Here is a 57,671-nt window from a genome sequence, read left to right as displayed (position 1 = left end):
GCCAAACCTGGTATTATGCAGGCTAATTTGGGGATGTATCGCATTCAGCTTTCCGGGAATGATTATCTGCCCGATCAGGAGATTGGTTTACATTATCAATTACATCGTGGTATCGGGGTTCATCAAACTAAGGCAAACGCGCTCGGTAAACCTTTAAAGGTGAGTATTTTTGTCGGCGGACCTCCAGCCCACCCCTTGTCTGCAGTAATGCCACTACCGGAAGGACTCTCCGAGATGATCTTTGCTGGAGCATTGGGAAATAGAAGATTTCGCTATTTTTATGATGATGAAGGCTTTTGTATCTCTGCGGATGCGGACTTTGTTATTACAGGTACCGTTTATCCCAACGAAAATAAACCGGAAGGTCCTTTTGGGGACCATATCGGCTATTATAGCTTAACTCATCCGTTTCCTTTGATGAAGGTGCATAATGTGTACCACAAGAAAAATCCAATTTGGTCTTTTACGGTTGTGGGGCGACCCCCGCAGGAAGATACTAGCTTTGGTGCTTTAATCCATGAAATTACGGGTGCGGCTATTCCAAAGGAGATTTCGGGTCTCCATGCCGTTAATGCTGTTGATGCGGCTGGTGTACATCCCTTGCTTTTTGCAATAGGGTCTGAACGGTATACGCCTTATCAGCGTGTCGATCGACCGCAGGAAATTTTAACAATAGCCAATCAGATACTGGGTAAAAACCAGCTCAGCCTTGCTAAATATTTGTTTATTTCAGCACATGAAGATAATCCGCAATTGGATATTTATGATATTCCGGCTTTTTTGGGGCATATCCTTGAACGCATAGACCTTTCTCGAGATGTTCATTTTCAGACCAATACGACTATTGATACCCTAGATTATTCTGGAGATGGATTAAATGCTGGTTCAAAGGTGGTTTTTGCTGCCGCCGGTACAAAGAAAAGAACATTGGGCCGTGAATTGCCAGCCAATTTTGAGCTGCCACGACCTTTTAATCAGGCAAAATTTGTCATACCAGGTGTGATTGCGATAGATGGACAGGCATTCTCCACATACGAGCATGAATCGAAAATTATGGCGGAATGGTGCCGCGCTGCCGCAGCAAGTTTCTGGGAAGGTTTTCCGTTGATTGTTTTATGTGATGATGCTAACTTTACCGCTGCTACTGTCAATAACTTTGTTTGGACAACGTTTACCCGGAGTAACCCTGCGTATGATATTTATGGAATAAATAGTTTTACAGCATTTAAACATTGGGGTTGTGAAGGTCCTCTGATTATTGATGCGCGAACAAAACCCCACCATGCCCCGGCTTTGATTAAAGATGAAGCGGTGGAAAGACGTGTGGATCAGCTTGCTGCAAAGGGAGGCTCGCTGCATGGAGTTATTTAAGAGCGCTTAATGCCTGTTCATTCAGGTTTATGGTTGAGAAATTAAATTAGAATAGATTTTAAAAGGTATAACATCAAGATGAATACAGCAGAATTATTGATTAAATCAAAAGGAAGCGAATTACAGTTTCAGGAAGTATTGGCTCATATTGCCGATCATTACAGCTATAGTCCCAGTGCATTTCAGAATGGGACGTTGAAAAATTCGAAAGAAGAAAATCAAGGCAGTGCAAAAGTTTTCTATTTTGCACAGTTGAATGGTCTTTCGCAGGAGGATACCTTGCGCCTTTTTGCCGAGCATTATCAGAATGTACTCGATAATCCTGAGGGAGAGGGACATCAGAACATTCGTCAATTTAGGACAAATGGCTGGGATGGGATCCTGTTTGAGCAAGAGGTATTGGTAAAGAAATAATACGTTCAGCTTTAAGGGGAGCTTACGGTGGAATAGGGATGCACTTGCTGTAGCGACAGTTTCGATTGAGATCGCATAAAATAGGCAAAAGTCACCCAAAAAAGAAAGGGCGGTAAACTGTTGTTATCGCCCTTTTTTGCCAAATATATTGCGGACTGTTTCGCTGGCTTAAGGCTTACTTTCGCAATCTTCTTCTTTATTTCCGCCAAAATATACCATCCAGCAAATTCCAAATTGATCTTGAAAAGCGCTGTATAGTTCGGCAAAGAATGTTTCGCCGAGCGGCATTTCAACAGCCTTTGCATTGGTGCTTAATGCATCATACAATGTTTTTGCCTCTGTGGTGCTTTCACACATCAGCATAACATAGCTGTTGTTTCCTTGAATGTATTGTTGACCAAAAGCAGGAATGACATCGGCACCCATCAACATGCTGTCTCCATTGATCGAAATTGCTGTATGACAGATTTTGTTTTTTGCTTCGTCTGGAACAGGTGGCATTTGTGGATCAGCGGGGATATCTCCGTAACGCATGTAGCCTGGGTTCTTTGTGTTGAAGACTTTTTCATAAAAATCGAATGCTTCTTCACAGTTTCCGTTGAAATTTAGATAAGCGTGTAATTTTGCCATGATTTCTAATTTTTGAATATAATGATTACTTCTTTTCGTTCTTTTTCTCAATTATTCTTCCCTGGGGACTACAATAAATAGCTTGGGAGTACATTCGTAAAATTAAACTGAAGTTTTCTTAAAAATCTTGCCTTAAGGCAAGATTTAAAAAAGTAGTTCTTTATTCATTAAAAAGGACTAATTTCCATGGACAATTTCCTTTCGAATACGGCTTAGGGAAGTGTCGGTGATACCTAGATAAGATGCGATATGTTTTAAGGGGGCTTGCTGTATCAATATTGGTTTTTCCTTAATCAGGCGTAGATAACGGGCAGTAGCAGGTTCTGTAATCATGGCAATAGCTCTATTTTTACTGTGAACAAGTTCTTTAGCCATCCAGGAACGGCCCCATTCCCTAAATTCAGGTATCTGATGAAAGAGTTCCTGGAAATCTTCAAATTTTATTTTCCAGAGACGGGTTTCCATGAGCGCCTGAATATTTTCCACCGTTGGATTGCGTTGAAAAAAAGAAGCCACTTCAATGACAACATCATTGTCACTACAGAAGCCGATGGTAACTTCATTGCCTTCATAATCATGTAAAAAGGAGCGTGTAAGTCCGTACTCAATCAAGTAGTAAGCATTTGAAACCTGTCCCTTGGTCAATATAAAATCGCCCTTTTTGACGGTTATGGCTTCGTGTTTCTCCGTGATGGCCGTTAATTCCTGTGGTGTGAGCGCAAGCTCACGATAGAAGGTTCTAATTAGATCCATGTCCTGGTTATTTGATTATGACGTCAATTTAACGATAAATCCGCAGATCAATTGTTAATCTATTGTGTGATTATTGTAAACAAATAAGTGTTTCGTTGATAATTTTGTTTGTTTATGAATCTATTTTTAATAAAAACACAATAAAAATTAAAAAACATTATGAATTTAGTTTTTAATTGTTTTACTTTGTGTCAATAACATAATGTAAAAACGAAATATTTAAAATTTTCATAATATGTGTGGAATTATTGGCGCTTTTGAATTAAAGCAACCTGCAAGCTCATTGAGATCTCAAGTATTAGAAATGTCAAAACGTATTCGTCACCGTGGTCCCGATTGGTCGGGTATATTCACTGGTGAGAAAGCTTTGTTGGCACACGAGAGATTAGCTATCGTTGATCCCAAATCGGGAAGTCAACCTTTGTACAGTCCGGATGGTAAAGTTGTACTAGCAGTTAATGGCGAGATCTATAACCACCATGAATTAAGAAATAGCCTTCCTGATTATGAGTTTTCTACACAAAGTGACTCTGAAGTTGTTTTGGCTTTATATTTAGCAAAAGGTCCCTCATTTGTGGATGAATTAAATGGTATTTTTGGATTTGCTCTATATGATTCGCGTGATGATTCCTTTTTTGTTGCACGTGATCATATGGGTATTATCCCTTTATATTACGGTGAAGATGAACAGGGACAGTTGTTTGTTGCATCTGAATTAAAATCACTGGAAGGTTTCTGTACGACGATTGAACAATTTCCTCCGGGACATTACTTGTATAGCGAAGCTGGGAAAACTCCGCAGCGCTGGTACCAACGTGATTGGGAAAGTTACGATGTCGTAAAAGACAACGAGACCGATATCGCCGTTTTACGCAAAGCTTTGGAAGATGCGGTACATCGTCAATTGATGTCAGATGTACCTTACGGTGTACTGCTGTCCGGAGGATTGGATTCATCCGTTATTGCGGCGGTAACGAAGAAATTTGCATCTAAACGCATCGAGAGTGACGATAAAGAAGATGCTTGGTATCCTCAATTGCATTCATTTGCGGTGGGACTGAAGGGTGCACCGGATCTAATTGCAGCACAAAAAGCTGCAGATCATATCGGAACGATACACCACGAGATCAACTTTACAATCCAAGAAGGATTAGATGCTATTCGTGATGTGATCTATCACCTGGAAACTTATGACGTCACAACGGTACGTGCTTCTACACCAATGTATTTATTAGCTCGTGTAATCAAATCAATGGGCATCAAAATGGTATTGTCGGGTGAAGGTTCAGACGAGCTTTTTGGTGGGTATCTTTATTTTCATAAAGCACCTAATGCACAGGAATTTCATGAAGAAACTGTACGCAAGCTGAAAAAGCTCTATCTGTACGATTGTCTGCGGGCAAATAAATCACTTGCGGCCTGGGGAGTAGAAGGACGTGTACCTTTCTTGGATAAAGAATTTATGGATATTGCTATGCGCATCAATCCTTCCGATAAAATGATTCGCGAAGGAAGAATGGAGAAATGGGTTGTACGTAAGGCATTTGAAGACTACTTGCCGGAGAGCATCGCATGGCGCCAGAAAGAGCAATTTTCTGATGGTGTAGGCTATAGCTGGATCGATACCTTGAAAGAGCAGGCTGAAAATAAAGTTTCTGATCAGGAATTTGCAGAGGCTTCAACGCGCTTCCCGATAAACACACCGAAAAATAAGGAAGAGTTTTTATATCGGACAATTTTCGAGTCCCATTTTCCTTCAACAGCGGCGGCACAAACTGTTCCTTCGGTAAAATCTGTCGCATGCAGTACACCAGAGGCCTTGGCTTGGGATGCTTCTTTCCAGCATCTGAATGATCCATCTGGAAGAGCTGTAGCCTCAGTCCACCAAGAGAGCTACGAGAAATCCAAAGTGGAAGCAGTGTAACTAATCAACCCTCATATCTATATTTAGTAAAGCCTGGAAAGATTCTTTTCAGGCTTTTTTATGTTCTCTTTTTAACTAAATAAGGGCATATTATTTAATTGATTAAAAATGAATGTGTTTTTTTAAATATTCTTTAGTAATTTTCGGAAAAACCAATCACAGGAAACGTTGAGTTTCTGAATTAGCTATAGGTGAACAAAATAGGAACGTGAATGTACAATTCAATATATTCCAGATGATCGTGTTCGCTGGTTAACAATTAATTATAAATAATGATATAAAGATGAAGATAGATTCAATGAAATACCATGGAATGAAATCTTTGGGGCTGGCACTTCTATTATTGAGCGCTCCAACTATTTTTGCGCAAAATAAAGACGCGATGGTTTCGTCAATTGTGCAGGAGGCAAATGCAAATTCACAATTGGAGAAGTATGCGTTTGAGCTTGTCGATATGATTGGCCCCCGTCTTGTCGGGAGTCCACAAATGCAACAGGCGCACGATTGGGTTGTCAAAAATTATAATGCGCTTGGAGCACAGGCTCGTAATGAGCCTTATGGTGAATGGCGTTCCTGGGAACGGGGAACTTCTCAAGTGACGATGACTTATCCGAGAATAAAGTCTTTAGAAGGTACACAGTTGGCTTTTAGTCCTATGACGAAGGAGAAAGGGATCGAGGCAGAAGTGGTCGCTATGCCTTTGTTTAGCTCCCAATCTGATTTTCAGTCCTGGCTTAAAACAGTTAAAGGCAAGATTGTATTGATTGGGATGAATCCACTGTCGGGGAGATCTGATGCCAACTGGAAGGAGTCTGCTTCCCCGAAAGGTTATGAAAAATATCAAACCTTAAAGAATGATCAGTTGAAAAAATGGGAAGGCAGCATGTCCTACACGGGAAGCACCCGTCGGACATTGCCATTGGCCCTGGAGAATGCGGGAGCCGTTGGTGTTATTGATTCCTACTGGACGGAGCTGCCAGGCATCACACGGATTTTTGATGCGAAGTCCAAACAGATTCCGGTATTTAATGTCGGATTGGAAGATTATGGTCTGTTATACCGCATGGCAGAACATGGGGTCAAACCTCGGGTATCACTACAGGGAAATTCAAAGGAGCTTGGGATATCAAAAACCTATAATAGTATTGCGGAGATCAAAGGAAAAGAAAAACCGGACGAATATGTTGTGCTTTCTGCACATCTGGATTCTTGGGACGGCGCTTCGGGTGCGACAGACAATGCTACCGGGGTGATTACAATGATGGAGGCAGTCCGTATTTTAAGAAAGGTTTATCCGGAAAATAAAAGAACGATTTTGGTCGGTAACTGGGGAAGTGAGGAACAGGGGCTGAACGGTTCTTCCGCATTTGTCGAGGACCATCCCGAGATCGCTAAAAATATACAGGTGGTATGGAATCAGGATAACGGGACGGGGCGAATTGTCCGTATCGGGGGGAGTGGTTTTGAAAAGTCCTACGAATACATTAGCCGCTGGGTGCAATATTTGCCTGAAGAGTTCCGTAATGAAATCCAAACCAGTTTTCCGGGCATGCCGGGGACGGGAGGGAGTGATCACTCTTCTTTCGTCCAAAAAGGAATTCCAGCCTTTGGGCTCTCTTCCACTTCCTGGGATTATGGTAAAGTGACCTGGCATACCAATCGCGATACCTACGATAAGATTGTGTTTGATGAGGTGAAACAAAACGCCATTATCGTTGCGATTTTAACTTACCTAGCCTGTGAAGAACCAACTTTGGTCTCCCGGGAAAAGATCATATTGCCAATCGATAAAGATGGCAAGCAGACGGTATGGCCAACAAATCTACAGTCAAAAAGAACAAGTGGTAATTGATGATGAAACAGCTCATTTTTGTTTGTCTATTTTTGGTATGCGTCCTATTCTCTTATGGACAGGCTTCATATGCTAATTTGGAAAACTACAGAACAGAGTGGTTAATCCTTCGTGAAAATAATAATTCCTTGGTGGGGATCCGTAGTTTCACGAAAAATGCTGTAAAATATTATTTAACGGTAGATCCTACTACATTGCAAACGCGTGTAGTAGGAGATCGATCAGTAAGCGTTCTGTACAAAGATGCGGCTCAGGTTACGAAAAGTCTAATTGGTTCGGTATATGAAAGTTGTTTTTCCTTGGTCAGAAAAACTGCAAATAACTTACAGGATGCGGGACTGAATTTTAGACTTCCCAAAGAGGCGGGTATTAATTTGACGATCGATCTATGTCCTTCACACAAACCTTTGGACAAAGCTATTTTTGAGGATCTTCTCGTTGCGTTTAAGGGAATTGATAGCACCCTGCCACTGGCCGTTTCTGTTTCGGGCAAATGGATGCTAAATCATGCTGCAGATCTGGAATGGCTAAAGTCATTGGATACAAAAGGTGTAAAGATTACCTGGATCAATCATACGTACGACCATGTTTTTAATAATAACCCTTTAACGTCCAATTTTCTGCTGTCTAAAAATACGAATCTAAATTATGAGGTATTGGAGAATGAAAAATTGATGCTAAAAAATGGGCTTATGCGTTCCGTTTTTTTTCGTTGTCCGGGCCTAGTTTCAGATCGAAATATTATTGAACGGCTGTTGTCTTATGGTCTTATTGCAGTTGGCTCGGATGCATGGTTGGCTAAAGGGCAGCAAGCCAAGAATGGAAGTATTGTTCTGATTCATGGTAATGGGAATGAAGAACTCGGTGTGCAGGATTTTATCCAATTGCTTCGGACAGAATCTCAGTCAATAAAAACAAAACATTGGACATTATATAGTTTATCTGAAGGTTTGGATGAGGAGCCGCATTAACTATTGAACAACTTGTTTTTAAGGATCGCCTTTCCTTTGCGTAGCTGGATAGCGTGATAGATACTTGGGATGTCGTTAGACCAGTTTTTGAGCGTGAGGATAATAGCAATAATTTCCAAACGTGTAAGAAGGCCTAACCAGACCGTTAACTGAAATAAGATTGTTGATTGGCAATGTAGCAGTAATTCGACTAAAAGGGCGAATAAAAACAGCGTCCAGATCTTCGCTCCAATGGAGTGTGTTGCAATTTCCTTTTTAAATTTTGCAAAGCTAATGATGTAGGTTAATATCTCTGATCCTACCAAGATCAAAATCAATGTAGCATTATCCTTAAAAAATTGTGGACAGCTCAGGTAAGTTACCAGTGAAATACAGGCAAAAAACAGGAGATCGACACTGGAGTCCCATCTGCGTAACAGCGTGGTAGAAACAGCTAGCTTACGGGCAATAATGCCGTCAAATATGTCGCTTAATAATCCGATTACAAGAAATGAAATTGCATACCATTTAAAATGATCCACTTTGAGCCAGTAAAAGAGCAACAGCAGCAGGCCTAAGACAAGGCGCAGTATAATAAGTGTAAAAGGAATGTTCTTTTTCAAAGCCTGCGGATAATCGGTTAAAGCGTTGTCATTAAAGATACGTATTGTACATGATAAAACAAAAAAGGCATCTTTTATATTGAAAGGTGCCTTTTTTGTTTTTCTAGCTTGCCTGAGTTTTACGATGGATTTTTGAGGTGTTGATTAAAGTAGTCTGCAATTTTTTCGTACATATGAATACGGTCTTTCCCCATCACATTGTGTTCATGAGTCGGGTATAGAAAATAATCTACTTGCTTTCCGGCTTTAATACAGGCTTCTAAAAACTCCATGCTGTTTTGCTGTACAACGACAGGGTCTTGTGCGCCATGAATAATCAATAGTCTTCCTTTCAGTTGATCGGCTTTAGTGAGCAGAGATGTCAATTTATAACCTTCGGGATTTTCTTGTGGAGTGTCCATGTAGCGTTCGCCATACATAACCTCATAAAATTTCCAGTCGATTACAGGGCCTCCGGCTACAGCAGCCTTGAAAATATCGTTATGATGTAGCATGAAGGAAGTCGTCATAAAACCACCGAAGCTCCACCCGAAAATACCCATGCGTTGTTGGTCAACAAAAGATTTTGATTTAAGGAACTCAATTCCTTTCATCTGGTCGGCCATTTCGTTTTGACCGAGGTTGCGGTGCGTGGCCGTATAGAAATCCCGGCCTCTGTAATTTGTGCCGCGATTGTCCATGGTGAACACGATATATCCTTGTTGGGCCATATACATATCAAAATAACCGGCCCCTCCTAGCCATTTGTTAGAAACAAGCTGCGAATGTGATCCGCCGTATAAATAGTACATGACGGGGTATTTTTTTGCAGGATCAAAATCGTTGGGATAAATGATACGTCCTGTCAATGGGTATTTTCCATCTGCAGATGTCAACTGTACAAATTCGATTTTAGGATCATTTATTTTTCCGGCAAAAGGGTTCTCTGCATTGACTAAGGTTGTTTCTTTAGCAGATTTAACGTCTTTGATCTGAATTTTATTTGGTGTTTTTAAATTACTATACTGATCGTAGATGTACTTGCCATCGCTGCTTAGCGCAGCATGGTGCATGCCCGATTCATTCGTTAGTTGAACCGTTTTCCCTGATTTTAGGTCGACTTCAAATAATTGGCGATCTAAACCGTTGTTGGTGACTCCCGTGTAACTTACTTTGTTGCCATCAGCCGAAAAGTCAAGGAATGCTTCCATGACAATATCTTTATAGCCTAATTTTTTGATCAAATTACCTTCCGTGTTATAGAGGTAAAGTTGATTATAGCCATCTTTATCCGATTGATAAAGGAATTGATCCGGTTTGTTTGGTAAAAATGTCAATGGGTTTTCTGGCTCAACCCAGGTTGTCGCAGTTTCTTCGAACAGGGTTTTGACCAAGGAGCCGTTTTCTGCATTATATTTGTTGACTTTAAGATCATTTTGCCCACGGTTAAGTACTCCGACGTAGATGTATTTACCAGAAGGATCCCATGTAACCATGGTTAAATATTGCTCTGAATGCTCGCCGGTTTGAAGGGTTACCTTTTGCCCTGTGGTGGTATTGTAAACGATCAAAGAAACTTCTTCTGATTTTTGGCCTGTCATGGGGTATTTGATCCATTTGATATCCGCAATTTTGGGACTCCATTGCGGTAATGGATAATTGGCAACCATCGTTTCGTCTTTGTGGTAGTACAGCAGTTTGTCATTTTGATTGTTCCACCACATTCCTTTCTTGATGCCAAATTCTTGACGGTGGGTATAATCGCTTCCATTGACAATCCCTTTGTCTGTATCGTTGGTTACAGCGGTAATTTTGCCGTTTTTGTCAACAATTGCGATGTTGTTGTCTACTAAATAGGCGATTTTTGAAAAATCCGAACTGACTTCGCGATTAGCTCCCTTGTTGTCATTACCGATAAAACTTTCAATATTTTTTGATTTAATGTTGTAAGCTACCGTATAGGTTTTATCTTTTCCTTCAACTTGCAGTAATAGTGCATTTCCGTCGCGCCATTTGTAGTCGTAAGGAAATACGCGCAAACTAAATGTTTCGTTCGGGATAGCTGTTTTTAGTGCTTTTTCGAGATCTGTTTTAGATACGAGATTTGTTTCGCTCCAGTTATTGGAAGCGCTTTTGGATAATAGGTTCTGGTACGATTTATCGAGATAGGAGAGGTTGTTTGATTTTGGGATCCACGATGCTCCGGCTATCGATGTTGGGGCATAAGTTCGGGGGCCAAATACTGTTTCTTCTAAATTGAGGTTACGTTGTGCATAGCTGCTGATGGAGCTTGCCAACAAGAAGAATAGCGCAATTCTTTTCATTAAACTGTAATATTGTGTGAATGTTTATACTCAACGGCATAAGTGAGCCCATTCCAGTGGTTATTTGCGTGTCATTAATCCACTCACATCAGGCTTCTAAGTCTATTGCGGTAAGAAATTAATGGCGCAAGGAGCTCATTACATTCCGTTTGTTTTTAAATTTTATAGGGCTAAATTAGGGAAATAGCCCTATAAAACCTAATACAGAATTGTTGCTTTTCTAACTAAAATTGTTTGCTGCAAACCTATAGTTTACGTAACCAGATGTTTCTGAACTGGACCAAATCACCGTGATCCTGCAGTATAATTGGGCCTGGGCCATGGCTTATCTGCTTAGGTAGTCCTATATATTCTGTGGTACCGTCGATTTGGGTATTGTTTTGTACAACGACTCCATTATGTAAGACTGTTACTGTTCCTTTAGCGGTCAATATTCCATCTTTACTGAATTGAGGAGCCTTATAAATAATATCATATACATGCCATTTGTCCGGTGCAATTACTTGCGCCAATGGTGGACGTTGTTTATACAGACTACCCGCTCCACCATTGACATAGGTTGGGTTGTTATTGTTGTCTAATACCTGAATTTCATAATGCCCCTGTAGGAAAATTCCACTATTGCCGCGTCCTTGGCCTTCACCTTTGATTACTTCGGGGCTTTTCCATTCAACATGCAGTTGAAAATCGGTAAAATGTTCGTTAGTCTCAATGGCTCCAGCTCCCGGTTTTACTTCGAGCACGTTGTTGGCTACAGTCCAATTGGCTTTTCCTTTTTCACTTTTCCACTTACTGAGATCCTTCCCGTCAAAAAGGACAATTGCATCGCTTGGAATACCATGATCGATTGTTAATGTAGGGGGGACAGGACTATAATATTCCGTGTCACTGGCTTTCATATTGGTTTGGGCCTGCAGTGCTGTGGCACCAAATAAGAGCGTTGTTGCTAGTGCTGATGATAAAAAAAAGTTCATCTGTTGGGTTTTTGGTATGGCTAAATATACAAATAATCCCATTTGTATGGAACAATTTCCTTAGGTTTGTACATGGCAACCATTTTACAAACAGTATCGTTGAAAGAAGCCCGATTCTATGCACCAATAGGTTACTATGAAGAAGAACAGGTGCTTGGCAATGAGTTTTTTGTTTCTATTGATGTATGTTTTCCCTTTTTGAATACGGAGACAGAGAACTTAAAAAATACGCTCAATTACGAAGAACTCTATCAGATTACCGCTAGCGTTATGCAGCCTAAACGAAAATTGCTCGAATCTGCAGCTTCAGAAATACTAGATCAGATTGGGCTGCGGGTGGCCGATGCTGTGACGATCGAAGTGGTGATACGTAAATCGAACCCTCCCTTTGGTGGAGATCTTTCCTGCTCCCAAGTTAGCCTTAAATATTTCAAGGATTAAATTGAAACTGGATCAGCGATATGCTGGCTGAAAGATTTAGTTTTGCCAACTGTTATCTGATAGTCTTAAATTAACATTATGAATATTTACGATCTTGTAATTGCCGATAAGGAAAGGATAGCTTTAGAAGATGTCTTCTTGGAAGAGGAGAGCCGTCAGAAGCTCCATCAGCTGATTAAAGAGCATCGTTATATTAAAGAGCTTTCACAATATGGTCTGCCGGTTAGCAATAAGATTTTACTGCACGGTTATTCTGGTTGCGGAAAAACAACAACGGCGAAAGCCTTGGCCACAGCGCTCGAAAAACCAATTTATGTGTTGAATCTGAGCAACCTCATTTCTTCTCGTATTGGTGAAACCTCGCAGCACATTAAACAGGTCTTTGATAAAGCTGGGCGTGAAAAAGCAGTTCTGTTTTTAGATGAATTCGATCAGATAGGAAAGGCACGAATTAGTGAAGAAAAGGATGTGGGGGAAATGCGTCGTCTCGTGAATACCATTATACAGTTGATCGATTATTTTCCTGCTGAAGCGGTATTGATTGCAGCAACCAACCATCCCGAAATATTGGATACAGCCATTATCCGTCGGTTTCAGCTTCGTTTGGCTTTTGAGTTGCCGACAATGGTGCAGTTGGATGCTTATTATGATAAATTATTTACACCATTTTCGCATTATGCTGATGTCGTACCTCGACGCTATGGGATCTCCTATGCAGAGGCTAAGGACTATATTTACGATGCCGTCAAATTCTTATTGATTGCTACATTGGAACAAAATCAACCTTAATGATTTTTTTGAACGCTCCGCTTGAAATACTTAATAAAAAAATAACACCCTCTGATAAACTGTTTTTCTCTTCTACGTGAGTCTGTTAGTTGAACGCTCCGCTTCAGATGCTTAATAAAAAAATAACACCTTCTGATAAACTGTTTTGTCTCCTATACGTTAGTTTGTATATGGGGATAATTTAGGATAGGACGGGGTGTCGATGACAGATTGATCGCTAAGTCGCTAACAATAATTTGTGAATGAGTCAAAATGGCATTTATTTTCATTTTAAAATGACATTTTGTCTTTTAAAAGCTGCTGGTACGCAAATTGAATAATTCTCTTCAAATAGTTAGAACAAAAAAGCTTAACAATAAAACAAAAAATTAGGAGGACAAAAAATGGCATTAATTAAATTCCCTACAAAAAGTTTAAACACTGATGCAGTAAATCCATTTGTAAACACTGTATTTGACAATTTATTCAATGATAACTTCATCTCAGATCGTTTGGTATCCCGTGTGCCGGCAGTCAATATATCGGAATCCGAAAAATCATTTAAAGTTGAAATGGCAGCGCCCGGATTGGATAAATCTGATTTTAAGATCAATGTAGATAAAAATCTAATTACGATTTCAGCTGAGAAAAAAGAGGAAAGTGTTAGTGAAGAAAAATTATACAGCAAAAAAGAATTCAATTACTCTTCGTTCTCAAGATCATTTACATTGCCAGAGACCGTAGATTACAGCAATATCGATGCTGCCTATGAAGGTGGGATATTAATTTTGACTGTTGGCAAGAAAGAAGATGCAATCATTGCAAAACGTTTGATTGAAGTTAAATAATTCAGCAATACACAGGAAATAGTTCATTTTGGGAATGACCAAAAGATGAATAAAAGGCAATAGTTTTTAGGTTTAGTTTATGTTTTAATCCCTCGGAGTTCCGTTTGTGTTCCGAGGGATTTTTCTTTTATAAGGATGATCTTGACATGATGAAAAGACTATTCCGTTTCCGTATAGTTTTCAGATCGGGGAATTTTGGCGAGATAAGGCTCCATCTCTTCTGGTAATTTGGTTAATTTCCGCTTTTGAAGGTCCAGCCAGGCTCCATCGACGTTAACGGTACAGCACAAAACTCCGTCATGACGAAAAACCTGATGTATAAATGAAAAACGACTATTTGTTTTGTTGTATTTCGTCAGTTCTACTTTTACCTGTACATATTCATCCAAATGTACTTCTTTAAAATAGATAAGTTCTTCCCTGAATAAAATCGGACCGATATGAAATTCGGCAAATTTATCCAGTGAAAAACCCATTTTGTTCAACATATTACTACGGGCCTGAGCGCATATGTCTGCGTAAGCAGAATGCCGCATATGCCTATTTGCGTCGATCTGCGCCCATATAATTTGACCTTGATAAAATATATTCTCCATAATCTTCAGCGATTAGTCTCTATTTTAATAACAATTTACATAATTTTAAATAAAGCTGTAACACTTTGTTTGTTTGCTATACTTATTACCTAAATATATTTAAAGAAAAATCGCTAGGTGAACCCATCGGAAATAGAATTTCTTCGACTGATTGACGAGAATAAAGGTATTCTCGTTAAGGTGAGCCGTATGTATATGGATGATCATGAGGGGCGGCAAGATCTGTATCAGGAAATCGTGTATCAGCTGTGGAAATCCTATGCGACATTTAAGCAACAGAGTAAATTTTCAACGTGGATGTACCGTGTTGCCCTCAATACCGCAATGGTATTCTTAAAAAAAGAAAAGAAGCATCAGATTTATGATGCGTTAGAGGAGCGACATGATTTTGCAGAAGAAGCTTACGATACCGATAAAGATGAGCAACTGAAAGTCTTTTACCAGGCCGTTCAAGAGCTCAATGCAATTGAAAAAGCCCTGATATTTTTGTTTTTGGAAGGTCAAAGTCATCGCGAGATTGCAGAGAATCTGGGTATATCGGAAGTCAACGCCCGCGTAAAATTAAACCGCACGAAGGAGCGAATTCAACAAATCATTAAAAAATACAAGTATGAATTTTGATGAGTTAAAGAAATCTTGGCAGGAACAGCCTACAGATGAGGATTTACAGAATCCAAATCTCAAATACTATAAGGAAGTTGGCAATATCATGGGCAAGTTGCGCAAGAATATCAAACGCGAGTTTATCTCCTGGGTCGTTTGTATGGGCTTTTTGTTTTTGGTGCCTATCTTGCCAATGTATAAGATTGAAGGTTATGCGGCATTTGCCTATTACTTTTTTATCGTACAGATATCATTATCAAGTCTTTTATATTACCGGAGGTTCTTTTATTTGGTAAAGAGCACGAAAAAGATCGAGTTGTTGGCTTCTAAAGAACACTTGCTCAAGTTGTATTACGATTTGAAGTATGCCGTAGAGACTTATCGTATTGCGGCCTATGTGATGATTCCACAAGCTTTGTTTCTATATCTTATTATGATAGCACAGAATAAGACAACGGTGTGGTTTGATCGGTTGTACCATTTCAAGGAAACTTTCCAAGAGGAACCGAACTTTATTGTATGGATGATTCTTTCGGCAATTGTGTCTATCGTCCTTGTTGTTGGCCTGACAGAAATTATGATTCGTTGCTACTACAGTAGGTATATCACGGAGATCAAGGAGAAATTGGATCAAATGGAAACGGAATAGAGCGACCATATGAAATATCTACTTTGTTTTACAGGTGTTCGTGTTTATAGCGCGAGGATATTTCGTATATTGTTATCGAAAATCATTGTCCATTATGTATAATCCGACAAAGAAGTTACAGCGCAGTTCTCAGATCTTAAGTATATTGGCCAAATATGGTTTTAAAGATGCAATCGCTCGATTGCCGTGGAAAGGACCCAGATCAGCCATAGAACATCCTATAGATGTCGATGAGATCAGTGTTTATGCCCGTATTCGCATGGCGCTTGAGGAGCTCGGTCCGGCTTTTATCAAGCTTGGACAATCTGCTTCGACCCGGGAAGGATTGTTGCCCAAAGATCTCGTAGATGAACTTAAGCGCCTTGAGGATAATGTTCCCCCTTTTGAAGTGGATATTAAATCTTATCTCAAAGAAGAACTTGAGCTGGATATTGATGGGCATTTCCAGGAGATTACTGCCGAACCTTTTGCTGCGGCCTCTATCGCACAGGTATATCGCGCAATCTTAAAAGATGGAACCCAAGTCGTTTTAAAAGTCCGACGTCCCGGTATCGATGAGGTTATGCGCTGTGATCTAGCACTCATGCGTGATATTGCCAAAATCCTAACCATGTACAATGATGTACTGGAAAACCTTAACCTTCTGCTGATTGTTGAATCTTTCGCTACGACCATGCAGGAAGAGATGTCCCTGGTGATTGAGCGGCATAACATCGAACGCTTCACAAAGAACTTTAAAGGAAATAAACTGATCAAGGTACCCCGTGTTTATCCTGAACTCTCGTCGGACCATGTTCTTTGCATGGAATATCTCGATGGTTTCAAGGTAACTGATGCCGTTGAAATTAAACGTCGGGGAATGGATGTCCAAACGCTGGTCAAAAATGGGATCAATTTATACCTTGAGCAAGTGATTATTCATGGTTTCTTTCATGGCGACCCCCATCCCGGCAATATGATGGTGATGCCGGATGGACGGATTGCTTTTTTGGATTTCGGAAATATGGGTAAATTATTGGGGATAGACCGTAGGCAGCTTGAAGAGTTTATTCAATCGGCTATTTCCGAAGATGCTGTCCGGCTTGCTGACGTAATTGAAGACGTTGCCGTGGTGAGCCATATTCCGGATCGTAACCGGTTTGAAAGATCCCTATATGAGATTTTCGATATGATTGATAATGTATCTCTCGGGGATCTTAGCTTAGATTTATTGTTCAATAAATTGTGGAACATCATTGGTGACAACCGCTTGTATTTTCCGGAATATATTTATCAGTTGATGCGGGGCATTTCGTTGATGGAAGGTATTGGACGCCAGTTATATCCCGATCTTAATATTATGGAGAGTATCAAGCCCTTTGCACGTAGGATTATGATGGAGCGGCTCTCTCCAGAGGCAATCTTCAAAAAAGGAAAACATAAAGTTGAATCTTTTGCGCGCGATGTCGAAAAACTTCCTGAAGATATGCGCGCCCTTGTGCGCTTATTTCGAACAGGAAATTTTACACTCAACCATCGATTGATCAGTGCGCGATCTTTTAATGCTATTTTACGCAAGGGGGTCAATCGTATTGTCATCGGAATTATGTTTATGTCACTCAATTTACTAGGTGGGATGATTATTGTCGCACGCGTAGAACCACAGTGGTGGGGAATTCCCATTTTTGCCTGGATATGCCTTGGCTCAGCATGGGTCTTTGCCATATATTTATTTGTTGCTATGATCCGAGCAAAGGACAACGATTAACCGGGGTTAGAACGCATTTTCAGCCATGATGATTGGCTATGCATACATACACGCTATAAAATAAAAAATAAAAAGATATGGAAATCAATCTAAATGGGAAAAAAGCCCTGATCGGAGCGAGCTCTGCTGGTATAGGTGCAGGTATTGCCCAAGTGCTTGCCTCATGTGGCGTATCTGTAACATTGGCTTCCCGACAGGAGGAAAAGCTACAACGTACATGTGAAGGTCTTGATACCTCCAAAGGACAGGTGCACCAATATATCGTAGTGGACTACAATGATCACGAAGCATACAAAAAGCAGATAACACATTATTTTGAGTCGAATAAGGTGGATATTTTAATCAACAATTCGAATGGGCCTCAAGCAGGAACCATAGACCAAAAAAATCTGGCGGATTACCAGCATGCTTTTGAACTCTTATTTCAAAATCACTGTTACACGACCTCATGTGCGCTGCCTTATATGTTGGCAAATCGATACGGACGTATTATTAATGTGTCTTCTTCAACTGTGAAAGAACCGGTATCTAATTTAGTGTTGTCTAATACGATCCGTACAGCATTGCTTAGCTGGAGTAAATCGCTGGCAACGGATGTCGCTAAAGAAGGGGTGACGGTCAATAGCATCTTGACAGGCCTTTTTGATACGGACCGTATCCAGTCGCTAACCAACCTTGACGCTCAACGTATGGGTATATCCTACGAGGAAGCGCTACAATTGCGGTTGAAACAGGTTCCTGCGCAGCGTCTGGGTAAACCTGAAGAATACGGTTATCTCGTCGCTTTCCTTTGCTCCGAATATGCAAGTTATCTGACTGGAGCCAATATTCCTCTGGACGGCGGGATGTTAAAAGGCTTATAAAAAATGAGTTGCTCAATTACGTCAGGTCAAAGCCCTTGATTTGAGCATTCCATAGCTGATTGCTGTAGCCAGAGCTCGGTATAAAATTGCATAAAAAGGGGTGTCCAATCTGTTTGGACACCCCTTAATGTTAGTGTGATTTATTATTTTCAATTAGTTCAACACCAATTCGGTGTTGACAATGATGTCGACATCAGAAGCAACCGCTTCTACACCTGAAGGTAATTTATCATTGTATTTCATGCCGAAATCCTGACGGTTAATTTTTGTTTTAGCTGTAAATCCAGCACGTGTTTTTCCCCAAGGATCCGTAATGATTCCGCCATTTTGAGTCACATCGAAAGTTACTTTTTTCGTTACATCACGAATAGTCAAATCTGCTATCATAATATATTTTCCTTTTACTTTCGCATTTTTAAAACTGATAGACTTTAATGTCATTTTAGGGAATTTTTCCGCAGCAAAGAAATCATCGGTCTTCAAATGATTGTCACGGGCAGCTATACGTGTATCGATGCTGTTGACGTCGATAGAAAAATTAACTTTAGCATTGTTAAAGCCTGTTCCTGTTGCAGTTTCAACTGTACCTTCTACCTTTGTGAATTCACCATCAACAAAGCTGATTCCAAGGTGTTTTACATCGAATCTTGCATTTGTATGCGCAGGGTCTGCAGACCATTTTACTTGTGCTACAGCAACATTAACCATTAATACTGCTACAGCCAAAATTTGGAAAAATTTATTCATGTGTTTTCTTTTTATTTATCTAACCTTCAAAAGTTCAAAATGTTTGTTTGAACAAGCTTCTGCAAAGGTGGGATAAACTAACAACGAAAAAATTGATGTAGGTCAAGAATTTCGATTCGGCTTTAATATTTGTCTTTTTAGACGGCTTAAAAACTCTTGCGTGACGCCAAGATAGGATGCTAATTGCATATTGGAGATCCGCGGATAGATTTTAGGATACCTTTTGATGAAATCCAGATACCGCTCTTGTGCTGTAAAACCTATGCTCGAGATAATACGGTGCTGCGATGCTATTTGGGCACGTTGGGCCATTATCCTGGAGAGTTTCTCAAAGATTGGATGATCTTCGTAAAGTTTGTCTTTATTTTTTTTTGACAGTGTAAGTACCACAGCGTTTTCCAAAGCTTGGATATTTTGAAGCGCTGGCTCCTGATAATTAAAGCTGGCAATATCGCCGATCCACCAATCTTCAATTGCAAACTGTAGAATGTGTTCGATCCCATCCGCGGTGACATAGAATGATTTAAATAAACCGCTGATCACGTATGCTTCATGGTGGCACACCTCTCCGGCCCGGAGAAAGTATTCTTTTTTCTTTATTTTCCTTACCTGATAACGTGAAACGATGTCATTCAGTTCTTCCTCAGTGACATCAATGCGTTGTTTTACAAATTCCTTGAATTGTTCCATTTGGCTGTAAAATACGAAATTTTGCAATGCTAATTTAACAAGCTGTTTGATTCCTGTCAATCCTAAGTTAAAATAATTCAGTTGCTGGCTATTGCTTTTATTCAATTTGATCAAAACAGTGATGAAATCAACATTTTGGTGTAATATTTGACTGGATATTGCCGTAATTCAAATAGTTTCATCAATAATTGGTATCTTCTGTAGGATTTAAAATAATTTGATTGCTAAAACTATAAATATATCTCATGAAGTTTGTTGCACCCAATACTCTGGAAAACGATAAGGTTGTATTACGAATCATAGAACCAGCGGATTTTGATACGCTATATCAAGTTGCCAGAGATCCCTTGATCTGGGAACAGCATCCCAATAAGGACCGCTGGAAGGAAGATGTTTTTCGCCAATTTTTTGAAGGCGCCTTAGCAAGTAAGTCTGCTTATCTGATCTTGGATAAGGAAAGTGGTGCCTGCATCGGTAGTACGCGGTATTATGGCCTTGATGAGGCGGAAAAATCGATTTTTGTTGGGTATACGTTTTATGCCCGTGCATATTGGGGTGCAGGCATCAATCCATTGGTCAAAGAGATGATGTTTGATTTTGCCTTCAATTTTGTGGATCGAATTTACCTGCATGTGGGGGCTGAAAATTATCGTTCTCAGACAGCAGTTGAGCGCTTGGGCGCAATTAAAGTGGCTGAAAAGATGGTCAGCTATGTGAACGAACCTGAACGTAAAAATTTTGAATACGCACTGGAAAAATCGGCCTGGCGGCGAATCAAGAGATAAAGCCTTATTATCCCTTGATTCCGCTGAGTATACTGCCTATAATGACTGTTAATACAATCAATGTGATAATAATGTAAAGCCTGTCCTTCTCGATGACAAACCCAAATAACGAGCCGATCACGCGTACAATAGGGGTGCAAATCAATAGAAGTACACCTAACTGTATAACCTGTGGAATATTTCGGCTAAAGGCCCCGGTAATAATTCCGGTAATTGTTGTGTTGGAATTCCCCTCACCGACAAAATCTCTGTAATTCGGTACGGTATCCTGTCCATGAACAATGAGGTAGAAGATACCGCCAAGGATAAGAATAGAGGAGGCGAGTATAACGCCAATACGTAAAATTTGCCCTACCAAAAGTGAGATGTCCTTGTCTCCCCAATAGTGTTTCGAAAATACTTGTTTCATTTTGAGTAGTTATGTCCTTCATCGTCTAGCGGAAGGACGTTACAAACCTAAAATTCTAAATCGTGTAAACTACCGTTTTTAGAATTTATGCTGGAATCCGTTGAAGATCATTTCCAAGGCCACCAATGTAATGGCGACGGCGAAAATAATGCGTAAAGTCTTCGGATTCATGCGTTTTAAGAGCTTGGATCCGGTAATGGCGCCGCATAATACGCCTAGGATAACTGGAAAAGCAATACCTGGATCCATATAGCCTCTTTGTAAATAGACCACTGCAGAAGCCGCTGCGGTGACACCGATCATAAAGTTGCTTGTTGTGGTACTGACTTTAAATGGAATTTTCATCATGCTGTCCATTGCTAGTACTTTAAGGGAACCGGAACCAATGCCCAATAATCCAGAAAGTATTCCTGCAACCCCCATCAAAGAGAAGCCTCCGGCTATGTTGGTAAGTTTGTATGGAATTAATTTGCCATCAGCAGGATAGGTACTGTTCAGCTTCAATTTTTCTGCCAGGACCGAACCGCCGGAAAGTGCGTGTTCGTTTTTCTTACGTACCGTCATAGCCGCAGAGAAGATAAGTACAACACCAAAGATGATTGCAATGGTATTCGTAGGCATATAAATGGCAATAACAGCGCCGATCACTGCTCCAATGGTAGTTGCAATTTCAAGAAACATCCCGAGCCGGATGTTGGTGATGCCTTCCTTGACGTAGGCTGTAGCTGCACCGGATGAAGTCGCTATGGAAGCCAGCAAGGCAGCTCCAATGGCATAACGGATGTCGACATGAAACAGCAGAGTCAATAAAGGGATGACAACGACCCCTCCGCCTAAGCCTGTCAGAGATCCTAAGAGTCCTGCTACAAAAGCACCCAGGAGAAGGATGATTGTAAAGGTGAGAATAGTCATAAATATTTGTTTGTTTGTGTGATCCAAAAAGCAGCTTCCGCTTAATGGAAGGTAATTTGTTGTAAACTTAAGGGCTTTTTATTGTTTTTGAAATTTTTAAGCCGGAATAGATACAAATGTTACATCAAAAGTATCATCAAAAAAATGATACTGCCCTGCCGCTTCTCAGCGTGGGGCAGTATCGATGACCTTTTAATGGTCTAAGTATATCGTATATAAAATATGGACAACATTATTCAGCGATTGTTTGTTGTACCTTTTCTTTTCTGTTGAAGATATCGTAGATGATTGGAAATACCAACAACGTTAATATCGTCGCTGAGATTAGTCCGCCAATGATGACGATCGCCAAAGGTTTTTGTGATTCCGAACCTATACCGGTCGATAATGCAGCCGGCAATAATCCGATGGAAGCCATTAGAGCTGTCATGACCACAGGTCGTGTTCGCGATTTTACACCTTTATAAATTGATTGGTCATTGGGTAGACCTTCCTTCTTGTTCTGATGGAATTCCGAGATCAGGATAACTCCATTCTGGATACATATCCCGAATAATGCAATCATACCTACTCCAGCCGAAATTCCAAAATTCATACCTGTAACGTGTAAGGCAATAATTCCACCGATAAGTGCAAAAGGAACGTTGGCCAATACGAGCAGCGAATCCTTGATATTCCCGAATAGAATAAACAATAGGAAGAAGATGACGATCAAACTGATTGGTACCACCTGTGCTAAACGGTGTGTAGCACGCTGCTGATTTTCAAATTGTCCAGTCCAGCCAATGGAATATCCTTCCGGAAGCTTAATTTTACTTACTTTTTGTTGTGCTTCAGCAATGGTGCTTCCTAAGTCACGGTCGCGGATGGAAAATTTGATGCCGATATAGCGTTTGATGTTGTCGCGATAGATAAAAGCAGCACCATTATCTTTTTCAATGGTCGCGATACTTTTCAAAGGGATTAATGTACCATCACCACATGGAACCATCAGCTGTGCAATATCTTTTTCTGTTTTCCGATATTCGGGTGCATAGCGTAGGCGAATGTTAAATTTGCGTTCACCATCGTACAAAATGGAAGCGGTCTTTCCGCCGAAGGCCATTTCGAGTACCGCCTGTGCATCTGCCGGTAGAACGTTGAAAGCTGCCATACGGGTCCGGTCCAATACCACACTCACTTCGGGCTGACCAATATTGAGAATAATACCAGGTTCTTTAATGCCTTGAATACCTTTGACCTGTGCATAAACTTCTTTCGCCAGGCGGTCTAAGGTTGCGAGGTTATCGCCAAAGATCTTGATGCCGTTTTCGGCTTTGAAACCAGCAACTGCTTCGGCAACATTATCCGAAATAGGCTGTGAATAGTTATAGGTAATACCCTGAAATTGTTTGAGTTTATGGTCCATCTCTTCGATCAGCTGATCCATGGTGATTTTACGGGTCCATTCCTCTTTAGGTTTTAGGGCCACAGCAAACTGAACAAAGCCAAAGCCATTGGGGTCGGTACCATCGTTGCTCCGTCCTGTTTGCGACAGTACGCCGGTGACTTCAGGAAAGGTTTCCAAAGTACTCTTTAACAGTTTGGTTGTTTTAACCGATTCACGTAAAGAAGTGCTCATAGGCATCTCGGCAGTAACCCAAAGAGACCCTTCATTTAATGTCGGTAAAAATTCTGTTCCTAAAAATTTTGCAGAAAATAAGACTGCAGCTAGTAAAGTAATCGCAACGATCATACTCAGACGCTTGTTTCGGAATGTAAATCCAAAACCCTTGGCGACAATTCTATTCCAGAATTCAACAAATGGATTGTGTCTTTCTTTCACATTTTTATTGAGCAGAATATGCGATAAAGCGGGAACGAGTGTCAAGGTAAACAGTAATGCACCCAGTAAAGCAAAACCCAGGGTAAAGGCCAGTGGAGAGAACATTTTTCCTTCTACTTTTTGGAAGGAGAATATGGGCATCAATGAGGTGATGATAATCAGCTTGGAGAAAAAGATTGCTTTCCCCAAGCCTGTTCCTGTCTGTTTGATCCAACCTGCTTTGGCCATTTTGTTGAATTTCTCCATGCCCAGCTTATGGGCTTGGTGGTCCAACATGACAAATATCCCTTCAACCATGACGACTGCACCGTCGATGATAATACCAAAGTCTACAGCGCCTAGAGAAAGCAAGTTGGCACTCATGCCTGCTAGTTTAAGGCATAGAAAGGCAAAAAGTAATGCGAGCGGTATGATAATGGAAACGATGACCGTAGTGCGCCAATCTGCCATAAAAAGCAATACCATTAAGGTGACGAGCACAATACCCTCAATTAAGTTATGCATAACGGTATGGGTCGTGAAATCCATGAGATTGTCACGGTCATAGAAGGTTTGCATTTTGACATCCTTGGGAAGGATTTTGTTGTTAAGCTCGTCTATTTTCGCTTTTACAGCAGTTAAAACCTCTCTTGGATTTTCGCCTTTCCGCATTACGATGGTTCCTGCTACCACATCATCATTTTTACCAAAACCGGCTTGGCCCACGCGGGGCATCGCGCTTTCTCTTACTTCGGCTACATTTTTAACAAAGACAGGATTTCCTTTTTGGTTGATTACAGTGATGTTTTCGATATCATTGATTGAGTTGACCAAACCAATACCGCGTACGACGTAGGACTGGCCACTTTTTTCGATGACATCTCCACCGACATTCAGGTTACTTTTGCTGACAGCATCAAATACCTGCAAAGGGGTCAGATTAAATTTGTCTAGTTTGATAGGGTCAGTACTGATTTCGTAAACCAAATCCTGTCCGCCAAAAACGTTGATATCTGCTACACCTGGAACACCGCGTAAAGCGCGGTCAATGACCCAGGTCTGCAAAGTAAGGAGGTCGCGTGAATTACGTTGATCGCTATGTAATGTATAACGGAATATCTCTCCTGTAGGGCCATAAGGGGGCTGTACTTCAGGGTCGACATTGTCGGGCAAGCTTACAGATCGCATGAGGTTGTTGACCTGGTTGCGGGCAAAAGTGTCGTCAACACCATCATCAAAGATGATTTTAACAATGGAGAGGCCAAACATGGTGGTGCTCCGTATACTTGTTCTCTTTTGAACTGGACTCATGCCTAGTTCGATTGGTGTCGTTACAAAACGTTCGACTTCCTCGGCACTTCTTCCATTCCATTGGGTAATGATGGTTATTTGTGTATTGGTTACATCAGGAAATGCCTCAATAGGCATGCTTTTAAAGCTAATGAAACCAGCAATAGCCAAAATACCGACCCAAATAAAGGTAAATGCTTTATTTTTAATGGAAAAGGCAATGATATTTTTAATGAATTTGTTCATTCGTGTAAATGCTAAGACGGATTAATTATTCAGTGCTCTATAGATCAAAAGTTTATTGTTGACAACAACTTTTTCACCTTCCTGTAGTCCCGTAGCCATATAGGTTGTTCCTTCGTTTTGTTTGATCGGCAGTATTTCGCGAATCTTAATATCATTTTGGGATTTATAGATTAATACGAAATATTTGTTTTGATCGAAAATAACCGCATCAGAAGGAACTGCGAGTGCTTCCGTATTGGAGCGATGCAATACTTTAATGGTCGCTTTACTATCCGGAATAAGTAAACCATCCTTATTGTCTAGCACCACCCGTGCCTGCATTGAATTCGTCTGCGGATCGATGATCTTAAAGATTTTATCGATACTGCCCTGGAATTTTTTGTCCGGGTAGCTCAGGGTAGACACCATAGCGGGCATACCCATACTAATCTTGTCGATATCCGTTTCGTTGACATTAAGAATTGCCCATACATCTTTTGTATTGGCCACATCAAAGATGTTGTCGCTGCGGTCACTACGCAACTGCATGTCCTTATTGATGTTCTTTTGGACGATGTAACCATCGATTGGAGATACGACCGAATAAATATTGCCTGTACGGACATTGTAAATCTGACTGACAGCCTCTGAACGGCGTAGCTGCTCTTTGGCTTTGGTTAATTGTCCTTTTGCCTCCAGCATGTCTTTATCTGTGCTCAATTTTCCGTTATACATATCTTCAGCTACACGGTAGTTTTTCTCGGCGAGTAATACATCGGTTTTGGCATCCGAAAGATCCTTTTGTATACCAGCGACTTCCGTACTTCTGATTGTTGCCAATACCTGACCTTTATGGACATAATCACCCAAAGAAACATTCACGGAGACAACATTCCCTCCAACGAGTGGGAAAATATCGATGTAATTGTTTTGATCGGCCGATATCTTTCCAAAAAAGTTGAGTTCTTCGGTCACATTTTCTTTTTTTACCGTAGCAAAACTTGTCGATTTAAGCATCGTCTCACTAATTTCGAAACCTTTGACAATGGTTGCATTATCTGTTTCTTTATGATTTTGGCAAGAGTAAAGTAGCACTATTGCCACAGTGGCTATAAGAAATTTTTTAGTTGACATGAGTTGAATTGAATAGAGAAGTTTGAGCCAGGTAGTTTAATTGTTCGGCGTTGAGAATAATTTCCTTTTTCATATCGTATAACTTAAGAATAGATATGCGATAGCTGTCCATAAAATCAGTGAACTCAACTAAAGAAATATTCCCTTTTTTAAAATTATTGAATATGCCATCATAGACCACAGCGATGTTGTGAAGGTCGTCTGAAGTAATGGTAAAATATTGATTATATTGATTTTCCCATGACTGATAGTTGGAACGGATCTGTGACTCCAATAGCTGCCGTTGGACTTCAATATTTTTCTTTGCCTCTTCTTCGGCGTATTTCGCTTTGATAACATTTCCTTTATTTTGTTTCCACAACGGGATCGGAATGGCGGCTGTAACATTGACTTCATTGTGGAATACCCCCCCGTTCTGGCTGTAGGAAAGGCCAAGGTTAATATCAGGTGTATTTAAAGACTGTTGCCATTTTGTAAATAACTGTGAGCTTTCAGCAGTCTTTAAGGCAAATTGATAATCGGCATTGTTTTCCAAGGCCAATTGATAGATTTTGTCCAAAGGCATTGTTGGTTTTACGGCAAGTTCCTGATCTGCTTCTCGATCTGTTAACTTCGGTAATACATCTTCCTGACTGGAAATAAGCACACGTAATTGCTGCTGTAGATTGATGCTATTATTGATCGCTGTCGTTTTTTCGTTGTTGAGATCGATGGCCATTGTTTGAAGACGAACTTGATCTTTCAAAGAAACGTTCCCCTTTTTTCCTTGCTCTTTATAAGCTGCAAGCAGATTATTTAGGTAATCCAACTGAATTTTAATATCTGCCAACTTATGTTGCTCAAAGTAAAGAGAATAGAAGGTTGTACGCAGTTGCGCGCGAAGGCTCGCCAGTAATTGACTGAACTGCAACTTAGCAAGTTCAACATTTGATTTGGCAAATTCCACTTCATTCTTCTTTTTTCCACCGAGATAAATCAATTGGGATACGCTTGCTTCCTTGGATTGACCAATATGAAATGTTTGTTTGTTCTGTGGGTCATAGGCATTGGCAGACAGCTGCAACTGTGGTAGATCCCATATTTTGGCCTGTATAACGTCAGCCTCTGCTTGGCTGATGTCATATTGTTGCGCGAGCAAGGAGAGGTTACTTTTGATAAAGGCTTCTTCGCATTCCTGCAGGGTCATCTGTTGTCCCAAGATCTCACTTTGCTTAGTCCCAAATGTACTTTCATGAATGCTCGTATAAACAGCTTGTGGTGGTTTTTGTTGAGCAAAAGTCATGCTATTGAAAAGCAATAAAAATATAAGGGGTGTCTTTGTCATATGTTTCAAATCTTATGTAACAAAATAACTGGTCTAAGATTAAAGACCCCTTAATAAATGCTTAAAAAAAGCTTAAAAAAGCATGTTTGTCAGATGGGTGGATAGGTATTAATGGGTATAGTAAATATATGTTCTTGTTGCTAAGAGACTTGACATAGTCTGTCTAAATCAGGTAACTATACTTCGCGGTTAGGAAACAATTTAAATAATAATACAAAAGTATGCGTAGATTGTTTTAGATCTGCCTGATATGCTATTGTTGCTTGATGCGATTGCATGATACGCTGAACGATACGTAGCCCTAAGCCTGATCCTGTTGTTTCATTTGCATTTTCACCGCGGCTGAACGCATCAAAAATCCGCTTTTGGTCGATTGTACTTAAAGCCGGGCCAGTATTGCTGACAAGTACCTTGAGTTCGAAGGTTGATTCTAGAATCATCACTTTTACCTCCCTGGTATCGGAGTAGAGCGCGGCATTTTTAAATAAATTCACAAAAGCAATTTCAATCAATTGTGCGGAACAGAAAATACTAAGTTTTGGATCTTCGATCCCACCAATTGAAAAATCCAGTTGCAGGTCGGGGAATACCTTGGCTACTTTTTCATAGGCCATAAAGATAATTTCATCGATCCGCTCTTCCTTATAGGTCATTTTCAAACGCTCGGAGTCGAACTTTGAAAGTAACATCAGCGAATCGGTTACCTCCGAAAGATGTAAGGTTTCCTTGGATATGTTACGTAAAACCTGCTTTACGTCTTCACTCAGCTGATTTTGATGATAAAGGTTCTCCAGCTGAAAGGACATTCGGGCAAGCGGTGTTCGCAGCTCGTGGGAGGCGCTGGAATTAAATTCTTTCTGCGATTCGAAAGCAGCCGAAAGTCGCAGCAGCATGGTATTAAATGCTCGGGTTAGTACAGCAATCTCATCGGTATGACCGGTATACTCGACGGGTTTGGTAAGTTTACTAGCATTAATCTGCGTAATATTATCTTTTAATTTATCGAGTGGGATCAATAGGCGCTGGATGAGGTTATAACTAAATATCCAGACCAGAACAGCGCTCAGGACAAATAATATCGTTAGGACGAGCGCTAGATGGTCCATTTTTTCATTTCCGGAGTAATCCTGTGCTTTTACGATAATATAATAAGGTAAACCGTTGATGCGATAATATTTGGCCAGTGTTTCATATTGGTCCTGATAGTAGAAGATCTGTTTTTCCTGATTTAGCCGATTGACAATCGAAGCATTCCAGGTAATGGTCTGATCCTTTACGGTACTGAAGACGAGCTGTTTGTTTTTGTCAAGGATGATAACATCTTCATAGAAAAGGCCATCTTCGTCATCGTGAAAATAGTTTTTGTAAGACTGGCGGTTGAAATAGGGGTTACTGGCGATATAATGGGAAATATTGTCCAATTTATCAATCAGTCGCTGGCGAAATTGATCTTTCCGAAAATCGAAACTAGCATAGTAGATAATCAACATCGCCATACCGAAAAGGACGGAGAATGCAATGCTAAAGCTAATCGCTATTTTCTTCTTTAAATTCATTTTTCTGCCGATAGGTAATAACCAAAGCCAGGTCTTGTATGGATCAGTTTATTCTCAAAGTTTTTATCAATCTTCTTACGCAAAAAGTTGATATAAACTTCAATTGTATTCTGTGTTGTCTGAAATTGATTTTGCCATACTTCCTCCGATATATGTTGCTTGGACAGGGGGCGGCCCTTTGCCTGTGCTAAGATAAGCAGCAGCTGAAATTCCTTTTGAGTAAGATTAATTTCTTCATTTGCACGTAATACACGGGCCTCATCAGGATAAATGATCAGATCATCGACTACCAGTGTTTTTGTTTCATTGCTTTCGCTATGTTGTTGCCGACGCAATAGGGAATAGATGCGCATCAGCAATTCATCTAAGACGAAAGGTTTAACCAAATAGTCATCAGCAGCCCGTAGAAATGCCTCCTTTTTATCATCTATATCATCGTATGCCGAGAGAATAATAATTGGTGTAAAGGCGTCATGGCTTCTTATCTTTTTACAGATTTCCAATCCATTGATTTTGGGGACATTGATGTCCAATAGATAAAAACCATATTTCTTCTGGTGTGTTTTGGCCAAAAAATCGATTCCATCAAAGGCTTGATCACAGGTAAAGCCCTGGCTTAATAGAAAAGATCGGATCTCTTTAGAGAGTACCTTGTCGTCTTCGAGCAGCAAAATGTCCACCATATTTATATCTGTTGTCTTTTCGTAAAAATAAACAAATTTTTGTCATCCAATCAAAGAGATGTTTTCTTCGTACTTAATTTGGTAACATAAGATTTACACGAAGAAATATGAAACAAAAAGAAATCTAAGTAGATTCAAATCGAAATTATAAATAAGTGTTATGGAAACCAGAAGAGAATTCTTACGAAAGACCCTACTATTTTCAGGAGCAGCAGGTATTGCCAGCTTCATGCCCGCATCGATCCAGAAAGCCTTTGCCATAGACCCTGACCCAGGAAGTAGTTTTTTAGATGCCGAACATATCGTCATCCTGATGCAGGAGAACCGATCCTTTGATCATACGCTAGGTAGTCTTTCGGGAGTTCGGGGTTTCAATGATCCACGTTCGATACGTTTACCGAACGGTTTACCCGTATGGTATCAAACGGATAAAGAGGGAAAAACGTATGCTCCTTTCCGATTAAACCTGAAGGAAAGTAAAGTGACCTGGATGGGTTCTCTTCCACATAGTCGTGCAAGCCAGGTGGATGCCTTTAACCAAGGTCGTTACGATCATTGGCTGTTATCGAAGCAATCAGGGAATAAACAATATGCGGCTATGCCCTTAACATTGGGGTATTTTACACGCGAAGATTTGCCTTTTCATTACGCCTTAGCGGATGCTTTTACAGTATGTGATCAGAATTTTTGCTCGGGTATGACCAGCACTACGCCTAACCGTTCCTTTTTCTGGACGGGTAAGATTACAGAGATGAAAGATGGTCTGCAAAAAGCGAATATTCGGAATGATGACTTTGGCTATGGTAAAATGACCTGGGAAACTTTTCCGGAATTGCTTGAAAAGAATGGCATTAACTGGCGTTTTTATCAAAATGAGACAAGCTGTGGCGGCGGGTTTTCCGGACAGGAAAGGGCATGGCTATCCAATTTTGGGTGTAATCTGCTGGAGTTTTTTCAGGCTTATCAAGTTAAATTTAAGGAGAACTATATCAAAAGCCTAGAAACACAGGTTCGGGATTTGCCCATGCAGATTTCCAAGTTGGAAGAGAAGTCTCCTTCTTCCGAAGAACAAGCCGAAAAGATACGCGCTGATATTCGCAAAAAAAGTGAGGCACTTGAGCGAGCGGAGACCGAACTAAAGGAATTCAATCCAAACAATTATAAAAAGCTAAGTGATTTTACGAAATCATTAAATGAGCGGGCGTTTACGGTAAACAAAGGGGACAACAATTACAGGTCGCTTGATACGTTACATTTTAAGGCACAGGGGAAAAAAGCTGCGCTGGAAGTCCCAAAAGGCGATATTCTTTATCAATTTCGCAAAGACGTTGATACTGGTAAATTGCCTGAGGTATCCTGGTTGGCCGGCCCACAGAATTTCTCGGACCACCCGAGTGCGCCCTGGTATGGAGCTTGGTATGTATCTGAAGTTTTAGATATCTTAACAAAGAACCCTGAGGTTTGGAAAAAAACTATTTTTATCATTACCTATGATGAAAACGATGGTTACTATGATCATGTTAAACCTTTCCTTGTACCTGATTTAAAGAAGAAAGATACAGGGGCATGTTCTCCTGGGATCGATACGGAGGTGGAGATGGTTCGTTTAGAAAATGAGCTAAAACAGGGGATTCCTAAAAAACAGGCACGCGAAGGGGCTGTGGGCCTAGGTTTTCGTGTTCCCATGTATATTGCGTCGCCTTGGTCACGAGGTGGTAAGGTCTGCTCTCAGGTATTTGATCATACGTCTACTTTGCAATTTTTGGAATCTTTCTTTAACAAAAAGCTGAACAAGAATATGCATTTGGAAAACATCAGTGCATGGCGTAGAACAATCTGTGGTGATTTGACAACCGCTTTTACACCTTTTACTCAGCAAAAGGAACAACTCCCTTTTCTTGATAGGAATCAGTATATCGAAACGATATACAATGCGCAGTTCAAAGATGATCCGCGAGGCTTTGTTGAGGTCAAAGATCCTGATCTCGCGACTAAAAACGGATGGATTCCGGGATTTGACCGAATACAGGAGCGGGGGATTCGTAAATCTTTGCCATTGCCTTATGCGCATGATGCGGTGGGCTTTGTGAAAGACGGCGTGTTTCATCTAACGATGACTGTAGACAGCAAGTTTTTCGGAAAAAGGACCGCAGGTACAGCCTTCAACGTTTATAGTCCGTTGGAATATCGTGATGAACAGGGGCAAAGTGAAACTTACCGTAATTGGAATTTTGCGGTGAAGGCCGGTGATCGTTTGGCATATCAGTGGGACCTGGCACGATTTGAAGGAGATCGCTATGCGTTTGAATTGCACGGTCCAAATGGTTTTTATCGAAAATTTTCTGGACAAAAAGGAACAGCAGCACTAGAGGCTACCGTTTCTCCGGAACTGAAAGCGCTAACTCAGGCAGCGACAGGGAAATTGCAGCTGAGACTCAGGAACAAGAGTGACCAGCGGGTAACGGTAGTTGTCGAGAGCCTTAGCTATGGAAAATATGCCATAACGAAAGAAATAGCTCCTGCCGAAGAAGTTCCATTGATCCTGGATGTTGAAAGTCAAGGAAATTGGTATGATATTGCTGTACGAATCAAGGGAGACAGCAGTTTCGTCATTCAGCTCGCAGGGCGATTGGAAACAGGTGTTGAGTGTACAACTGATCCATTATTAGCATAATCTGTACTGTTTCAGCAAGGATGGCGGTCAATTCTTATTGAATGGGTTCCCTGCTGTTGCTATATATCTATCAATAGTATCCGCTTGACCTTATTTACACGCGAACAAATAAGGTCTCCGGATAGTTTGTTTCTATATAACGACGAAGATACAACTCCGTATCAGTACTTATGGTGCAGTCTTTATGAACGGGGAATGTATTGTAAACCAAGGTATGTAGATTGATCTTGCGCCTGGTGATCGCTTCCAGACTAAGTAAGGTATGATTGATACTCCCTAATTTTCCAGAGGTGACAAAAATAAGTGGATACTGCATTTCTTGGATGTAATCGATAATCAGATAATCTTCTCTTAATGGAACCATCAATCCACCTGCACCCTCAATAAGAACAGCGTCGTAGCGTTGGCTTAATGTTAAGCTAGCCTGTCTGATCTTTTTAAAGTCAATTTCACGATTATCGAGACGTGCTGCTAGATGAGGGGAGGCGGGGTAGGTGAAAATCTCCGGCATCGTAATTTTCTGGTGATCTTCTGCTGTTAATGGGATTTCCATGAGTTGGCGATGGAGGACGATGTCTTCAGAAATAGTTGTATTTCCAGTTTGTACAAGCTTTTGGGTAATGGTGCGTATACCGCTTGTATTCCATTTTTTCGCGAGGAGGCCAGTCGCATAACTTTTTCCGATCCCGGTATCTATGCCGGAAACAAAATAGATATTTTCATTCATCGCTGTATTTCTTTTGTAGGTTGTTCGATTGTTTGTAATTCGAGTGCTCAGCTGTTATTTTTTTGCAATAATATAGATGGGATGGTAGGTTAGGGATACGCCCTCTTCTGTCCCATAGTGCGATGTATACTTATCACAGAAAGCCCGAAGTTTGCCTTTTGTCCACCGGTGATTTTTTATTCCCGTTACCCCTGTTTGTTTCAGGTGAACAAGAACTTGTAGTGGGCTTTCAAAGTTCAGTTTCAAATGTTCTTCTTGTGCAACGAGGATCTTATAATTCAACGCTAAAAGTTCTGCGATAAGTTCCGATTTGGATCGATAGGTTAGTCCAACATGTGCCGTTGCATTGACCTCGTGCATATTGTCATGTCCAAAAGTGCTGAAGGCAAGGATACCGGAATCCGGAAGGGATCCATAACAGCTTTCAAAGAAAGCGCGAGGATTGTTGAACCACTGAATCGTAGAACAGGACGCGATTAGATTGATGTCTTTGGGAAAAGCATGAGTTTCTGCATCAGCACAGATGAACGTGTGCGACGATGTCAAAATATCCATTACTTGGGGCATCATTTCTGGACAGATATCATTTAAAACCATTTTTTTTGGTTTGATATGCTGTAAGATTAACCGCGAAAAAAGCCCTGTTCCACAGCCAATTTCCAATACTTTTTGTGGTCTTAGCTGTATGTTCTCCTGCATCAACCTGATCATTTTTTTTGCTATTTCGTATTGGGCGATCGCTGCCGACTGATAGTTAGATGCCGCTTTAGCGAAACGGGACCTAATCCTTTGTTTGTCCATCATGATGATCATCTTAAAAGGTGCTTAAATAATTGTTCGGGATAATGAGTAGCATCGATTATCGTATATGCAGTACCGGGCCAGGCGCATTTTTGATTCTCTAAGTTGAAGATTCGATCTTCTTTGCCAATATATATCTGATGCCATTGGAATGCTGCTGCTGATTTTGCACCAGCTGTTTTTTCAATCGCGATGAGCTCTGAACGGAGGTCTTCGATGTCGCGTTGGGGGGCTCTTTCAAGAAAGTAGTTAAAAAGGGCCTTGGAACCACACATGCGTAATCTGAATTTTTCCAACGTTTTATTGCTCAGTGTATCCAATGTTCCTTTAAATAACTGGCTAGGAATTCCTTTTTCGTCATCTATTGGAAATGGTGTTCCATTGATTGCAGTACATGTGCTGATGGGGTAATTGCTGTTTTGAAGTTCGGGCAGTACCATTGATGCCGCCCATACCCCCATAGACCAGGCGAAAACCTCAATTTCCTGGTAACCTGCCAGTAGACTTTTGTCTAACAGTAAATCCGAATAACTATGGGCAACAATAAGATCTTTGCCGACTGGGGAATAGTGCAAAAAAGGATGTTCATCCATGCCCCAGCCTGCAAAGAATAACAGTAGTTTTTCGTTGGATTTTACCTGAAGATGCTGCCCTGGCAAGTTATCGACCGGAGTGACTCTTTTAGGAGCGATTCTTTTAAGTATCATAAGCTTGCTGCGAGTTGTTTGATCATGGACGATGTCATTGTTGCTGTCAATGAAATTCGGATTCTTGACGTTCCTTCTGGTACTGTGGGCGGGCGTATGGGAAGCACGTAAAATCCCTTTCGCTGCAGGTCTTCTGCTTTCAGTACCGTTTCCTTGTTATTACCGATAATGACCGGTAGAATATGACTCTCTGACGGACAATTAAAGCCTTTGGCAATTATGTGCTGTTTGAGCAATAGGCTATTTTTGTGCAGCTGTTGGCGCCGGTCTGTAAAGTCACTTAAGCGTTCCAAAATAAACACAGTCCATAATAGATTGATTGGAGGCAACGCTGTTGTAAAAAGTAGTGTACGTGCCTTATTGATCAAATAATTTCGGATTGGTTCCTTACATAGCAGGTAGCCACCAACCGATGCTAAAGCTTTTCCGAAAGTGCCTGTCAGGAAATCAATATCGGCAATACATTGCTGTTCTTCTGCGCAACCAAGTCCCTGTATTCCGCGTACCCCTACGGCGTGAGCTTCATCGACATAAAGTAAGGTATTGGGGAAACGTTGTTTTAGACTGACCAGATAGTTGAGGTCCGTGCAATCACCATCCATGCTAAAAATACTTTCTGTAACGATGATGACGCATGTGAAGCGATGGGCATATTTTGTCAATAATTGCGTTAAGTGCGTATAATCGGAATGCCGGTACCTGTAGCAGGCTGCATTGGATAGTCGGATGCCATCAATTAGGCTTGCGTGCACACCCTTATCGGCGAGAATTAATGTCTGTGTATCACAAACTGCAGGAAGTATGCCTACATTCATGTGGTAGCCGCTGTTAAAGACCAATGCACTCTCCGTACCGAACATTCGGCACAGCTTTGTTTCCAATTGCGTATAGCGTGCATGGTTTCCTGTGAGTAGACGCGAAGAGGAAGCGCTGAATACAGCATTATCCTTTGTCACCGAGTTTAGGAATTCTTGACGAAGTATCTGATCTGTCGCAAGTCCAAGATAATCGTTCGATGAGAGGTTGTAATGCTCTTTAACATGCTCCTGTGCTGTGTTATCCTGTTGTGTGATAAGGAGAAGTTTTCGTTTATTCCCTTGTTTTTCAAGGGCGAATAATTCATCTTCAATGCGCTGGATTAGACTATTTTCAATCATTGGACTGTGCTGATTACGGCTAGCAATGCCTGTGTTAACTTGTGAAGCTCACCTTCATTTATGATAAAAGGGGGCATGATATAAATCAGTTTTCCGAATGGCCTTACCCAAATTCCCTCTTCGATAAACCGCTGTTGTATGCTGGAGAGATCGACGGAGTTTTTCATCTCGATGACTGCAATTGCACCTAGAATTCTGAGCTCCTCGACTTGGGGCAGCGCTGTTGCAGCGCTAAGTTCCCGTCTCAATTGTTCTTCGATTAACGTTACTTTCGCTTTCCAGTCCGTTGCCAATAGTAATTTGATGGAAGCGTGGGCTACTGCGCAAGCCAAGGGGTTTGCCATAAAAGTTGGCCCGTGCATAAACGTACCTGGTGTACCGTTGGAGATTGTATTCGCAACATGATCTGAGGTGATCACGGCGGATAGCGTCATGTAGCCACCGGTCAAGGCTTTGCCGATACACATGATATCGGGCACTATTCCGGCATGCTCCCAGGCAAAGAGCTTGCCCGTGCGCCCAAATCCGGTAGCAATCTCATCAAAGATTAAAAGAAGTTGATTTTCTTTGCAGAGATGTGCTGCCTGACGCAAGTACTCCGGATGGTAAAAACGCATGCCACCGGCTCCCTGGACGATAGGTTCAAGGATGAGAGCGGCCAATTCGTCCTTGTGTGAGCAGATCAGGTCTGCCAAGGGTTGGATGTCATTGGCATCCCATTCTTGCTCAAACGCTATTTTTGGGGCAGGGGCAAAATAGCGTTTGGGTAAAGCATTGTCAAAGATGCGGTGCATGCCAGTAATGGGGTCACAGACCGACATCGCGTTCCAGGTATCACCATGGTACCCCGAACGAATCGTGACAAAGTTTTTCTTATTGGTCTTTTTTTGTGAGACCCAGTATTGAATAGCCATTTTAAGTGCAACTTCTACCGCAACAGAACCCGAATCGGCATAAAATATTTTGTTGAGTGAAGTAGGGGTGATGTCAAGTAGTATTTTACCGAGAGCAATTGCTGGTTCGTGCGTAAGTCCACCAAACATCATGTGTGACATGCTGCTGAGCTGTGCTGTGACCGCAGCGTTAAGGACGGGGTGATTGTAACCATGGATGGCGCACCACCAAGAGGACATACCATCTATAAGCTGCTGTCCATTTTCCAACTCGATTATACAACCATCTGCCCGTTTAACCTTGTAGGCAGGTAAGGGATTTGTCATGGTGGTATACGGATGCCATAGATGCTTTTTATCAAAATCATCGATAAGGTCGTGATGGTTGATTTCTTCTCTTTCCATGATGGTCTGCCGAATTATTTTTGTTATTTGTTTTGCTGCTTAGCGATATTGCGCTGGATTTTATGTTCGGGTCTTGACCATTTTGGTCTTTCACCAAGATCATGGTAATGCGCCATCTCAGTTGCGATGGTTTCGGGTTGATTTTTTTTCTCGAATGGCTGTTGTGGCACCAAACCTAATGTTTTAAACATGTCCATGTCTTCATTGACATCGGGATTGGGCGTGGTGAGGAGTTTGTCGCCTGAGAAAATCGAGTTAGCTCCTGCGAAAAAGCATAAAGCTTGCCCTTCTTTACTCATGTTGGTACGTCCTGCAGAAAGGCGAACTTGTGTGGTGGGCAATAAAATTCGGGCTGTAGCCACCATGCGTACCATTTCCCATATCGAAACTGTTTCCATGACTTCCATTGGAGTACCGCTTACAGGAACGAGCGCATTGATCGGTACCGATTCGGGTTGTGGAATGAGTGAAGCAAGTGTGATCAACATCGCGGCACGGTCGTCTATACTTTCTCCCATTCCAATAATACCACCACTACATACGGTTATGTTTGTTTTACGTACATTTTCGATCGTTTGAAGGCGATCATCATAGCTTCTGGTCGAGATAATTTCCTTATAGTAATCGGCAGAGGAATCGAGGTTGTGGTTGTAGGCGTATAGTCCAGCTTCTGAAAGGCGTTGTGCTTGGTTTTCGGTCAGCATTCCTAGCGTGCAGCAGACTTCCATGTCAAGTCTATTCAGTGTTCGGACCATATCAAGTACATGGTCAAACTCAGGGCCATCTTTAACATTGCGCCAGGCGGCCCCCATACAGATCCTTGAGCTACCTCCAGCTTTGGCTGCCAGTGCCTGCTCTGTTACCTGCTCTAAGCTCATCAAGCCTTCCGCTTTTACATTCGTATGGTAACGTGCAGCCTGGGGACAATAGGCACAGTCTTCGGGGCACCCACCTGTTTTTATTGATATCAATGTGGACACTTGTACTTTGTTGGGGTCGTGATATTTCCGATGTATTGATGCCGCATCATAAAGCAGGTCCATTATTGGTTTGTTGTATAAAGCGACAACTTCTTCCTGCGTCCATTTTGGTTTTGTTTCCATATTAATGCTAAGTTTTTATGCTAAAATCAAATCTATTTTACTTAATGACCATTCGGATTTCGTAATTCAATGCGATTATTTTTTCATGATGATTGCAAAGATTATAGTTTAAATGATAACTTTGGTAGTCCGAAATAAACATAATGAGTAGTCCGGTTAGTATAGGTTTTCATTCCATTATTAAGATAGATCGCCGGAAGGAAGATGCCATCTATCTACAGATCGTTTATCAATTTATCCATGCTGTCAAGCGAAATCTATTGGAAGAAGGGGATCTGTTGCCCGGAAGCCGGAAAATTGCTGAAGAACTGAACGTGCACCGAAAAACCATTGTAGCCGCTTTAGCGGAATTGCAGGAACAGGGCTGGGTGAAAATTTTGGCTAATCGCGGGACTTTTGTGAAAAATCCCGAGCTTATCGGTACTTCCGGGTCGGCGATTGAAGCATTTAGACAGCCACCTGATTTTGCACCTTACTTTTTTAGAAAGGAACTCATATTGGATATGCCTATTTCAGAGGTTCCCGAAAGGTACTATTTTACGGATGGAACACCGGATTATAATGTCATTGGAGCGGAGGAACTGGTGCGTTTTTATGCATCCATGGTGAAACGGAAAAAGAAAAGTGATGATTTTCCGACGACGACTGAAGGAAATTTGTTTTTTAGGGATCAGTTAAGCTATTATCTGAATTTAACAAGAGGGTTTCATCTTTCCCGGAATTTCGTGTTGCCGATTGCCAGCCGGGAACAGATTTTTTCAATTTTATCCCGATTATTGATCCGGCCCGACGATATTGTATTGGTAGAAAATTTAAGTTATTTTTTACCTAACATGATCTTTAGTCAAGCTGGGGCCAAGCTAAAAACCATTCCCGTAGATGCGGAGGGGATGATTGTAGATAAGATCGGAGACCAATTTAGACCCGGAGAAATCAGGTGTGTTTACCTCAATACCAGGTGTCAGTATCCAACGACGGTTAACCTTTCCGAGCGAAGGAAAATTCAACTGTTACAGTTGGCCGAGCAGTATAACTTTATCATTATTGAGGATGATGTGGATTTTGAGTCTTCCTTTTTTAAGGAGAAAGGTGAATCACTTTTCCGGAAAAATGGCGGCAACCGTGTGATTTATACAGGTGCTTTCGGTAGTTTCTTTGACCCTGGTTTCCAAATGAATTTTTTGATCGCACCTCAGGATCTGTTGGAAGAGGGAAAAAAGTATTTGAACATCTTCGGAAAGCCGAATTTTATGATCGAGAAGACATTGGGCGAGATTATCCACCAGGGTGATATCTTTCGGTATCAGCGTAAATTTCAGAAAACAATTGCAGAGCGAAAAGAATTGTTTGCACAATTGCTGTTACGGCATTTTGAAGATAAAATCAGATTTGACGTCCCGGCTTCGGGACTGGCTTTTTGGATACAGTTTAATACAGTTGTTTCGCTGACAGCCTTGCAGGAGAAAGTGCGGTCGCAGGGACTGTTGTTGCCGAGTAATTGCCTTTATCAAAATAAAACGGTCACTGCATTGCGGTTGGGGTTTGCTCATCTTGACGAACAAAGTATGGTGGCGGCAATTTCTTTGTTGCGTGCAGCTTATGCCGATTTGGTCGAAAATATCGACTAGCTGCTTTGCAGTATATGGGTCAATTTGTTTTTGGCTTCTTGGTGGGGACCACAGAAATCCACAAAGTATCTGTGCTGCCATTGTTTACTTTTGGTAGCCTGTTTGTTTGTTGGGATGCTCCAATCTGGATAAATACGGAATCCGCGTTTGCCCATTTGAGAACCCGCTGTGAGGATTGTATGTTCAACTAACGCCTGTTTTGGAAAGACAAATAGGCCGCAATGCTGTTCCTGTTCAACCGAAATAAGATAATAATCGAAATGATCATCTGCAGTAAAAGGTATGGTCTGGCCATCGGTGTTGCGTTTCCAGAGTGCAACGAATAATCCTACTTTTTTTGGTGTTATCTTGGCCTTTCTAAATTTGAAGTGTTTGTTGCCCAGTTGAAAATTAACACCATAATAGGCCCTACCTGTTTGATCTTGTGATAGGTTAGAGCAATGGAGCATAAGTATGCTTTCGAGTTGATCTATCGCTTTCCTGATCATATGATCGGCGATCTGTGGGGTTGCCTGATCGTTAAGATTCATGTTGGGGGGTATAGATTAACTGAACAACTCCCGATTTGAATGTGACGCTTTGAACAAGTTTTAGGGATAGTCGTTCAGGTAAGTTTTCGAATAAAGGCTTGCCACTTCCCAGGGCAATAGGGTGAACGGAAATGCGATAGACGTCAACAAGGTTAGCTTGAATGAATGTTTTAATTAGACGCGCTCCACCATATAGCCAAATATCCTTTCCGGGCTGTGCTTTTATTTCCTGAACTTGTTTTGCGATGTCAGTCTGGATGAAAGTAGCGTTTTCATCTTGCCTTGCCTGACTAGAAAAAACATATTTTTTCTTCGCATGGACATTTTTCCAAAGATTTATTTCTGTTTCATCGGCCGTAGCGTGCGGCTGGAAATTACCCCAGGCATCATAGCTCACGCGGCCATAAAAGATGGTATCGATCGAAGCCAAAAAGCCATCGAAATCCATGTCATCATCCATAATACACCAGTCAACCTCTCCCTGTGAACCCTCAATAAAGCCATCTAGGGTCATGGCCAGATCCAATATTATCTTTCTCATGTGTGTGTTATTTGCTTTAAACCTGTTGCTTGTGTTCCCGTAAAATAGGAGCTGGGTTAGCTCAATATCGGATTGTCAGGATAACATAAAGATAGGGAAATAATAAGTTTTGGCCAAATTGGTGAAGAACGGAGCAAAGAAAAAGCCCAGCAAAGAATGTCTGGGCTTTGAGATTATATAAGGGGAATAATACTTGCTAAAAAAGTGAAGACCTAGTCTTCATCGGTGATAATATCATCACCATCTAATTCGAAACCTTCACCAAGGAAGGTATTCTCTAGTTCGAATAAATCTGAATCTTTAATCATTTTACTATTTTTTTGATATTCAAAGTTATCACCCTTATTTAAGCTAATCGTCAATATAAAATGAAGTTTGTGTTAAGCGATATTGTTATATTTTTTTGAGTACAACATCTAATTTTTCTGCCTGGATGATTCGGCTGAAAAACTCTTTTAAATCAAAATACTCTTCCGGCATAAACAAGGGTTTGTTTAATTGTGTTGCAGATTCTATTATCAGAACGTCCGGTGTTGTATTATTGATTTTGAAGATATACCGTGCCGCACGTTCAGGAAGAGCCATACTGATATTTTTTAACTTTCCTTCCGTTGGATATGCATAGCCTTTTGGTAGTTTGATTTCAATGTAGCACTCTTCTTGGACTAAAGAACCAAAGTCGATTGGGTAATTCCGCTCCGTTAGGTTGAAGGGGTTCTTGGACATTTTGGTGTCAATATAAGGATTGAATAGAAGTTGGTCATTTTGTAGGGTTGCAAAATTCTTAATCTCAATTTCAAACTCCTCCGTTAGTGGTTTGTCAAGAGATTCCCGATTCGATACTTTAAAACTGTTGATTTTGATGCGATTGTTTTCTTCATCTATTTTTTCATAGAATTCTTCTTCAGAATTACTTCCTTGAAGGCGCTCACGCATTTTGGAAGCGCCATAACCGTTACGTGAGGTAATCCATTTTCCTTTTAATGCACCATCTTCCGACAGTTCACCATAGAAGAAATTACTATAACTAGATGAAAGATTTGCCTCGAGTTTTACCCAGTCAGATTCGCCTTCGAGGGGAATTGATCTTCCCTGAAAATTGACACATTTCATCGGGATATTTCCAAACATCTCATAGGGAGAGGTTGCATCGAGCAGGTAGTAGTTTTCACCTATTTTTACCCGGGCAATAACGTGATTGAACTCTGATATCGCTGGTGCATAGAGTCCTGCATAGCCATTCTCACGTGTCGATAAAATAACAGGGATGGCATCTAGCTTCGCATAACGTAGGGCATTGACCAGTCCAAGGTTAATATCGGCGCTATTGCCTGTTCTTTTTTCGATGGCTTCTTTGATATTTTTTGCGTAGATTGAATGGCGGTTATTCCATTTTATTTGTTTCTGAAAATAGGTATACAGCCGTACCGCTTTTTCCAGATCATCTTTTGAATCCTGCAAGACGGGTTCTATGAATTCCTTCAGTGCCGTTTTTCGCTTTACTTGTCCACCAAAACTTTCGTCCTGTACGAGTTTATCCCTGACATTTTCCCACGTGAGCGAGAAGTCTTTTGTCGGTCCCATTGGAATGCTGTACCGACCAAGTTCGAAGAAAATGATTGATCTAAAATTTTTAGAAGAAGTCATGTAATCTTCGGTATGGAAAGCCGGGATATTTTCCATGGTATAAATGGTTTTATTGCCTAAGACTTCTCCAACTTGAGAATTTAGCCCCGTGTTGTAATTTTCAACCTTTCGGTCACTGACGGCTAATCCCCCCTTTAAATTGGCTTTATAATGAAAAACTTCGGGAATACGGGTGACGTATTGGCTATAAAGTTTCGGGAGATCTTCCTGAAATTCCCAAGCATTTAGGTTAAAGATAAATGGAGATTCTGTACGGTAACGGTATTCAATAATTGTACCTTCTTGGACCTGCGGAATGGCCGCTTTTGTTACCGCATAGTTTTCTGAGGCGTTTTCGTTAAAAATATTCGCTTTCGTCATCTCTGTTTCCACGACCTTATCACCGACGAGGTGATAGGATGCTCCCTTGATGTCCATAAGGACTTCGCGTTCGTTCCCACTTTTATATAAAGGGATGCTGAAATTAGCGTAATCATAAGCTTCCTTATTTAATATTTTAATGCGGACGTGTCTGAAAAATTGAACAACCGGACCTTTGTTTTTATCATAACTAACTTCGGCTGATCCATATTCACGTAAGACAAAGGCATTTGCTGCTGTATCTATTTTGTCAACAGTAATGGCAAAATCTTCCTTTTTTATTTTACCGAACGAAAAATCTTGTGCTTGTAGGGATATACCACTAAGCAAGAGGAGGCCAGTGAAAAAACTTTTCATAAAAAATGACTGTATGGTTAAGAATTATAACACTAAAGTATGAAATAATTTTACATCCAAACCCTTATAAATAAAATTGATTGAAAAGATAAATGGATCGATAAATTTCGACTGCTTATTTGTCCAGATAGCGAGATAAACTTGTGTTGTAGTCTGATGAGATGCGTAAAGATAGCGTATTTACAAGGTGAATTCGAAGCTTAACGTGACATAGCGGTAGTCTTCGCCTCTCCATTTTGGTCCCGAAAGTAGGATTTCTTTGGCTTTGGCATCGAGGTAATCATTTGCACTTTGGAGAACGCTGATATTTGTTGGGAATCCATCTTTATCGATATAGAAGCTTAAACGGACAGTGCCCTCATAACGGCTTTTAGCTGTTTTTTTCTTGATGTAATTGTTGAACGATCTCCAGCCCCAGATCGGTTCGGCACTTTTTGATTTGCGTGAAGACATCGTTGTGACGACGACTTCATCAAGTGTGGCGCCGGAAGGTTGCAGTTTGATCGTTGTATTTTTGCTGCGACGCATATTCAATGCAACCGAGTTGTAGCCCAGCGCCATGATGTCGACGAGTGAATCCATTGTACTGGGTTGGATGGTCGCTTGTCCCTGTGCGTCGGTATTCGTAGCAAACTTGCTATTGGGTTGAATGATTGTCACTCCCGAAATAGGTAAGCCCGTCTCTTTGTCCCGAATCGTAAGTTGTAGCGGTGTACCTTGTTGTTGTGGGATCGAAATACCTGGAGCCCTGCCTGCAAGTGCATTGTTTAAACTTGAGGTTCCTCGAATCATAATCGTTTGGGAAGCATCTTTTTTCTTTGCCATTGGCGCATAACCGATAACAATTGTACTGTCTGTAGGTCTTAATCCAAATACAGGGCGATCATTATTGAGACCTTCCTTCATTTCTTCCAGTGATTTTACACGTAGGGAGGGTTCCTGGGATAAAACGGTCACCTCTTCCAGTGGGTGCTGTTCATGAAGCCGCGGTCTGTTATTATCTGCTAATTGTGGCGAATGATCTTGAGATCCTATTTTTGATGCAATATCATCTGAAGGAATGATAGAATCTGCTGCTGTAACCTTTGTTTTGGGTTTTTCCTGTGTAACACTTACTTCAGCGGTACGCCTCGCTTCGGATGAATTTTTGTCCTGTTGACGGTAAAGAAGAAGACCAACCCCCAACACGATCACTGCTGCTGCAGCGATGCTAAGTCTCTTCCAATCAAAGACCTTTATTTTAGCGGAATTGTCTTTTTCAATACGTTGCGCAATTTGGTTGTTGATTGTTGTAATTACGGTTTTATTCTGATCCATTTCAATACCTATAAGAATATCCGCCAACATGGGGTCACGTTGCGCCTCCCGTTCAAGCGCATACATCTCCGTAGGAGATAGTTCGCCGTTGACGTATTTCTTTAAGTATGCTATGTCGTAATTACTGTTGCTCATTCCAAGCCTCCATGCAATTTTTTAAATTCCGTTTTCCATTCTGAATATAGCTTTTTACTTCGTTCAAGCTATAACCGGTAGATTCACTAATCTCTTTGTAACATTTTTCCTCCAAAAAGAAGAGTCTAACCGACTGTTGCTGTTTGTCTGGTAATTTTCCCAGACAGCCTTCCATGGCTGTTAGCTGTTCTTCTTTTTCATCATATTGTTCATACTGATGCATGTCTCCCGGAAATTTCACAAATTCATCCAAAGAAATTTGAGTTTTGTTCTTTTGAGACCTCAAATACATCAGACAATGGTTCTTGCTTAATACATAAAGCCACCTTGGGAAGTCCTTGATTTCTTGTTTGTTGACTTTGTGTATTAATTCTTCAAAGATATTCATGACAGCATCTTTACTCAATTCGGAATCTTGGAGATACCGTAAGCAAACATAGTATACCATCTCCGTATGTCGTTGGTATAGATCACCCAATACCTGGAGCTCCTTAGACTCCTGGTAGTGCAGCAAGAGCTCGTGGTCTTGTGCTGTATCTATTTTTGACGACTTGAATGCGAACATTTTATTGGTTAAAAATATTTTTTTTTTCTGGTTTATGGAAATTTAATATTTGAGGCATCCCTTGGCAAAAATGTAAAAGATATGAGAGCAATACTTTTTGTAATAGGCTTGTTGCTATCCTTAGGCGGATATGCCAAGCAAGGATATGAGGTTAGGGGGAAGGTTGTCGATGCGAATACAGGAATGGCAATTGTGGGGGTACAGGTGAACAATGCTGCAACCAAAGCACATGTGCAGACCGATGACAAGGGAAACTATCGTATTCAAGTCCTTGATGGTAAAAACATCTTGATTTTTAGTTATATCGGATATCTTGAGCAGCGGATAGCGGTCAACCATCGGTCAAAGGTTGATGTGGCGTTGGTGCAGCAAAATAATGCGCTGGATGAGGTTGTGGTGACCGGATATGAGCACAAGGCGAAGCGTCAGACGGCATCGGTGATGAATGTTAATGCAGCTTTGTCTGGGCAAGTATCGGGTTTGTATATTAGAGGAACGGCGTATGTGCCTAATCAGAACCAAGAATCTTATCAAAAGTTGAAGGAAAATAGCTTTATCAATCCACGTAAAGAGCCTTTATCGACCTTTGCAGCCGATGTTGATGCTGCTTCCTATAGTAATGTGCGTCGATTTATCAATTCGGGAACTCTGCCTGAAAAAGACGCAGTACGGGTTGAAGAGATGATCAATTACTTTCAGTATCAAGTGGCTGGACCTAAAAATGGTGAACCTGTAAATATCGTCACCGAATTGACGAAGGCACCCTGGAATACAACGCATCAGCTTATGCGCGTCACGTTAAAGGCGAAAGATATTCCGACGGAGAATCTTAAAGCTTCCAATTTGGTGTTTTTGATCGATGTGTCGGGATCAATGATGGGACCGGGGCGTCTACCTTTGGTGAAAGCTTCGCTGAAAATGTTGGTCGATCAGCTTCGCGCTGTGGACCATGTAGCCATTGTGACCTATGCTGGATCGGCAGGGGTAAAACTGGAGAGTACGCCCGGTGATGAAAAGATGAAAATAAAATCGGCTATTGAGGAGCTGGAAGCCGGTGGAAGTACTGCTGGTGCTGCAGGAATTAAGAAGGCCTATGAAATTGCGAAGCAACAATTTATCAAAGGAGGAAACAACCGGATCATTTTGGCTAGTGACGGCGATTTCAATGTTGGGGAGAGTAGTGACGAATCGATGGAAGAATTAATTTCCAAAGAAAGTAAATCGGGGGTTTTCCTCACAGTATTGGGGTATGGCATGGGAAATCTGAAGGACAGTAAGATGGAAATCCTTGCCGACAAAGGGCATGGGAATTATGCCTATATAGACAATATTTCTGAAGCACGAAAAGCGATGGTAACCGAATTTGGGGGAACTTTGTTTACCGTTGCTAAAGATGTCAAGATTCAGGTCGAATTTAATCCCAGTTATGTGCAGGCATACCGTTTAGTGGGATACGAAAATCGCTTGTTGGAGGCTGAGGATTTTAATAATGATCAAAAGATAGGTGGTGATATGGGGGTAGGACATGTGGTGACAGCCTTATATGAAATTGTACCTGTCGGTGTAGCGTCGGGGGGGATCGGAACGGTAGATCCCTTAAAGTATCAGCAGCAAGCGGATCAGGCAGCTGGACGGAGAAATGCTGAACTGGCAACAGTTAAATTTCGGTATAAGGAGCCTGAAGGGGAGAAAAGCAAGTTGCAGCAAAAGGTGGTCGGAACTTTTGTGACGGAATTGAACAGTGTGAGTGAAGATTTACGATTCGTAACCGCGGTAGCGGAACTAGGTCTATTACTTCGTGATTCTGATTTTAAGCAAAAGGCCAATTTTGATCAGCTCATAGCGCGAGCAAAAGCTTCTAAAGGCAAAGATGAGGAAGGTTATCGCGCTGAATTTATCCGTATTGCGGAAAATGCCCGGGATTTATCGAGATCGAAAGAATAAATAAAAATGACTAAATAAGGATTTTCAGTAGCAGCAATCGAAATGCTGCTGCTGGAAATAGTTTAGTTTGTGGAACAATAGCCAAAAAAGTAAATAAAATCTATATTTTTAGATCATCAATAAAAGGAACGTATTTTGCTTCTGCTGATTGTCGTTACGTGATATTTGGTAAGTAAGTACAATCCGAGCGATACGTTGTTGCGGTGTATGGAAATAAAAAATGCTAGATAAATGAAGAATTTTTTCTTGTGCTTTCTTTTGGCTATTGGTATTACAGTACCATCGGTAGCCCAAAATGCGAGCTTGAATAAACAACAGACCATGTCTTATATTAATAAGCTATATAAGGTTGCTTACCATTATAAGGATACAAAAATTGATACGGTGACGGTAGACGGGAAGGTGTTAACAGTCTTTCTTTCCAGTGGCCAGCATTTTCGAAGTGATATTGCCAAATCAGATGTACTTGTCATCGCAAGAGTAAAATCAGGTTATCAAATTCGATTTAAGTCCTCGCCAAGTACGGATGAAATTTTATGGGCAATCCAAACGGAAGAAGATGCCAAACGTCTGAAAAATGCGTTGGAGCATCTGATTAAAATCGTAAAAACCGAAAAAAAGACAGATCCTTTTGGCAGTTAAGTCATATAGACGGGCTGATACGATAGGTAATAGAATGTTCGGCAAGGTATGAGCTTGCCGAACTGAATAGAGAAAGTAGTAGGGCTTGCACATGGATATGTGTTGAGGATTGCTGAGGGGGTAACCAAATGCCTACTAGATATAAAGACGATTGGCTTCATGGCCGAAATTGATGTGGCTGTTGAAACCATCGATTGTAAATCACATCGTTTATACTAATTTAAGGTGTTTACATGAATTCAGGGTTAAAATGTTGTTATCTTATTGTAATTAAGTGTGTTGTGTACTTGTTTTCGAGTGACCTTATTTCTCCTTTTGATGAATTTATTTCCCAGGAGCACCTTCATCCTCTTTCCAAGCTTATATTTCCGAGATAGCTGCTATTCATGCTTCGATTAGTCCCGTCAGCTGCAATAAAACCTAGATATAGATGATATGTATCACTTTGGGTTAGGTTCGGTATTTGAATAGATTCTTGTAAATCCATAATGTAATTATTAAGTAAAACACCTTGTGAAGCGTTTATTGGATTCTCAGGAATGAGAAGTACCAAGGTTCGGAAATCTGTCAGATCGTCATGCAATAGTTTTTCGGAGTTTTTAAGTTCCCAAGTGATATGGATAGTTTCGTTCAACAATTGAAATGTTGCCCCTGTAATCTCTTCGTCCAACCCTCGGCTTAGGGCAATCTTTTCATAATCGATATGAAAACCTTCATCGTCTTTTTGCATGGCATGGTGAAGGTTGTAGGACATTGCAGCATTATAAGCTGTCATATTCTTGGTGTAGGTTGAAAAGCCGAGCCGTATGACTTTCGTGTAAGGGCTTAAGAATTGTTGCATAAGTCCAAATTTGTTTCGGTTGTTTACTTCCTTTTCAGAAAGTGCTCTTTTTTTATTCACTCTCGGAAGAGATCTAACATAATTGATCTCTTTCCACTTACAAAAAACTACTGGTCCCACTTTGCCTGAGGGAGGACCGTTTACACCCTGTGTTACATTTGCCATAATATCAAATTAAATGTGTAGGGCTACTAACACAGAACGAATAGATAAGTTTAGTTTAATACATGGAATAATTGTAAATAACATGTTACATGATAGGGGACTAATAGGCAGTTAAGACGGCTTTATCCGAATGAGGTCCCTATAAGGTCCCTATAAAGTCCCTATCAAATCCCTTTTAGAGAATTATTTTTTTGAGATGAGATCGCTTGTTGCTTACTTAATGGTTTGCACAAAAAAAGCAGATCCGAGGAGTGATCTGCTTTGACTGATATATATTAGAAGTTGGCTGCTGCGTTAACCTAGTAGTACGGTAAATAGTGGGATCACATATTTTGGGGCCCGTTCGTTTTGTTACAGCTTTTGGAAATATTTTTAGAGCTTATTATGGTTATTGGTAGGTAGGGGCATTCTACCTAACATGTTAGATGTCTGCGAAAAAATCCTTATTTTTACCGATAAAATCACATCGAATTGACACATCAGGAAAAGTCGAGCCAGATTAGGAGGGAAATAAATCTTTCCTATCAACAGCTTAAAGGAATGTACCCCATCTTAAAAAGTCAGAACAGTATCGGAATGGCCATATTTGCACTAGCGATCCTGGCGATTGTTGTTGTATCGATAGCTTGGTCTCGCGCTCTTGTTCCGGCTTGGCTTATGATTGTCAGTAATGCCTTTTTTATGGGTGTTTTACATGAAATAGAACATGATCTGATTCATTGGCTTTATTTTAAAAGACAAAAAGTGGTTCATCATTTTATGCTTTTTAGTGTATGGATATTACGCCCACTGACTGTCAATCCCTGGATACGCAGGACCTTGCATCATCATCATCATAAATTTTCGGGTACATTACATGATGTTGAGGAACGCAGTGTGACGAATGGCGAGCAGTGGTCGATCAAACGTTTGGTAACAACGGCCGATGTTGTATTGGGCGGGCTCTTTCGGCTGCATCGTATGTTTAATGATATGGACAAAGAGGTGAAAAATGGGAATCTAAAATTGGAGACTTCTTCAAAACTAAAACGGATTATGTTTTTAAGCATTGTTCCAGTGACTATTTTTGCACATGTGATCTTATATTTCTTCTTTGCAGACCTATTATTTGATTGGTTAAGAGTGGTTTTTGGAGTGAATTTGAGTTTTACACACTATGTTGATAACATGTTGATAAGTTTGCGTTGGATCATTTATGTTATTCTATTACCAAACTTATTACGCCAATTTTGTTTACATTTTATTACGTCAAACATGCATTATTTTGGCGATGTCGAAGCTGGAAATGTTATTGAGCAAACGCAGGTATTGACAGTTTGGTGGACTTTTCCGATGCAATTGTTTTGTTTCTTTTTTGGCTGGACACATAGCATCCATCATTTTGTTGTCAATGAAACATTTTACGTACGTCATATGGGTCGTAAGAAAGCACAAGAAATCTTACGGAAGTATGGGGTTCGTTTTAATGATTTGGGAACATTTAGAAGGGCAAACCGTTTTCGTGAACTTTCCAACAAAAAAGTTTAATAATTTTTTTACCTTTTTTTACGATAGGTTTTATAGTTACCGTGCTGCTGATAGACAAGAGTTCCTTCTTCACAATAGTTTGATAGGTAAACAGAGAATTTATTGCTTTGGCTCTTGTCAATACCCAATTGGACCAATACCTCCGAAACACGTCGTGCTGAGTAGAAAAAATCCGAATGATAGACGAGGTCATCCAGTTTTTTGCTTAGCGTGATTCTTTCCTGTGCATCGGGAGGTAGGGAGTAAGGAGAATTAAAGACAATATCATGCTGAAAAAATATCGTTGGTTGAATTTCCAGGCTACGACATAGGGTTAAAAAATTTGTGAGCGTTAAGTCTTTTCCCTTTTCTATGCCATTGAGTGTTCCTGTTGAAATGCCCGTTAGATGGGATAGATCCCGCAATGAATAATATAGATCATTTCGTTTCGCGCGAAAGCGTAAACCAATTGTTTCCAGTAATGCTTTGTCTTCATCCGTCATACAACGAATTGAATGACAATTTGCGCAAAATATAGTTTATTATTTTATTTAAAAATTTGTGTTTGTTGTTTTTTGTTTTATATTTGTTTTAACAGATATTTTTAATCTGGAATAAGGTATGTTTCGTGAAAGTCTATATTGGTTTAAATATCGGATAGGAATAAATCTTTCTCTCGATTAGTAAATAGACTCTACGTCACCGTCCTGTGTAAAATAACCAAAATGATCATTCATCATATAAACATGGGCAAATGAAAAACAAAATAATTTAAGAGCATAGTGTCATTTGGCCTGGCTTCGGTTTCCAAGAATCCGTCAAGTTCCACCGGAGCTAAGGTAAATGGCATAGCACGTCAGCACGATGGCCAGTTCTATGGTCAGTTTCTACCAGATCGTGTATGGCGAAACAAGTCGGCTTGCCCAGCTTCGGTTTCCAAGAATCCGTCAAGTTCCGCCGGAGCTGTGGTGAGTTGCATATTATCGTCCACTCATAAAATAATAAATCAGATAAAATACGATCAATACACAGACTGCGATGATAAGTGTACGTTTTAAATTTCGTCCAGCGGGTTCATCATCTTTTTCCTCAATGGCAACCTCAGGTAATTTCTCCTCCTGTTTTTGGTCGTTATGCTCGGGGATGTCATATTTATTTTCCATGATTCAATTTGTTTGTTATCATAAGTAGAACAGCGGTGGACTGTAAATCGTTGAGTTAGGCCAATTTTTAATTCATATAAAAGACCTGTTTTGTGGCACTGAGCGCGCGATGTGAATAAATAAAACGGTAAAGCATTGTGTTTTTTCGAGTATTTGCATACATTGCGGCTATATTTAACGCGATAAACCTAAACAACCTGTAAACGCTGCGTTTACAAATAATTTTGCGTTGAACGAAGTCTATAATAAATAATTGAGCACTAAATGAAAAGAAGAACTCTTATCGGAACATTGGTAGCTGGATGTATGATGTTGGCTGTTAATCCAACATTTGCACAACAGAAAGCTGCAAAAAAGGAAATTGGTCTACAGTTATATTCTGTACGTGAAGAAATCGGGAAAAACCCGAATTTCGACCAGATTCTACAAAAGATCTCAGCATTGGGTTATACAGGAGTAGAAGCCGCTGGATACAAGGATGGTAAATTATATAACCTGAGCCCACAAGAGTTTAAGGCAAAAGTAGAAAAAGCTGGAATGAAAGTAATTTCATCACACGCAACGAAGACTTTATCAGAAAAGGAGCTTGCCTCTGGAGATTTTACGGAATCGCTAAAATGGTGGGACGAATGTATTGCTACACATAAGGCAGCGGGAATGAAATATATTGTTACGCCGTGGATGGATGTGCCTAAAACACTTAAGGATCTGGAAACGCAATGTCGCTACCTTGATGCTGTGGGTGCGAAATGCCGTCAGCAAGGAATCGTATACGGATACCACAACCACTCGCATGAGTTTAGAAAAGTGGAAGATAAAGTGATGTACGATTATATGATAGAGCATACAAATCCTGAGCATGTATTTTTTGAGATGGATGTGTATTGGGCCGTAATGGGACAAGTTAGTCCTGTTGATTATTTCAATAAATATGCCGGCAGATTCAAGGCTTTGCACATTAAGGATCATCGTGAGATTGGTCAAAGTGGTATGGTCGGTTTTGATGCAATTTTTAACAATTCAAAAGTTGCTGGCCTGCAATATATTTTTGTTGAGCTGGAAGAAACACGTAACGATATTTACACCGGTTTACAACAAAGCATTGATTATCTAAAAAAAGCTTCTTTTGTAAAGGCTAGCTACTTAAAATAGCCCGAAATCGGGAGAAAATTGACCCAGTTGAGACAATTCTCCGTTTGATAGATTTATTATTTTTCGTTAACTTGAATGTAATAAAAAGGGATTTTTTATTGAATTAAATTAGACCATATGAAACGGATTATTGTTGCCACAGACTATGCTGAAGAGGCCGAACATGCCTTAAAGTTTATTATGGAAGTTTTCGCAGGAAAAGAATACGAGCTCGTTTTATTTTCTCTTCAAAATCCTTCCATCCATGCGATGAACGCTCGACTTTCTCCCGATTCTATGTTCAAGATTTTTGAACATCAAAGTAAGGTTTTACGACGTAAAGCCGAGGCTATTACTGCCGAAAGTGGTGTTTTGACTATTCCTTATCTGGCAGCAGGCTTGTTTTATGATCAGATTACCAAGTGCATCCATGAGACGAATGCCGATTTGTTGGTGATGGGAATGGCCAAACGTTCCTTTGACCAAGATATGCTTGGCAATACGACCACGGCAGCCATTAGTAAGTTAAAAATACCAATCCTTTCAGTTCCGCTTGGCGCAAAATTTACGGGTTTGGAGCATATTCTTTTTGCCTGTGATATTGTTCGTGGTGTGCAAAAGGAAATTCTTGAAAAAGTAAAGGATTTTGCAGCTGAATTTGATGCGGTATTAGAGGTTCTCAACATTCGTAAGACAGTGGAGCAGCTAAATGAGGAAAAAGGAAAAGAAACACGGGAAACCATCAACGACGTGATGGGAATCGTAAGTTATTACTACAAAAATGTAACGTCCAATGAGGTCGTAAAAGCTATCCGGGACGAGGTAAAAGAAAGCAGTACGGATCTGTTGGTTATGATCCCCTATAGGTACGGTTTTTGGAGCTCATTGACCCATCGAAGTAAGACGCGTATGATGGCCTCGGGGCTGGATGTTCCTTTGCTGACAATCTCGATCTAATTCTTTTTAACTATAAAAGCCCAGGTGAGCTGAGATCAACTGGGCTTTATCTTGATTGTACTTATTGAAATAGCGGGAGTATCTTATCCCAAATTTGCTGGTAGGCTTTATTGTTCCGGACGATTCCCTTATCTTCATCATAATAATTAGGTGCGTCAAAACTCCCGCCTTTACGCCTTTGTATTGAAAATATATTTAGAACTATTTTTGATCTTTTAGCTTGTAAAGGGCTGATCAGGAAGTTGAAAATTAATTTTTCTCCTTCTTTATTGCTTAGGAGATTATTGTTTTCAAGATATGTACTGGTTTGAATAAATCCCGAAGGCCGATCGAGCTGTACAATAAAATAACCACCATCCTGAAGCACTTGTATTATCTTGCTGTATGCCGAATCACTTGCGATCGGGATAGTTTTAGTACGGTCTGGATTTTGTGCCAACAGGGGGCTGGAAAAAATAAATACATAAGCAATCAACATCAAGGAGAATTGGATTAAATGTTTCATATTACCGAATTATAGATCTTATCAAGTTAATACTTTAATTTAACAATTTTATTTTTGGCGACAGCTTAGGTAGTCATGCTATTATTTAATTCGTATACCTAATATTTTTAGACTACGTTCTTCCTGATCTAAGGTTGCTATATTGGGTAGGTTAGCCCATTCCGTGAAACCCATTTTTTCAAATAATGCAATGCTTGGAAGATTGTGTGCAAAGATAAATCCCAATAAGGTATGTACGCCTAAATCTGGAGCTTTATCAATGCAGTACTGGAGAATCTGTTTACCCAGGCCTCGACCACGCTGCTGTTCATCCAAATAGATACTGATTTCTACTGTTGCGTCATAAGCTGGACGACCATAGAAAGATTGAAAACTTACCCAACCAAGTATCTGGTTATTTTCATCTTCTATCAGCCACAGAGGTCTTTTCGAAGCGTTATGTTCGTCAAACCATTTTTGTCTACTGGTAACAGATACCGGGGCAGTGTCTGCAGTAACCATGCGGGAGGCTATTGTAGAGTTGTATATTTCTACTATGCGTGGTAAATCATGTTGTGCTGCGTCGCGAAATTTTAATTGATTCATGGTTTGTACTGTTTAATTGTTGTTTGGACGACTCTGATATGCTGCCCGAAGATAGCTTGTGTTGCGAATAGCAAGCAGATAAAAAGAATGAATTTCATGGCGATCGGCTATGTATTAAATCTGTTTTTGTCAAACTTAGATAAATTGCTTTTTATATGCAATACAATTACCCTTCATAAAGGTAACAATTCATACATGTGAGACATTTCTTGTTGTGCTTCTGGCTGGTTTATATCGATCACAGGGGTAAATTACACGATTTCTGTGTTTTATGAGTAAAATTTACACTAATTTGAACAAATATTTCACTATATAGTGTTATTTTTTTCTCATCTTAGATCATTCAACGAAGAGACATCAGCGTTATTGATGATAGATCTTAGCGAAATAGCTTGTCTTTTCGTTTAGTTATACAGGAACTTTTCTAAGCAGGAATTTTTCACCGAGTTCCGGTCGCCATAAAATCACTAAAAAATTAGCTAAGAAGGATCTAGGGAAGAGATTGGCTAGCAGCTATGCTGTTAGCTACTTTTTTGAATACAACGAATCAATTATGAACGCATTGCAAGCTGTACCTAAAATCCGAATCCGTTCAATGGATGTTATGCGTGGTTTCACGCTGTTCTTGATGCTATTTGTCAATGACTTGTTTATTCCAGGTGTACCTAAATGGCTGGTTCATTCGGAAGCAGAAGAGGACGGAATGGGATTGGCGGATTGGGTATTTCCGGGATTTCTTTTTATGGTTGGAATGGCAGTGCCTTATGCTGTTGCGGCCAGGGAAAAGATGGGTTCATCGACAAAGGTCATTTTTGTTCATATTCTGTTCAGAACATTGAGTTTATTGCTTATTGGTGTATTGATATTGAATGGTTCGCGAGTTGATCCACAGCTGACGGGGATGTCACATTTGTTGTGGTTGGCACTGCTATATGTATTCGTTTTTCTGATTTGGAATCATTATCCGAAGGACATGCAATATCAGTCCATTTATAAGGGGCTGCGTGCAGTTGGTATCATGGGGATCATTTATCTCCTGTATATTTTCAAAGCGTCGGATGGAAAAGGCTTGGAAGTAGGGTGGTGGGGGATTTTAGGGCTGATTGGATGGGGATATTTTGCCGCGGCTTCTATTTTCTTATTGAGCAGGGGAAAGATAATTGTGGTTGTATGTGGTTGGTTGCTGTTTTTGGTACTCAATATGCTGAGCCAAATGGGATTTAAAGTTGAATTCCCTGGTGCCGGAAGATATTTACATGTTCTTCTAGCTGGCAATATACCCTGTATTGTGCTGTCCGGAACAACCATAGGGATGCTTATGAAACGTTATGCGGCAAATCCGCGGATATTGTTGCGTTTTTTGCTGATTATTGGTTTGATTTGGCTAGTTGCAGGTTTTGTATTGCGTTTTTGGTTTATTTTATCCAAAATCCATGGTACGCCGAGCTGGGCATTGGTTTGTTGCGGGATTAGCGTATTGCTTTTGATACCACTTTATTATTTCATTGATGTGAAAGGCTACCATCGCGGGATAAGATTGTTTGAGGAGGCCGGAAAGAACTCATTAACGACCTATCTTGCTCCTGATCTGATCTACTTTGTCTGTTGGGGTTTTCATCTTCCACTGTTCTTTTATAAGCAATCGGATTATATGAGCTTAGCTATTGCCGGTTCATTGTTTTGGGCTTTAGCCATGTTGTGGTATGCAATCTTGCTAAAGAAGCTACATATTTATCTGAAACTTTAGTTAGCGAGTAAGCATCAAATGTGAATGCTTTACGGATTATATTTTAGGACGATCAATATCATCTAGAAACAAAATAAGAAGCTATTATGGAATGTAAATTGAAATCAATATTTAGTCAGACCTTCACTGTTCTGTTATTGACTTTATTGTTGTATCCTAGTGTAAGTTGTGCACGAGCGAAAAACAAAAAAGTTGTTATCGCCTATGTCACTTCCTGGTCTAAAGTGATGCCTGATCCGACTTATCTGACGCATATCAATTATGCTTTTGCACATGTCAGCGACAGCTTTGACGGCCTACGTATAGATAATGAATCCAGATTGAAGGCTATTACGGATCTTAAGAAAACACATCCACATCTCAAGGTATTGCTGTCCGTTGGCGGCTGGGGAAGCGGTCGGTTTAGCGAAATGGCTGCTAATGAATCTAATCGGCAAAAGTTTGCCAAAGACTGCTGGCGTGTGATGAGGGCGTTTAATCTTGATGGTATTGATATCGACTGGGAATATCCAACGAATTCTTCTGCAGGGATCTCGTCTTCTTTAGCGGATACGGAGAATTTCACCTTGCTCATGCACGATATCCGCAAGGCTATTGGTAAGAAGAAACTGTTGACTTTGGCTTCTGTTGCGAACGGTAAGTATATTGCTTTTGACAAGATTAAGAATGATGTGGATTTTGTGAATATTATGACTTATGATTCGGGTCATCCGCCTTATCATCACGCGAGTTTGCACCGTTCACCTTTATCTGGACATACAACTTGTGTGGAGGCCGTTAAGGCTCATATCGAAGGCGGTATGCCTGTTGAAAAATTGGTGCTGGGAATTCCATTCTATGGTCGAGGTAATAAAACTGAAGTCAAGGGTTTTATCGATTATAAAGATCTGCTTTCACTTCAGGGCTTTGAGCAGAAATGGGACGATGAGGCTAAAGCGCATTATCTTGTCAACGATAAAGGGGATTTTGTACTGACTGGATATACTTGAACAAGCTGACCCCTCAAAATTGAATTAGAATTAGGGATGCGTAGTGCGTTTAAAGCTGTTATTCAACTGCCATACTGGCTG

The 57,671-nt window shown here is 40.6% G+C and carries 53 protein-coding genes (1 of these 53 running past the window's edge); 22 read left to right on the top strand and 31 right to left on the bottom strand.

Going from position 1 to position 57,671, the window contains the following annotated elements; all coding sequences use genetic code 11:
• Window positions 1-1,371 carry the 3' portion of a UbiD family decarboxylase gene (locus L1283_RS16930; protein ID WP_088162880.1) on the top strand. Its footprint begins 468 nt before the window's first position, so only the last 1,371 of its 1,839 coding nucleotides appear in the window; its start codon lies beyond the left edge, outside the window; the stop codon is at window positions 1,369-1,371.
• 78 nt (window positions 1,372-1,449) lie between these two features.
• Complete coding sequence (locus tag L1283_RS16925) at window positions 1,450-1,785, top strand: HopJ type III effector protein (RefSeq protein ID WP_075994097.1); 336 nt, start codon at window positions 1,450-1,452, stop codon at window positions 1,783-1,785.
• Between the two features lie 168 nt (window positions 1,786-1,953).
• Here the strand turns inward: L1283_RS16925 and L1283_RS16920 are convergent, their stop codons facing one another.
• Window positions 1,954-2,415, bottom strand: coding sequence for a VOC family protein (locus L1283_RS16920; protein WP_088163759.1), 462 nt, complete (start codon window positions 2,413-2,415; stop codon window positions 1,954-1,956).
• Between the two features lie 177 nt (window positions 2,416-2,592).
• Window positions 2,593-3,168: a Crp/Fnr family transcriptional regulator gene (locus L1283_RS16915; RefSeq protein WP_088162879.1), complete on the bottom strand. Its 576-nt coding sequence runs from the start codon at window positions 3,166-3,168 to the stop codon at window positions 2,593-2,595.
• A 235-nt stretch (window positions 3,169-3,403) separates the two neighbouring features.
• On the opposite strand from L1283_RS16915, the gene asnB reads away from it, so the two are divergent.
• The 3 genes from asnB (at window position 3,404) to L1283_RS16900 (ending at window position 7,915) form a co-directional block, all read left to right on the top strand.
• On the top strand, window positions 3,404-5,092 hold the full coding sequence (gene asnB / locus L1283_RS16910) for an asparagine synthase B (RefSeq protein ID WP_088162878.1): 1,689 nt from the start codon (window positions 3,404-3,406) through the stop codon (window positions 5,090-5,092).
• 283 nt (window positions 5,093-5,375) lie between these two features.
• On the top strand, window positions 5,376-6,944 hold the full coding sequence (locus L1283_RS16905) for a M20/M25/M40 family metallo-hydrolase (RefSeq protein ID WP_088162877.1): 1,569 nt from the start codon (window positions 5,376-5,378) through the stop codon (window positions 6,942-6,944).
• Window positions 6,944-7,915, top strand: a complete 972-nt coding sequence (locus L1283_RS16900; RefSeq protein ID WP_429626351.1) for a polysaccharide deacetylase family protein — start codon at window positions 6,944-6,946, stop codon at window positions 7,913-7,915. The genes L1283_RS16905 and L1283_RS16900 overlap by 1 nt, the downstream gene beginning before the upstream one ends.
• Here the strand turns inward: L1283_RS16900 and L1283_RS16895 are convergent.
• The 3 genes from L1283_RS16895 to L1283_RS16885 form a co-directional block, all read right to left on the bottom strand.
• On the bottom strand, window positions 7,912-8,517 hold the full coding sequence (locus tag L1283_RS16895; RefSeq protein WP_198385987.1) for a CDP-alcohol phosphatidyltransferase family protein: 606 nt from the start codon (window positions 8,515-8,517) through the stop codon (window positions 7,912-7,914). The genes L1283_RS16900 and L1283_RS16895 overlap by 4 nt on opposite strands.
• A gap of 119 nt (window positions 8,518-8,636) precedes the next feature.
• Entirely contained in the window at window positions 8,637-10,820 is a 2,184-nt protein-coding gene (locus L1283_RS16890; RefSeq protein ID WP_088162874.1) for a S9 family peptidase, read from the bottom strand.
• A 245-nt stretch (window positions 10,821-11,065) separates the two neighbouring features.
• Window positions 11,066-11,794: a 3-keto-disaccharide hydrolase gene (locus tag L1283_RS16885; protein ID WP_088163757.1), complete on the bottom strand. Its 729-nt coding sequence runs from the start codon at window positions 11,792-11,794 to the stop codon at window positions 11,066-11,068.
• A gap of 72 nt (window positions 11,795-11,866) precedes the next feature.
• On the opposite strand from L1283_RS16885, the gene L1283_RS16880 reads away from it, so the two are divergent.
• The 3 genes from L1283_RS16880 (at window position 11,867) to L1283_RS16870 (ending at window position 13,851) form a co-directional block, all read left to right on the top strand.
• Entirely contained in the window at window positions 11,867-12,235 is a 369-nt protein-coding gene (locus tag L1283_RS16880; RefSeq protein WP_088162873.1) for a dihydroneopterin aldolase, read from the top strand.
• Window positions 12,236-12,313: 78 nt separating this feature from the next.
• A complete protein-coding gene (locus L1283_RS16875) occupies window positions 12,314-13,024 on the top strand; it encodes an AAA family ATPase (RefSeq protein WP_088162872.1) in 711 nt (236 codons plus the stop codon).
• A 383-nt stretch (window positions 13,025-13,407) separates the two neighbouring features.
• Window positions 13,408-13,851: an Hsp20/alpha crystallin family protein gene (locus tag L1283_RS16870; protein WP_088162871.1), complete on the top strand. Its 444-nt coding sequence runs from the start codon at window positions 13,408-13,410 to the stop codon at window positions 13,849-13,851.
• A 158-nt stretch (window positions 13,852-14,009) separates the two neighbouring features.
• On the opposite strand, the gene L1283_RS16865 is transcribed toward L1283_RS16870, so the two are convergent.
• Window positions 14,010-14,447 (bottom strand): acyl-CoA thioesterase, encoded by a 438-nt coding sequence (locus L1283_RS16865; protein ID WP_088162870.1) that lies wholly within the window; start codon window positions 14,445-14,447, stop codon window positions 14,010-14,012.
• A 117-nt stretch (window positions 14,448-14,564) separates the two neighbouring features.
• Here L1283_RS16865 and L1283_RS16860 point away from each other — a divergent pair, with 117 nt between their 5' ends.
• From L1283_RS16860 to L1283_RS16845, 4 genes are all read left to right on the top strand, one after another.
• Window positions 14,565-15,068 carry an RNA polymerase sigma factor gene (locus L1283_RS16860; RefSeq protein WP_075994087.1) on the top strand — a complete coding sequence of 168 codons (504 nt, stop codon included), beginning with the start codon at window positions 14,565-14,567 and terminating at the stop codon, window positions 15,066-15,068.
• Complete coding sequence (locus L1283_RS16855; protein WP_088162869.1) at window positions 15,058-15,699, top strand: hypothetical protein; 642 nt, start codon at window positions 15,058-15,060, stop codon at window positions 15,697-15,699. The genes L1283_RS16860 and L1283_RS16855 overlap by 11 nt, the downstream gene beginning before the upstream one ends.
• A 94-nt stretch (window positions 15,700-15,793) precedes the next feature.
• Window positions 15,794-17,446, top strand: a complete 1,653-nt coding sequence (locus L1283_RS16850) for an ABC1 kinase family protein (RefSeq protein ID WP_088162868.1) — start codon at window positions 15,794-15,796, stop codon at window positions 17,444-17,446.
• Window positions 17,447-17,523: 77 nt separating this feature from the next.
• Entirely contained in the window at window positions 17,524-18,309 is a 786-nt protein-coding gene (locus L1283_RS16845) for an SDR family oxidoreductase (protein ID WP_088162867.1), read from the top strand.
• A gap of 153 nt (window positions 18,310-18,462) precedes the next feature.
• Here the strand turns inward: L1283_RS16845 and L1283_RS16840 are convergent, their stop codons facing one another.
• Both L1283_RS16840 and L1283_RS16835 read right to left on the bottom strand, forming a co-directional pair.
• Entirely contained in the window at window positions 18,463-19,056 is a 594-nt protein-coding gene (locus L1283_RS16840) for a YceI family protein (RefSeq protein ID WP_088162866.1), read from the bottom strand.
• A gap of 102 nt (window positions 19,057-19,158) precedes the next feature.
• Window positions 19,159-19,746: a Crp/Fnr family transcriptional regulator gene (locus tag L1283_RS16835; protein ID WP_145328318.1), complete on the bottom strand. Its 588-nt coding sequence runs from the start codon at window positions 19,744-19,746 to the stop codon at window positions 19,159-19,161.
• Between the two features lie 245 nt (window positions 19,747-19,991).
• On the opposite strand from L1283_RS16835, the gene L1283_RS16830 reads away from it, so the two are divergent.
• Window positions 19,992-20,531: a GNAT family N-acetyltransferase gene (locus L1283_RS16830; protein WP_088162864.1), complete on the top strand. Its 540-nt coding sequence runs from the start codon at window positions 19,992-19,994 to the stop codon at window positions 20,529-20,531.
• Between the two features lie 7 nt (window positions 20,532-20,538).
• On the opposite strand, the gene L1283_RS16825 is transcribed toward L1283_RS16830, so the two are convergent.
• From L1283_RS16825 to L1283_RS16795, 7 genes are all read right to left on the bottom strand, one after another.
• Window positions 20,539-20,940, bottom strand: coding sequence for a DUF1634 domain-containing protein (locus L1283_RS16825; RefSeq protein ID WP_088162863.1), 402 nt, complete (start codon window positions 20,938-20,940; stop codon window positions 20,539-20,541).
• A gap of 78 nt (window positions 20,941-21,018) precedes the next feature.
• A complete protein-coding gene (locus L1283_RS16820; RefSeq protein WP_088162862.1) occupies window positions 21,019-21,852 on the bottom strand; it encodes a sulfite exporter TauE/SafE family protein in 834 nt (277 codons plus the stop codon).
• 232 nt (window positions 21,853-22,084) lie between these two features.
• Window positions 22,085-25,192 (bottom strand): efflux RND transporter permease subunit, encoded by a 3,108-nt coding sequence (locus L1283_RS16815; RefSeq protein ID WP_088162861.1) that lies wholly within the window; start codon window positions 25,190-25,192, stop codon window positions 22,085-22,087.
• A 21-nt stretch (window positions 25,193-25,213) separates the two neighbouring features.
• On the bottom strand, window positions 25,214-26,305 hold the full coding sequence (locus L1283_RS16810; RefSeq protein WP_088162860.1) for an efflux RND transporter periplasmic adaptor subunit: 1,092 nt from the start codon (window positions 26,303-26,305) through the stop codon (window positions 25,214-25,216).
• Window positions 26,295-27,629 (bottom strand): TolC family protein, encoded by a 1,335-nt coding sequence (locus L1283_RS16805; protein ID WP_198385986.1) that lies wholly within the window; start codon window positions 27,627-27,629, stop codon window positions 26,295-26,297. The genes L1283_RS16810 and L1283_RS16805 overlap by 11 nt, the downstream gene beginning before the upstream one ends.
• A 176-nt stretch (window positions 27,630-27,805) precedes the next feature.
• On the bottom strand, window positions 27,806-29,185 hold the full coding sequence (locus L1283_RS16800) for a HAMP domain-containing sensor histidine kinase (RefSeq protein WP_088162859.1): 1,380 nt from the start codon (window positions 29,183-29,185) through the stop codon (window positions 27,806-27,808).
• Window positions 29,182-29,868, bottom strand: a complete 687-nt coding sequence (locus L1283_RS16795) for a response regulator transcription factor (RefSeq protein WP_198385985.1) — start codon at window positions 29,866-29,868, stop codon at window positions 29,182-29,184. The genes L1283_RS16800 and L1283_RS16795 overlap by 4 nt, the downstream gene beginning before the upstream one ends.
• Before the next feature lie 160 nt (window positions 29,869-30,028).
• Between L1283_RS16795 and L1283_RS16790 the strand changes: the two genes are divergently transcribed.
• The gene (locus L1283_RS16790; protein ID WP_088162858.1) at window positions 30,029-32,542 is read left to right on the top strand and encodes a phosphocholine-specific phospholipase C; all 2,514 of its coding nucleotides are present in this window, start codon (window positions 30,029-30,031) and stop codon (window positions 32,540-32,542) included.
• A gap of 94 nt (window positions 32,543-32,636) precedes the next feature.
• Here the strand turns inward: L1283_RS16790 and bioD are convergent, their stop codons facing one another.
• Genes bioD through bioB form a run of 6 tightly spaced genes read right to left on the bottom strand, consistent with a single transcriptional unit; the run spans window position 32,637 to window position 38,335 of the window.
• A complete protein-coding gene (gene bioD, locus L1283_RS16785) occupies window positions 32,637-33,269 on the bottom strand; it encodes a dethiobiotin synthase (RefSeq protein WP_088162857.1) in 633 nt (210 codons plus the stop codon).
• A 54-nt stretch (window positions 33,270-33,323) separates the two neighbouring features.
• Entirely contained in the window at window positions 33,324-34,073 is a 750-nt protein-coding gene (bioC, locus tag L1283_RS16780; RefSeq protein ID WP_157698574.1) for a malonyl-ACP O-methyltransferase BioC, read from the bottom strand.
• 5 nt (window positions 34,074-34,078) lie between these two features.
• Entirely contained in the window at window positions 34,079-34,777 is a 699-nt protein-coding gene (locus L1283_RS16775) for a pimeloyl-ACP methyl esterase BioG family protein (protein WP_088162855.1), read from the bottom strand.
• Window positions 34,774-35,934, bottom strand: a complete 1,161-nt coding sequence (locus L1283_RS16770; RefSeq protein WP_088162854.1) for an 8-amino-7-oxononanoate synthase — start codon at window positions 35,932-35,934, stop codon at window positions 34,774-34,776. Before L1283_RS16770 ends, L1283_RS16775 begins: the two co-directional genes overlap by 4 nt.
• Complete coding sequence (bioA, locus tag L1283_RS16765; RefSeq protein WP_232475609.1) at window positions 35,931-37,232, bottom strand: adenosylmethionine--8-amino-7-oxononanoate transaminase; 1,302 nt, start codon at window positions 37,230-37,232, stop codon at window positions 35,931-35,933. Before bioA ends, L1283_RS16770 begins: the two co-directional genes overlap by 4 nt.
• A gap of 23 nt (window positions 37,233-37,255) precedes the next feature.
• Window positions 37,256-38,335 carry a biotin synthase BioB gene (gene bioB, locus L1283_RS16760; RefSeq protein WP_088162853.1) on the bottom strand — a complete coding sequence of 360 codons (1,080 nt, stop codon included), beginning with the start codon at window positions 38,333-38,335 and terminating at the stop codon, window positions 37,256-37,258.
• Window positions 38,336-38,478: 143 nt separating this feature from the next.
• Here bioB and L1283_RS16755 point away from each other — a divergent pair, with 143 nt between their 5' ends.
• Window positions 38,479-39,963 carry a PLP-dependent aminotransferase family protein gene (locus L1283_RS16755; RefSeq protein WP_088162852.1) on the top strand — a complete coding sequence of 495 codons (1,485 nt, stop codon included), beginning with the start codon at window positions 38,479-38,481 and terminating at the stop codon, window positions 39,961-39,963.
• On the opposite strand, the gene L1283_RS16750 is transcribed toward L1283_RS16755, so the two are convergent.
• The 5 genes from L1283_RS16750 to L1283_RS16730 form a co-directional block, all read right to left on the bottom strand.
• Window positions 39,960-40,493 (bottom strand): MepB family protein, encoded by a 534-nt coding sequence (locus L1283_RS16750; RefSeq protein WP_088162851.1) that lies wholly within the window; start codon window positions 40,491-40,493, stop codon window positions 39,960-39,962. The two genes, L1283_RS16755 and L1283_RS16750, sit on opposite strands and share 4 nt — an antisense overlap.
• On the bottom strand, window positions 40,483-41,034 hold the full coding sequence (locus L1283_RS16745; RefSeq protein WP_088162850.1) for a dihydrofolate reductase family protein: 552 nt from the start codon (window positions 41,032-41,034) through the stop codon (window positions 40,483-40,485). The genes L1283_RS16750 and L1283_RS16745 overlap by 11 nt, the downstream gene beginning before the upstream one ends.
• Before the next feature lie 393 nt (window positions 41,035-41,427).
• A complete protein-coding gene (locus tag L1283_RS16740; protein ID WP_088162849.1) occupies window positions 41,428-43,398 on the bottom strand; it encodes a DUF3857 domain-containing protein in 1,971 nt (656 codons plus the stop codon).
• A 180-nt stretch (window positions 43,399-43,578) separates the two neighbouring features.
• Entirely contained in the window at window positions 43,579-44,850 is a 1,272-nt protein-coding gene (locus L1283_RS16735; protein ID WP_145328304.1) for a carboxypeptidase-like regulatory domain-containing protein, read from the bottom strand.
• Window positions 44,837-45,415 (bottom strand): RNA polymerase sigma factor, encoded by a 579-nt coding sequence (locus tag L1283_RS16730; RefSeq protein WP_075994067.1) that lies wholly within the window; start codon window positions 45,413-45,415, stop codon window positions 44,837-44,839. Before L1283_RS16730 ends, L1283_RS16735 begins: the two co-directional genes overlap by 14 nt.
• 81 nt (window positions 45,416-45,496) lie before the next feature.
• Between L1283_RS16730 and L1283_RS16725 the strand changes: the two genes are divergently transcribed.
• Entirely contained in the window at window positions 45,497-47,359 is a 1,863-nt protein-coding gene (locus L1283_RS16725) for a vWA domain-containing protein (protein ID WP_286851191.1), read from the top strand.
• 231 nt (window positions 47,360-47,590) lie between these two features.
• Window positions 47,591-48,001, top strand: a complete 411-nt coding sequence (locus tag L1283_RS16720) for a hypothetical protein (protein ID WP_145328302.1) — start codon at window positions 47,591-47,593, stop codon at window positions 47,999-48,001.
• A gap of 343 nt (window positions 48,002-48,344) precedes the next feature.
• Here the strand turns inward: L1283_RS16720 and L1283_RS16715 are convergent, their stop codons facing one another.
• The gene (locus tag L1283_RS16715) at window positions 48,345-49,007 is read right to left on the bottom strand and encodes a DUF6266 family protein (protein WP_286851192.1); all 663 of its coding nucleotides are present in this window, start codon (window positions 49,005-49,007) and stop codon (window positions 48,345-48,347) included.
• 471 nt (window positions 49,008-49,478) lie between these two features.
• On the opposite strand from L1283_RS16715, the gene L1283_RS16710 reads away from it, so the two are divergent.
• Window positions 49,479-50,534: a fatty acid desaturase gene (locus L1283_RS16710; protein WP_286851194.1), complete on the top strand. Its 1,056-nt coding sequence runs from the start codon at window positions 49,479-49,481 to the stop codon at window positions 50,532-50,534.
• Between the two features lie 8 nt (window positions 50,535-50,542).
• Here L1283_RS16710 and L1283_RS16705 read toward each other — a convergent pair whose 3' ends face one another.
• A complete protein-coding gene (locus L1283_RS16705; protein WP_075994063.1) occupies window positions 50,543-51,016 on the bottom strand; it encodes a helix-turn-helix domain-containing protein in 474 nt (157 codons plus the stop codon).
• A 477-nt stretch (window positions 51,017-51,493) separates the two neighbouring features.
• Window positions 51,494-51,676 carry a hypothetical protein gene (locus L1283_RS16700; RefSeq protein WP_088162842.1) on the bottom strand — a complete coding sequence of 61 codons (183 nt, stop codon included), beginning with the start codon at window positions 51,674-51,676 and terminating at the stop codon, window positions 51,494-51,496.
• A 264-nt stretch (window positions 51,677-51,940) separates the two neighbouring features.
• Here L1283_RS16700 and L1283_RS16695 point away from each other — a divergent pair, with 264 nt between their 5' ends.
• Entirely contained in the window at window positions 51,941-52,828 is an 888-nt protein-coding gene (locus L1283_RS16695) for a sugar phosphate isomerase/epimerase family protein (protein WP_088162841.1), read from the top strand.
• Window positions 52,829-52,945: 117 nt separating this feature from the next.
• Window positions 52,946-53,764 carry a universal stress protein gene (locus L1283_RS16690; protein WP_088162840.1) on the top strand — a complete coding sequence of 273 codons (819 nt, stop codon included), beginning with the start codon at window positions 52,946-52,948 and terminating at the stop codon, window positions 53,762-53,764.
• A gap of 61 nt (window positions 53,765-53,825) precedes the next feature.
• Here the strand turns inward: L1283_RS16690 and L1283_RS16685 are convergent, their stop codons facing one another.
• Complete coding sequence (locus tag L1283_RS16685; protein ID WP_157626209.1) at window positions 53,826-54,269, bottom strand: hypothetical protein; 444 nt, start codon at window positions 54,267-54,269, stop codon at window positions 53,826-53,828.
• 81 nt (window positions 54,270-54,350) lie between these two features.
• Entirely contained in the window at window positions 54,351-54,854 is a 504-nt protein-coding gene (locus tag L1283_RS16680; protein WP_088162839.1) for a GNAT family N-acetyltransferase, read from the bottom strand.
• Between the two features lie 553 nt (window positions 54,855-55,407).
• On the opposite strand from L1283_RS16680, the gene L1283_RS16675 reads away from it, so the two are divergent.
• Together L1283_RS16675 and L1283_RS16670 are read left to right on the top strand one after the other, a co-directional pair.
• The gene (locus tag L1283_RS16675; protein ID WP_286851195.1) at window positions 55,408-56,601 is read left to right on the top strand and encodes a DUF5009 domain-containing protein; all 1,194 of its coding nucleotides are present in this window, start codon (window positions 55,408-55,410) and stop codon (window positions 56,599-56,601) included.
• Between the two features lie 86 nt (window positions 56,602-56,687).
• Entirely contained in the window at window positions 56,688-57,590 is a 903-nt protein-coding gene (locus L1283_RS16670) for a glycoside hydrolase family 18 protein (protein WP_429626350.1), read from the top strand.
• Window positions 57,591-57,671 lie beyond the last annotated feature (81 nt).

This window comes from Sphingobacterium sp. HSC-15S19 (genome assembly GCF_050433745.1).
Taxonomy (GTDB): Bacteria; Bacteroidota; Bacteroidia; order Sphingobacteriales; family Sphingobacteriaceae; genus Sphingobacterium; species Sphingobacterium siyangense.
The sequence above is the reverse complement of the archived record's forward strand: the minus strand, read 5'-3'. Positions and strand labels throughout refer to the sequence as shown.

What these genes read in the sequence shown, in the direction of transcription:
- L1283_RS16925 (WP_075994097.1), top strand. Translation starts at nt 1,450, where the DNA reads ATGAATACAGCAGAATTATTGATTAAATCAAAAGGAAGCGAATTACAG.
- L1283_RS16920 (WP_088163759.1), bottom strand. Translation starts at nt 2,415, where the DNA reads ATGGCAAAATTACACGCTTATCTAAATTTCAACGGAAACTGTGAAGAA.
- L1283_RS16915 (WP_088162879.1), bottom strand. Translation starts at nt 3,168, where the DNA reads ATGGATCTAATTAGAACCTTCTATCGTGAGCTTGCGCTCACACCACAG.
- asnB (WP_088162878.1), top strand. Translation starts at nt 3,404, where the DNA reads ATGTGTGGAATTATTGGCGCTTTTGAATTAAAGCAACCTGCAAGCTCA.
- L1283_RS16905 (WP_088162877.1), top strand. Translation starts at nt 5,376, where the DNA reads ATGAAGATAGATTCAATGAAATACCATGGAATGAAATCTTTGGGGCTG.
- L1283_RS16900 (WP_429626351.1), top strand. Translation starts at nt 6,944, where the DNA reads ATGATGAAACAGCTCATTTTTGTTTGTCTATTTTTGGTATGCGTCCTA.
- L1283_RS16890 (WP_088162874.1), bottom strand. Translation starts at nt 10,820, where the DNA reads ATGAAAAGAATTGCGCTATTCTTCTTGTTGGCAAGCTCCATCAGCAGC.
- L1283_RS16885 (WP_088163757.1), bottom strand. Translation starts at nt 11,794, where the DNA reads ATGAACTTTTTTTTATCATCAGCACTAGCAACAACGCTCTTATTTGGT.
- L1283_RS16880 (WP_088162873.1), top strand. Translation starts at nt 11,867, where the DNA reads ATGGCAACCATTTTACAAACAGTATCGTTGAAAGAAGCCCGATTCTAT.
- L1283_RS16875 (WP_088162872.1), top strand. Translation starts at nt 12,314, where the DNA reads ATGAATATTTACGATCTTGTAATTGCCGATAAGGAAAGGATAGCTTTA.
- L1283_RS16870 (WP_088162871.1), top strand. Translation starts at nt 13,408, where the DNA reads ATGGCATTAATTAAATTCCCTACAAAAAGTTTAAACACTGATGCAGTA.
- L1283_RS16865 (WP_088162870.1), bottom strand. Translation starts at nt 14,447, where the DNA reads ATGGAGAATATATTTTATCAAGGTCAAATTATATGGGCGCAGATCGAC.
- L1283_RS16855 (WP_088162869.1), top strand. Translation starts at nt 15,058, where the DNA reads ATGAATTTTGATGAGTTAAAGAAATCTTGGCAGGAACAGCCTACAGAT.
- L1283_RS16850 (WP_088162868.1), top strand. Translation starts at nt 15,794, where the DNA reads ATGTATAATCCGACAAAGAAGTTACAGCGCAGTTCTCAGATCTTAAGT.
- L1283_RS16845 (WP_088162867.1), top strand. Translation starts at nt 17,524, where the DNA reads ATGGAAATCAATCTAAATGGGAAAAAAGCCCTGATCGGAGCGAGCTCT.
- L1283_RS16840 (WP_088162866.1), bottom strand. Translation starts at nt 19,056, where the DNA reads ATGAATAAATTTTTCCAAATTTTGGCTGTAGCAGTATTAATGGTTAAT.
- L1283_RS16835 (WP_145328318.1), bottom strand. Translation starts at nt 19,746, where the DNA reads ATGGAACAATTCAAGGAATTTGTAAAACAACGCATTGATGTCACTGAG.
- L1283_RS16830 (WP_088162864.1), top strand. Translation starts at nt 19,992, where the DNA reads ATGAAGTTTGTTGCACCCAATACTCTGGAAAACGATAAGGTTGTATTA.
- L1283_RS16825 (WP_088162863.1), bottom strand. Translation starts at nt 20,940, where the DNA reads ATGAAACAAGTATTTTCGAAACACTATTGGGGAGACAAGGACATCTCA.
- L1283_RS16820 (WP_088162862.1), bottom strand. Translation starts at nt 21,852, where the DNA reads ATGACTATTCTCACCTTTACAATCATCCTTCTCCTGGGTGCTTTTGTA.
- L1283_RS16815 (WP_088162861.1), bottom strand. Translation starts at nt 25,192, where the DNA reads ATGAACAAATTCATTAAAAATATCATTGCCTTTTCCATTAAAAATAAA.
- L1283_RS16810 (WP_088162860.1), bottom strand. Translation starts at nt 26,305, where the DNA reads ATGTCAACTAAAAAATTTCTTATAGCCACTGTGGCAATAGTGCTACTT.
- L1283_RS16805 (WP_198385986.1), bottom strand. Translation starts at nt 27,629, where the DNA reads ATGACAAAGACACCCCTTATATTTTTATTGCTTTTCAATAGCATGACT.
- L1283_RS16800 (WP_088162859.1), bottom strand. Translation starts at nt 29,185, where the DNA reads ATGAATTTAAAGAAGAAAATAGCGATTAGCTTTAGCATTGCATTCTCC.
- L1283_RS16795 (WP_198385985.1), bottom strand. Translation starts at nt 29,868, where the DNA reads ATGGTGGACATTTTGCTGCTCGAAGACGACAAGGTACTCTCTAAAGAG.
- L1283_RS16790 (WP_088162858.1), top strand. Translation starts at nt 30,029, where the DNA reads ATGGAAACCAGAAGAGAATTCTTACGAAAGACCCTACTATTTTCAGGA.
- bioD (WP_088162857.1), bottom strand. Translation starts at nt 33,269, where the DNA reads ATGAATGAAAATATCTATTTTGTTTCCGGCATAGATACCGGGATCGGA.
- bioC (WP_157698574.1), bottom strand. Translation starts at nt 34,073, where the DNA reads ATGATGGACAAACAAAGGATTAGGTCCCGTTTCGCTAAAGCGGCATCT.
- L1283_RS16775 (WP_088162855.1), bottom strand. Translation starts at nt 34,777, where the DNA reads ATGATACTTAAAAGAATCGCTCCTAAAAGAGTCACTCCGGTCGATAAC.
- L1283_RS16770 (WP_088162854.1), bottom strand. Translation starts at nt 35,934, where the DNA reads ATGATTGAAAATAGTCTAATCCAGCGCATTGAAGATGAATTATTCGCC.
- bioA (WP_232475609.1), bottom strand. Translation starts at nt 37,232, where the DNA reads ATGGAAAGAGAAGAAATCAACCATCACGACCTTATCGATGATTTTGAT.
- bioB (WP_088162853.1), bottom strand. Translation starts at nt 38,335, where the DNA reads ATGGAAACAAAACCAAAATGGACGCAGGAAGAAGTTGTCGCTTTATAC.
- L1283_RS16755 (WP_088162852.1), top strand. Translation starts at nt 38,479, where the DNA reads ATGAGTAGTCCGGTTAGTATAGGTTTTCATTCCATTATTAAGATAGAT.
- L1283_RS16750 (WP_088162851.1), bottom strand. Translation starts at nt 40,493, where the DNA reads ATGAATCTTAACGATCAGGCAACCCCACAGATCGCCGATCATATGATC.
- L1283_RS16745 (WP_088162850.1), bottom strand. Translation starts at nt 41,034, where the DNA reads ATGAGAAAGATAATATTGGATCTGGCCATGACCCTAGATGGCTTTATT.
- L1283_RS16740 (WP_088162849.1), bottom strand. Translation starts at nt 43,398, where the DNA reads ATGAAAAGTTTTTTCACTGGCCTCCTCTTGCTTAGTGGTATATCCCTA.
- L1283_RS16735 (WP_145328304.1), bottom strand. Translation starts at nt 44,850, where the DNA reads ATGAGCAACAGTAATTACGACATAGCATACTTAAAGAAATACGTCAAC.
- L1283_RS16730 (WP_075994067.1), bottom strand. Translation starts at nt 45,415, where the DNA reads ATGTTCGCATTCAAGTCGTCAAAAATAGATACAGCACAAGACCACGAG.
- L1283_RS16725 (WP_286851191.1), top strand. Translation starts at nt 45,497, where the DNA reads ATGAGAGCAATACTTTTTGTAATAGGCTTGTTGCTATCCTTAGGCGGA.
- L1283_RS16720 (WP_145328302.1), top strand. Translation starts at nt 47,591, where the DNA reads ATGAAGAATTTTTTCTTGTGCTTTCTTTTGGCTATTGGTATTACAGTA.
- L1283_RS16715 (WP_286851192.1), bottom strand. Translation starts at nt 49,007, where the DNA reads ATGGCAAATGTAACACAGGGTGTAAACGGTCCTCCCTCAGGCAAAGTG.
- L1283_RS16705 (WP_075994063.1), bottom strand. Translation starts at nt 51,016, where the DNA reads ATGACGGATGAAGACAAAGCATTACTGGAAACAATTGGTTTACGCTTT.
- L1283_RS16700 (WP_088162842.1), bottom strand. Translation starts at nt 51,676, where the DNA reads ATGGAAAATAAATATGACATCCCCGAGCATAACGACCAAAAACAGGAG.
- L1283_RS16695 (WP_088162841.1), top strand. Translation starts at nt 51,941, where the DNA reads ATGAAAAGAAGAACTCTTATCGGAACATTGGTAGCTGGATGTATGATG.
- L1283_RS16690 (WP_088162840.1), top strand. Translation starts at nt 52,946, where the DNA reads ATGAAACGGATTATTGTTGCCACAGACTATGCTGAAGAGGCCGAACAT.
- L1283_RS16685 (WP_157626209.1), bottom strand. Translation starts at nt 54,269, where the DNA reads ATGAAACATTTAATCCAATTCTCCTTGATGTTGATTGCTTATGTATTT.
- L1283_RS16680 (WP_088162839.1), bottom strand. Translation starts at nt 54,854, where the DNA reads ATGAATCAATTAAAATTTCGCGACGCAGCACAACATGATTTACCACGC.
- L1283_RS16675 (WP_286851195.1), top strand. Translation starts at nt 55,408, where the DNA reads ATGAACGCATTGCAAGCTGTACCTAAAATCCGAATCCGTTCAATGGAT.
- L1283_RS16670 (WP_429626350.1), top strand. Translation starts at nt 56,688, where the DNA reads ATGGAATGTAAATTGAAATCAATATTTAGTCAGACCTTCACTGTTCTG.